At 63.7% G+C, this 55,281-nt stretch carries 57 protein-coding genes and 1 pseudogene (1 of these 58 only partly in view); 33 read left to right on the top strand and 25 right to left on the bottom strand.

Annotated features, from left to right (window positions below):
* On the top strand, positions 1–723 hold the 3' portion of the coding sequence (locus J7E80_RS00480; RefSeq protein WP_215049518.1) for an alpha/beta fold hydrolase. Its footprint begins 114 nt before the window's first position; 723 of the gene's 837 nt are visible here — the last part of the coding sequence; its start codon lies beyond the left edge, outside the window; the stop codon is at positions 721–723.
* 320 nt (positions 724–1,043) lie between these two features.
* Positions 1,044–1,580, top strand: a complete 537-nt coding sequence (locus J7E80_RS00475; protein ID WP_215049517.1) for a hypothetical protein — start codon at positions 1,044–1,046, stop codon at positions 1,578–1,580.
* Positions 1,581–1,676: 96 nt separating this feature from the next.
* On the opposite strand, the gene J7E80_RS00470 is transcribed toward J7E80_RS00475, so the two are convergent.
* The 4 genes from J7E80_RS00470 to J7E80_RS00455 all read right to left on the bottom strand — a co-directional run bounded on the left by J7E80_RS00470 (position 1,677) and on the right by J7E80_RS00455 (position 6,204).
* Positions 1,677–3,485 (bottom strand): S8 family serine peptidase, encoded by a 1,809-nt coding sequence (locus tag J7E80_RS00470; RefSeq protein ID WP_311380723.1) that lies wholly within the window; start codon positions 3,483–3,485, stop codon positions 1,677–1,679.
* A 374-nt stretch (positions 3,486–3,859) separates the two neighbouring features.
* Positions 3,860–4,258: a cupin domain-containing protein gene (locus tag J7E80_RS00465; protein ID WP_215049516.1), complete on the bottom strand. Its 399-nt coding sequence runs from the start codon at positions 4,256–4,258 to the stop codon at positions 3,860–3,862.
* Positions 4,259–4,766: 508 nt separating this feature from the next.
* A complete protein-coding gene (locus J7E80_RS00460; protein ID WP_215049515.1) occupies positions 4,767–5,498 on the bottom strand; it encodes a glutamine amidotransferase in 732 nt (243 codons plus the stop codon).
* Between the two features lie 4 nt (positions 5,499–5,502).
* Entirely contained in the window at positions 5,503–6,204 is a 702-nt protein-coding gene (locus tag J7E80_RS00455) for a FadR/GntR family transcriptional regulator (protein WP_215049514.1), read from the bottom strand.
* Between the two features lie 135 nt (positions 6,205–6,339).
* On the opposite strand from J7E80_RS00455, the gene J7E80_RS00450 reads away from it, so the two are divergent.
* The 5 genes from J7E80_RS00450 to J7E80_RS00430 all read left to right on the top strand — a co-directional run bounded on the left by J7E80_RS00450 (position 6,340) and on the right by J7E80_RS00430 (position 11,421).
* The gene (locus tag J7E80_RS00450) at positions 6,340–7,803 is read left to right on the top strand and encodes an SLC13 family permease (protein ID WP_215049513.1); all 1,464 of its coding nucleotides are present in this window, start codon (positions 6,340–6,342) and stop codon (positions 7,801–7,803) included.
* 92 nt (positions 7,804–7,895) lie between these two features.
* Entirely contained in the window at positions 7,896–9,176 is a 1,281-nt protein-coding gene (locus tag J7E80_RS00445; RefSeq protein WP_251036256.1) for a CaiB/BaiF CoA-transferase family protein, read from the top strand.
* 2 nt (positions 9,177–9,178) lie between these two features.
* Entirely contained in the window at positions 9,179–10,801 is a 1,623-nt protein-coding gene (locus J7E80_RS00440) for an acetyl-CoA carboxylase carboxyltransferase subunit alpha/beta (protein WP_251036255.1), read from the top strand.
* 43 nt (positions 10,802–10,844) lie between these two features.
* Positions 10,845–10,994: a hypothetical protein gene (locus tag J7E80_RS00435; protein WP_215049512.1), complete on the top strand. Its 150-nt coding sequence runs from the start codon at positions 10,845–10,847 to the stop codon at positions 10,992–10,994.
* Positions 10,995–11,196: 202 nt separating this feature from the next.
* Positions 11,197–11,421, top strand: coding sequence for a hypothetical protein (locus J7E80_RS00430; protein ID WP_215049511.1), 225 nt, complete (start codon positions 11,197–11,199; stop codon positions 11,419–11,421).
* Between the two features lie 79 nt (positions 11,422–11,500).
* On the opposite strand, the gene J7E80_RS00425 is transcribed toward J7E80_RS00430, so the two are convergent.
* On the bottom strand, positions 11,501–11,695 hold the full coding sequence (locus J7E80_RS00425; protein WP_215049510.1) for a hypothetical protein: 195 nt from the start codon (positions 11,693–11,695) through the stop codon (positions 11,501–11,503).
* 48 nt (positions 11,696–11,743) lie between these two features.
* Entirely contained in the window at positions 11,744–12,082 is a 339-nt protein-coding gene (locus J7E80_RS00420; protein ID WP_215049509.1) for a hypothetical protein, read from the bottom strand.
* Positions 12,083–12,210: 128 nt separating this feature from the next.
* Between J7E80_RS00420 and J7E80_RS00415 the strand changes: the two genes are divergently transcribed.
* On the top strand, positions 12,211–12,540 hold the full coding sequence (locus J7E80_RS00415; RefSeq protein WP_215049508.1) for a DUF6221 family protein: 330 nt from the start codon (positions 12,211–12,213) through the stop codon (positions 12,538–12,540).
* 15 nt (positions 12,541–12,555) lie between these two features.
* Here J7E80_RS00415 and J7E80_RS00410 read toward each other — a convergent pair whose 3' ends face one another.
* Both J7E80_RS00410 and J7E80_RS00405 read right to left on the bottom strand, forming a co-directional pair.
* A complete protein-coding gene (locus J7E80_RS00410; protein WP_396020712.1) occupies positions 12,556–13,155 on the bottom strand; it encodes a DUF1992 domain-containing protein in 600 nt (199 codons plus the stop codon).
* Between the two features lie 256 nt (positions 13,156–13,411).
* A complete protein-coding gene (locus J7E80_RS00405) occupies positions 13,412–13,615 on the bottom strand; it encodes a hypothetical protein (RefSeq protein WP_215049506.1) in 204 nt (67 codons plus the stop codon).
* Positions 13,616–13,971: 356 nt separating this feature from the next.
* On the opposite strand from J7E80_RS00405, the gene J7E80_RS00400 reads away from it, so the two are divergent.
* From J7E80_RS00400 to J7E80_RS00390, 3 genes are all read left to right on the top strand, one after another.
* On the top strand, positions 13,972–14,340 hold the full coding sequence (locus J7E80_RS00400; RefSeq protein WP_215049505.1) for a hypothetical protein: 369 nt from the start codon (positions 13,972–13,974) through the stop codon (positions 14,338–14,340).
* The gene (locus J7E80_RS00395) at positions 14,261–15,445 is read left to right on the top strand and encodes an ROK family protein (RefSeq protein WP_311380722.1); all 1,185 of its coding nucleotides are present in this window, start codon (positions 14,261–14,263) and stop codon (positions 15,443–15,445) included. Before J7E80_RS00400 ends, J7E80_RS00395 begins: the two co-directional genes overlap by 80 nt.
* A gap of 605 nt (positions 15,446–16,050) precedes the next feature.
* Positions 16,051–16,806: a matrixin family metalloprotease gene (locus J7E80_RS00390; protein WP_251036254.1), complete on the top strand. Its 756-nt coding sequence runs from the start codon at positions 16,051–16,053 to the stop codon at positions 16,804–16,806.
* 15 nt (positions 16,807–16,821) lie between these two features.
* Here J7E80_RS00390 and J7E80_RS00385 read toward each other — a convergent pair whose 3' ends face one another.
* Positions 16,822–17,046 carry a hypothetical protein gene (locus J7E80_RS00385; protein WP_215049503.1) on the bottom strand — a complete coding sequence of 75 codons (225 nt, stop codon included), beginning with the start codon at positions 17,044–17,046 and terminating at the stop codon, positions 16,822–16,824.
* A 108-nt stretch (positions 17,047–17,154) separates the two neighbouring features.
* Positions 17,155–17,391, bottom strand: coding sequence for a hypothetical protein (locus tag J7E80_RS00380; protein WP_215049502.1), 237 nt, complete (start codon positions 17,389–17,391; stop codon positions 17,155–17,157).
* Between the two features lie 507 nt (positions 17,392–17,898).
* On the opposite strand from J7E80_RS00380, the gene J7E80_RS00375 reads away from it, so the two are divergent.
* Together J7E80_RS00375 and J7E80_RS00370 are read left to right on the top strand one after the other, a co-directional pair.
* Entirely contained in the window at positions 17,899–18,612 is a 714-nt protein-coding gene (locus J7E80_RS00375; protein ID WP_311380721.1) for a TetR/AcrR family transcriptional regulator C-terminal domain-containing protein, read from the top strand.
* Between the two features lie 24 nt (positions 18,613–18,636).
* On the top strand, positions 18,637–18,867 hold the full coding sequence (locus J7E80_RS00370; protein WP_215049500.1) for a zinc-ribbon domain-containing protein: 231 nt from the start codon (positions 18,637–18,639) through the stop codon (positions 18,865–18,867).
* Between the two features lie 873 nt (positions 18,868–19,740).
* On the opposite strand, the gene J7E80_RS00365 is transcribed toward J7E80_RS00370, so the two are convergent.
* Together J7E80_RS00365 and J7E80_RS00360 are read right to left on the bottom strand one after the other, a co-directional pair.
* A complete protein-coding gene (locus J7E80_RS00365; RefSeq protein WP_215049499.1) occupies positions 19,741–21,039 on the bottom strand; it encodes an Nramp family divalent metal transporter in 1,299 nt (432 codons plus the stop codon).
* A gap of 107 nt (positions 21,040–21,146) precedes the next feature.
* Complete coding sequence (locus J7E80_RS00360; RefSeq protein ID WP_215049498.1) at positions 21,147–22,082, bottom strand: dihydrodipicolinate synthase family protein; 936 nt, start codon at positions 22,080–22,082, stop codon at positions 21,147–21,149.
* 162 nt (positions 22,083–22,244) lie between these two features.
* Between J7E80_RS00360 and J7E80_RS00355 the strand changes: the two genes are divergently transcribed.
* The gene (locus tag J7E80_RS00355; RefSeq protein ID WP_215049497.1) at positions 22,245–23,306 is read left to right on the top strand and encodes a LacI family DNA-binding transcriptional regulator; all 1,062 of its coding nucleotides are present in this window, start codon (positions 22,245–22,247) and stop codon (positions 23,304–23,306) included.
* Positions 23,307–23,392: 86 nt separating this feature from the next.
* On the opposite strand, the gene J7E80_RS00350 is transcribed toward J7E80_RS00355, so the two are convergent.
* Positions 23,393–24,082: a DUF2848 domain-containing protein gene (locus J7E80_RS00350; RefSeq protein ID WP_215049496.1), complete on the bottom strand. Its 690-nt coding sequence runs from the start codon at positions 24,080–24,082 to the stop codon at positions 23,393–23,395.
* A 147-nt stretch (positions 24,083–24,229) separates the two neighbouring features.
* Between J7E80_RS00350 and J7E80_RS00345 the strand changes: the two genes are divergently transcribed.
* Positions 24,230–25,621, top strand: a complete 1,392-nt coding sequence (locus J7E80_RS00345; RefSeq protein ID WP_215049495.1) for an MFS transporter — start codon at positions 24,230–24,232, stop codon at positions 25,619–25,621.
* A gap of 44 nt (positions 25,622–25,665) precedes the next feature.
* Here the strand turns inward: J7E80_RS00345 and J7E80_RS00340 are convergent, their stop codons facing one another.
* A complete protein-coding gene (locus tag J7E80_RS00340) occupies positions 25,666–26,322 on the bottom strand; it encodes a GntR family transcriptional regulator (protein WP_215049494.1) in 657 nt (218 codons plus the stop codon).
* Between the two features lie 32 nt (positions 26,323–26,354).
* Here J7E80_RS00340 and J7E80_RS00335 point away from each other — a divergent pair, with 32 nt between their 5' ends.
* The 3 genes from J7E80_RS00335 to J7E80_RS00325 all read left to right on the top strand — a co-directional run bounded on the left by J7E80_RS00335 (position 26,355) and on the right by J7E80_RS00325 (position 29,365).
* Entirely contained in the window at positions 26,355–27,149 is a 795-nt protein-coding gene (locus J7E80_RS00335) for a carbon-nitrogen hydrolase family protein (protein ID WP_215049493.1), read from the top strand.
* 294 nt (positions 27,150–27,443) lie between these two features.
* A complete protein-coding gene (locus J7E80_RS00330; protein WP_215049492.1) occupies positions 27,444–27,641 on the top strand; it encodes a hypothetical protein in 198 nt (65 codons plus the stop codon).
* Positions 27,642–28,075: 434 nt separating this feature from the next.
* Positions 28,076–29,365: an ATP-binding protein gene (locus tag J7E80_RS00325; RefSeq protein WP_215049576.1), complete on the top strand. Its 1,290-nt coding sequence runs from the start codon at positions 28,076–28,078 to the stop codon at positions 29,363–29,365.
* A 126-nt stretch (positions 29,366–29,491) separates the two neighbouring features.
* Here J7E80_RS00325 and J7E80_RS00320 read toward each other — a convergent pair whose 3' ends face one another.
* Genes J7E80_RS00320 through J7E80_RS00310 form a run of 3 tightly spaced genes read right to left on the bottom strand, consistent with a single transcriptional unit; the run spans position 29,492 to position 34,121 of the window.
* On the bottom strand, positions 29,492–32,527 hold the full coding sequence (locus J7E80_RS00320) for a pentapeptide MXKDX repeat protein (protein ID WP_215049587.1): 3,036 nt from the start codon (positions 32,525–32,527) through the stop codon (positions 29,492–29,494).
* 11 nt (positions 32,528–32,538) lie between these two features.
* Positions 32,539–32,691 (bottom strand): hypothetical protein, encoded by a 153-nt coding sequence (locus J7E80_RS00315; protein WP_215049491.1) that lies wholly within the window; start codon positions 32,689–32,691, stop codon positions 32,539–32,541.
* 56 nt (positions 32,692–32,747) lie between these two features.
* On the bottom strand, positions 32,748–34,121 hold the full coding sequence (locus J7E80_RS00310) for a DUF3100 domain-containing protein (RefSeq protein WP_215049490.1): 1,374 nt from the start codon (positions 34,119–34,121) through the stop codon (positions 32,748–32,750).
* Positions 34,122–34,399: 278 nt separating this feature from the next.
* Here J7E80_RS00310 and J7E80_RS00305 point away from each other — a divergent pair, with 278 nt between their 5' ends.
* The 6 genes and pseudogenes from J7E80_RS00305 to J7E80_RS23525 all read left to right on the top strand — a co-directional run bounded on the left by J7E80_RS00305 (position 34,400) and on the right by J7E80_RS23525 (position 40,006).
* Positions 34,400–35,896, top strand: a complete 1,497-nt coding sequence (locus tag J7E80_RS00305; RefSeq protein WP_215049489.1) for a chlorohydrolase family protein — start codon at positions 34,400–34,402, stop codon at positions 35,894–35,896.
* Positions 35,893–36,879 (top strand): ornithine cyclodeaminase family protein, encoded by a 987-nt coding sequence (locus J7E80_RS00300; protein WP_215049488.1) that lies wholly within the window; start codon positions 35,893–35,895, stop codon positions 36,877–36,879. The genes J7E80_RS00305 and J7E80_RS00300 overlap by 4 nt, the downstream gene beginning before the upstream one ends.
* A gap of 30 nt (positions 36,880–36,909) precedes the next feature.
* On the top strand, positions 36,910–37,602 hold the full coding sequence (locus J7E80_RS00295) for a GntR family transcriptional regulator (RefSeq protein WP_215049487.1): 693 nt from the start codon (positions 36,910–36,912) through the stop codon (positions 37,600–37,602).
* Between the two features lie 71 nt (positions 37,603–37,673).
* Positions 37,674–38,924 (top strand): amidohydrolase family protein, encoded by a 1,251-nt coding sequence (locus J7E80_RS00290; protein ID WP_215049486.1) that lies wholly within the window; start codon positions 37,674–37,676, stop codon positions 38,922–38,924.
* Positions 38,925–38,939: 15 nt separating this feature from the next.
* Positions 38,940–39,476: pseudogene (locus J7E80_RS24525) on the top strand (LacI family DNA-binding transcriptional regulator); the annotation flags it as partial.
* 83 nt (positions 39,477–39,559) lie between these two features.
* On the top strand, positions 39,560–40,006 hold the full coding sequence (locus tag J7E80_RS23525) for a substrate-binding domain-containing protein (protein WP_285291772.1): 447 nt from the start codon (positions 39,560–39,562) through the stop codon (positions 40,004–40,006).
* A gap of 1 nt (position 40,007) precedes the next feature.
* Here J7E80_RS23525 and J7E80_RS00275 read toward each other — a convergent pair whose 3' ends face one another.
* The gene (locus J7E80_RS00275; protein ID WP_215049484.1) at positions 40,008–40,490 is read right to left on the bottom strand and encodes a DUF488 family protein; all 483 of its coding nucleotides are present in this window, start codon (positions 40,488–40,490) and stop codon (positions 40,008–40,010) included.
* Between the two features lie 150 nt (positions 40,491–40,640).
* On the opposite strand from J7E80_RS00275, the gene J7E80_RS00270 reads away from it, so the two are divergent.
* Positions 40,641–40,859, top strand: a complete 219-nt coding sequence (locus tag J7E80_RS00270) for a hypothetical protein (RefSeq protein WP_215049483.1) — start codon at positions 40,641–40,643, stop codon at positions 40,857–40,859.
* A 339-nt stretch (positions 40,860–41,198) separates the two neighbouring features.
* Here J7E80_RS00270 and J7E80_RS00265 read toward each other — a convergent pair whose 3' ends face one another.
* The 5 genes from J7E80_RS00265 to J7E80_RS00245 form a co-directional block, all read right to left on the bottom strand.
* Entirely contained in the window at positions 41,199–41,681 is a 483-nt protein-coding gene (locus J7E80_RS00265; RefSeq protein WP_215049482.1) for an SRPBCC domain-containing protein, read from the bottom strand.
* A 13-nt stretch (positions 41,682–41,694) separates the two neighbouring features.
* A complete protein-coding gene (locus J7E80_RS00260) occupies positions 41,695–42,027 on the bottom strand; it encodes a metalloregulator ArsR/SmtB family transcription factor (RefSeq protein WP_215049481.1) in 333 nt (110 codons plus the stop codon).
* Positions 42,028–42,236: 209 nt separating this feature from the next.
* Entirely contained in the window at positions 42,237–42,419 is a 183-nt protein-coding gene (locus tag J7E80_RS00255) for a hypothetical protein (RefSeq protein ID WP_215049480.1), read from the bottom strand.
* Between the two features lie 254 nt (positions 42,420–42,673).
* Positions 42,674–43,726: an asparaginase gene (locus tag J7E80_RS00250; RefSeq protein ID WP_215049479.1), complete on the bottom strand. Its 1,053-nt coding sequence runs from the start codon at positions 43,724–43,726 to the stop codon at positions 42,674–42,676.
* Positions 43,727–43,804: 78 nt separating this feature from the next.
* Complete coding sequence (locus J7E80_RS00245; protein ID WP_215049478.1) at positions 43,805–45,292, bottom strand: amino acid permease; 1,488 nt, start codon at positions 45,290–45,292, stop codon at positions 43,805–43,807.
* Between the two features lie 149 nt (positions 45,293–45,441).
* Between J7E80_RS00245 and J7E80_RS00240 the strand changes: the two genes are divergently transcribed.
* From J7E80_RS00240 to J7E80_RS00230, 3 genes are read left to right on the top strand one after another with little or no spacing between them, the layout of a single operon-like run.
* Entirely contained in the window at positions 45,442–46,866 is a 1,425-nt protein-coding gene (locus tag J7E80_RS00240) for an aspartate ammonia-lyase (RefSeq protein ID WP_215049477.1), read from the top strand.
* Positions 46,867–46,881: 15 nt separating this feature from the next.
* Entirely contained in the window at positions 46,882–47,628 is a 747-nt protein-coding gene (locus J7E80_RS00235) for an aspartate/glutamate racemase family protein (protein WP_215049476.1), read from the top strand.
* Positions 47,629–47,655: 27 nt separating this feature from the next.
* Positions 47,656–48,330, top strand: coding sequence for a GntR family transcriptional regulator (locus tag J7E80_RS00230; RefSeq protein WP_215049475.1), 675 nt, complete (start codon positions 47,656–47,658; stop codon positions 48,328–48,330).
* Positions 48,331–48,672: 342 nt separating this feature from the next.
* Here the strand turns inward: J7E80_RS00230 and J7E80_RS00225 are convergent, their stop codons facing one another.
* The gene (locus J7E80_RS00225; RefSeq protein ID WP_215049474.1) at positions 48,673–50,145 is read right to left on the bottom strand and encodes an MFS transporter; all 1,473 of its coding nucleotides are present in this window, start codon (positions 50,143–50,145) and stop codon (positions 48,673–48,675) included.
* An 84-nt stretch (positions 50,146–50,229) separates the two neighbouring features.
* Here J7E80_RS00225 and J7E80_RS00220 point away from each other — a divergent pair, with 84 nt between their 5' ends.
* Positions 50,230–50,607 carry a MarR family winged helix-turn-helix transcriptional regulator gene (locus J7E80_RS00220; RefSeq protein ID WP_215049473.1) on the top strand — a complete coding sequence of 126 codons (378 nt, stop codon included), beginning with the start codon at positions 50,230–50,232 and terminating at the stop codon, positions 50,605–50,607.
* 9 nt (positions 50,608–50,616) lie between these two features.
* On the opposite strand, the gene J7E80_RS00215 is transcribed toward J7E80_RS00220, so the two are convergent.
* On the bottom strand, positions 50,617–51,021 hold the full coding sequence (locus J7E80_RS00215; protein ID WP_215049472.1) for a nuclear transport factor 2 family protein: 405 nt from the start codon (positions 51,019–51,021) through the stop codon (positions 50,617–50,619).
* 184 nt (positions 51,022–51,205) lie between these two features.
* On the opposite strand from J7E80_RS00215, the gene J7E80_RS00210 reads away from it, so the two are divergent.
* The 4 genes from J7E80_RS00210 to J7E80_RS00195 all read left to right on the top strand — a co-directional run bounded on the left by J7E80_RS00210 (position 51,206) and on the right by J7E80_RS00195 (position 55,174).
* Positions 51,206–51,778, top strand: a complete 573-nt coding sequence (locus J7E80_RS00210) for an MOSC domain-containing protein (RefSeq protein ID WP_215049471.1) — start codon at positions 51,206–51,208, stop codon at positions 51,776–51,778.
* A gap of 45 nt (positions 51,779–51,823) precedes the next feature.
* Positions 51,824–52,267 carry a helix-turn-helix transcriptional regulator gene (locus tag J7E80_RS00205; protein WP_215049470.1) on the top strand — a complete coding sequence of 148 codons (444 nt, stop codon included), beginning with the start codon at positions 51,824–51,826 and terminating at the stop codon, positions 52,265–52,267.
* 10 nt (positions 52,268–52,277) lie between these two features.
* Positions 52,278–52,688, top strand: a complete 411-nt coding sequence (locus J7E80_RS00200; protein WP_215049469.1) for a VOC family protein — start codon at positions 52,278–52,280, stop codon at positions 52,686–52,688.
* A gap of 95 nt (positions 52,689–52,783) precedes the next feature.
* Complete coding sequence (locus J7E80_RS00195) at positions 52,784–55,174, top strand: excinuclease ABC subunit UvrA (RefSeq protein ID WP_215049468.1); 2,391 nt, start codon at positions 52,784–52,786, stop codon at positions 55,172–55,174.
* Positions 55,175–55,281 lie beyond the last annotated feature (107 nt).

The following is a 55,281-nucleotide window of genomic DNA, read 5'->3' as shown; positions in this document are numbered from 1 at the left end:
TCCTGGGAAAAGCAGACCGCCGCCCTGCTTGACGCAGGCTACCGGGTCATCACCTACGACCGCCGCGGCTTCGGGAAATCCAGCAAACCGACCACCGGCTACGAGTACGACACCTTCGCGGCCGACCTTAACACCGTCCTCAACACCCTCGACCTGAACGACACAGTGCTGGTCGGGTTCTCCATGGGCACCGGCGAAGTTGCCCGCTACCTCTCAACGTTTGGTTCGGCGCGCATAGCGAAGGCTGCGTTCCTTGGCTCCCTGGAACCGTACCTCCTGCAGACCGACGACAACCCGACCGGAGTTCCGCAGTCGGTGTTCGACGGCCTCATCGAGACGGTCACAGCAGACCGCTATGCCTTCTTCACGGATTTCTTCAAGAACTTCTACAACACCGACACGTTCCTGGGGACACCCCGTCTCAGCCAGGAGTCCGTCAACGCCAGCTGGAACCTGGCGGCGAGCGCGGGCGCCTTCGCCTCGGTGGCGGCGCAGCCCACGTGGCTCACCGACTTCCGTGCTGACATCCCGAAGATCGACGTTCCGTCGCTGATCGTCCACGGCACGGCGGACAACATCCTGCCCATCGACGCCACCGGCCGGGAGTTCACCAAGGCCCTTCCGGACGCCGAATATCTGGAGATCGACGGCGCCCCGCACGGCCTGCTTTGGACGCATGGTGCTGAGGTCAATGAGGCGCTACTCCGCTTCCTCGCCAGCTAATCACAGGCACGTGATCGCCTAGGACAATGATGGGCGACGGCGGCGCGCTCCCGCCGTCGCCCGCTTCCTTCCCAGCAGGCAAGCCCAAAAGATTACAATCTTGGCCAAACAATCGCCCACACTCACTTCCGGGAGTAAAATCTGGAACTACCGGATCCAAGGAACTGCCTTGAAAAGGGATCCGTTTGACGGCACCCGCGTGCACGGGCGCCCCCTTCATAAAGCGGACAGGAACGGCTGATAAGCCTGCCACAAGCATCCTGATTGGCCAGCGCTGCCCGGACACAAACAGTACGTGCATCGTTATGCAGGAGAAAGATATGTCCATCACTGCGCCATCACGGGATCCCCGCTCTCTCGCGGCCAGGCTCGCGTTGGTTTCCACTGTTTCACTGGGACTGGTTGCCGGTCCCGTTGCTCTCGCTGGCCCGGCCAGCGCCGCGGGCTACGGCGATAAGCCCGACAAAAAAATTGAATGCTGGGTCCGCGCCCACGACGTGGATCATAAAGAGAAGAAAGCAGACTACGGCAGGTACTCGAAGGACAGCGCCGACGTTAAGTTCAAGTTCAGCGTCTGGTGTAACAAGAAAACGGACGTGAAGTTCGACCACTGGATCTTCCAAAAGAAACACGGTAAATGGGTACTGATCAAGGACCGCCATGGCACGATTAACAATGTCAAGGACAGGGTCACAAAGCACACCAACGCTGAGGTCAAGGACACTGGCCGAAAGGGTGGCGAGGAAAAGGTGTTCCATGTCGTTAAGATCAAGTACGACGACAAGAACGGCAGGCACTCCCACACGGTAACCAAGTATGACAGCGCTTATGGCACGGTCGATTTCGGACGCTACTAACATTCTCAGCCACTTCAGGCTGACTCGTCACCCAACTAACTGAACACCGGACAACGGCGGCACGAAAGTACCGCCGTCGTCCTCGTTAATGCTCCCTCAGAGAGAACCGGTGGTGAAGGTCCAACTGGCCGGCTTCAGCGGGTTGCCCGCCAGGTCGCGGATCGCTGCCGGTCCGCCGGTGACGGTGACTGTGTAGCTGGTCTTGGCGGCCAGGGTGGCGGACGGGTTCAGGATCCACTGGTTGGTGGTTCCGTAACGGGATACCGTCGCAGCCATGGTCGCGCCGGTGACCGAGTTCTTCACGTAGATGGTGCCAGTGCCGGCGCCCTGAACGGCTTCGCTGAACGTCACCGCAATGTTGTTCGCACGCCGGACGAGGGAGGCTCCGGGGCGGGGGGTTGTGCCTGTGATCACTGGCGCCGGCCCGGTGGTGAAGCTCCAGCTGGTCGTGGCCAGCGGAGTGCCCGCGGCATCGCGGACGGCTGCTGTCCCGCCGAGCAAAGTGGCCGTGTACTTGGTGTCGGTGGCAAGATCGGACGCAGGGTCCAGCGTCGCCGTGCGGGTGTCGGCGCTGTAGTTGACGGCCGCCGGGACGACGGCGCCGCTGGGGCTTTTCAGCACGAAAGTACTCCCGCTGATTCCCTGGACTGCTGTGCTGAAGGTGGCTGTGACGCTGCTGCCATTAGCCACGGCGGTGCTGTTCACCTCGGGAGTCCGGGCCGTGACGGTCGGGGCCGTGGTGATCGGGGCAGTGACAAGGCCTGCTGACGGGTCCGAGTACAGCAGGCGGTTCGGCGTGCCGGCCCCGCTGGCCGTGACTGTCCCAAGCGTCGAGCCGGCGACCAGCTGCGACGCTACCGCCGCGGGCGCCAGCCCCGGCGAGCGCGACAGAACGGCGGCAGCTGCGCCGGCCACGTGCGGAGTCGCCATGGACGTTCCGCTCATCGAAGCTGCAGCCGTCGTCGAGGTTATGCCGGCCGATGCGATTCCCACGCCCGGCGCGTACAGGTCAACGCAAGTGCCGAAGTTGGAAAAGGACGCCTGCCGGTCCGCGGAATCGGTCGCGGCGACCGTCAGGGCATCCGGCACGCGGGCCGGGGAGCTGTTGCAGGCATCAGCGGCGGAGTTGCCGGCCGCGACTACCGTGGTGACGCCGTCGTTGAGGAGGCCCTGCACTGCGGCATCCACCATGGCGCTGGCGGTGCTGCCCAGGCTCATGTTGGCCACGGCGGGCGTCCCGGCCTGGTGGTGGGTGGCCACCCACTCAAGGCCGGCAACGACGTCCGAGTTGAAACCGGATCCGTTGCAGTCCAGGACGCGCACGGGAATGATGGTCGCGGCCTTCGCCACCCCGTAGGTCTTGCCGGCAATGGTGCCGGCAACGTGGGTTCCGTGGCCGTTGCAGTCCCCTGTTCCGAGGCCATCGGCAACTGCGTTCCATCCGGCGGCGACCCTGCCCCCGAACTCCGTGTGGGAGGCGAGGACGCCGGAGTCGATCACGTAGGCGCTCACGCCGGAGCCTGGGTTGGCCGTGGTGTAGGAGCCGGACAGCGGCAGGGTGCGCTGGTCGATGCGGTCGAGTCCCCACGGTGCCGGCTGCTGGGTTTCGGCAACCGTCACGGGCGCGTCGAGTTCGACGCCGGCCACGCGTGCAGAGCGCTTCAGCTCCGCGGCCTGGCCGGGTGTCGCGGTCACAACGGCACCGTGCACCGCCTTCGAGAAGGTGCGACTGACGGCGATATTCCGCGAGCGCAGGCTCCTCGCCTCGGCCGCCACATCCGTTCCGGCCTCGTAGCGCACCAAGTAGCGGGCGGTACCGGCCTGCGATCCGGGGGTGTGGATACCGCCGGCCGTGGCAGCTGAGTCAGGTGCGGCGGTTGCGATTGATATCCCTGTGGACGTCACGGAAAGTGCTGTCAGCAGTGCGGTGGCAAGGGTTGGGCGGAGGCTGGACGAAGACCGAATTTTGGGTTCCTTCGAGAGGCTGGGACCGGCGAGCGAGGACCAGAAGACTGGCTAGATCCAGTGTATTTTCGGCCTTCGCAAGCGGTACCGGAACTGCCCCAAAGCTTCGGCGAACCTTGGAATCCTGTGAAAAGACCCGCGTAATCCTGCGCTTGTGCGGGTCACTCGGTGCAGGATTCGGCTGCGACGCGGGGTCACCGCCGTACCGGTTGAACGGCGTGCTGCCGCGGCCGAAGGCCGGGTACACGCCAGCCCGCGCGTTCCCGGGCGCCGGTCAGTCGGCCGTCCTTAAGTCAGTTGGGGTAGGTGCCCCGTTAGATCCGGGCGTGCTGCCCCCTGCTGGCAGGCCTTCCAAACGATGCCGCGCCCAGGAACTCAACGGCGACGAAAGGCTCGGAACCCACCACCCACTCGTCGTGGCCCGGCGGAATCGCATACGTGTCGTTGGCATGAATGATGGACTTCAATCCGTCTGGAGTGGAGATCTCCAGCGTTCCAGACAGGCAGAACCCGAGGTGGTTGTGCTCGCAGAAATCCGTCTGTTCCGTGGGTTTGGAGCACACGGACCAACGCCAGCCAGGGGCGAGGATGAGCCGGGCGACCGAGTAGTCGTTCACGGTGACGAGATCGACCTCGGCCTTGTCCGGGTACCGTTTCTTGTCCGGAACATCGAAGGATTTGACGGCGAAAGCTGTTACGAAATTGGCGGTCATTGGACGCTACCTGTGGCTAGAGTGAGACCTTATATTGTGGGCGCTCCAAAGCGGAGACAAGCTGTGGACTTGTGGGCTGCCGACCGTGGCCTGGCTTTGCGAACAACCCGCAATATGCGGCTGCCCCCTCAGCCCACCGCGTACAACAGATCCTTGTTGACGTAGTACAACGGTAGCCTTCCCCGGGCCGAAGTCAATGGGCAAAGATGGAGCCGGATGCGTTGCCGGTCAGCACTCTGAACCGGCCGGCGTGACCGCCAACTAAAGGGAGGAACAGGGTGGAGCTGCGGCAGATCGAGGCGTTCCCGGCAGTGCGTACGGCCTTACAGGCCTCGTCATCACGGGATCGCTTGTTTCCCAGACTTCCGATGATCGTCCTCATGGTCGCCATGCAACGGTATTGGCGCTGGGCGTCACCATGCGGTGTGAAGTAGCCCAGGCGCGATCGAGCATCACGCTAGCGGACGACGGCGGGGAAGCACTCGCCGTCGTCCTCTTGCGTGAGCGGCTACCGGCCGTAGATCTTCACGAAATTCCGCAGGATCTTCATGGGCTCGGTTGCGGTAAAGGTCCGGGCCGCTTCCATCAGCTCCTCTGCCGATTCCGGCGGGAAGTAGCCGGCGTGGCGGTAGATGTCAATCCTGGTGACGAGGCCCTCGGCGTCAAGCTCGGGGTGGAACTGGGTGGCGTACAGATTCTTCTTGATCCGGAACATGTGCACCGGGCAGGCCTCCGAACTGGCCAGCAGCACCGCATGGGAGGGAAGGACAGTGCAGCCTTCCTTGTGGCCGGTGAAGGCGGTGAACTCCGCCGGCATGCCTGCCAGCAGCGGGTCCTGCAGGCCCTCCGGGCTCAGGCTGATGGTCACGCCGCCCAGTTGCTCACCGTAGGTCCGGTCGATGACCGCACCCTGGTGCAGGCCCAGGGTCCCGACGCCGTAGCAAGCGCCAAGGAACGGGAAATCTTCTGCCACGATCCGGTCCAGCAGCCCGGACAGTTCGCGCTCCACCCGGTGCTGCGTTTCGGACTTCTTTTCTGGGGGGTCGCTGGAGGTGAAGGGGCTGCCACCGACGATCACGCCCGAATAGTCCTCAAGGTCAAGATGCGGGAGCGGCGCCTGCTCCAGCCGGATCCGCCGTAGCTGGTCCGGTTCCAAGCCGCCATAGCGCAGATAGGCCTCGTACTCGTCCTCGGCAGCAGTCTCCTCGGCCCGCGACGCGAGCAGCAAAAACGGTTTCACGGGCTTACTTCAGCAGGGCAACGTCGGAGACGAGATCAATATGCTCCAGCATCGCCGCCGCCGCCGCCTGGGAGTCCTGGGCCCTGATTGCGTCGGCGATTTTGCGGTGCGAGGCGAGTGACTGTTCGGGCCGGCCCGGCTGTCCGAGCGATTCAAGGCGCGTTTCCAGGATCATCCCGGCGATGAACGTCATGAGCTGGGCGAGGACCGCGGAATGGGCGGCGGCGGTGACGGCCTGGTGGAACAACTCGTCGCCCCGTGCCCCCTTGGCGCCCGAAGCCACTTCGTCCGCCATTGCCTCCAGCGCCTTGTCAATGTCTTCCATGTCTGCGTCGGTCCGGCGTGCAGCCGCGAGTTCCGCAAGCTTCACCTCGAGCGTGCTCCGCGCTTCAACAATCTCGGGGAGCCTGTTGCGGTGCTCTCGGAGGCCTTTGATCACCGACGGGACGTTCGGCCGGTAGACCAGCACTGCACCGGTGCCGTGCTGGACGTCGATCACGCCGAGCACTTCCAACGCCACGAGGGCCTGTGCAAGAGTAGCCCGCGAAACTCCCAGCCGTTCAGCGAGTTCGCGCTCGGCCGGGAGCGTGTCCCCCGGGCCCAGCTGGGCCGATTCGATGAAGTCCATGAGCTGCTCCACCAGCTGCTCATAAAGCCGCGGCCGCGACAGACGGGAGATCTGTTGCGTTGCTGTTTTCTTCGGCATTGCGCGTCCTTCCGGCGACGTCCTGCCACCTAGCCTACCGAAGAACTATTGACAAAGTCACCTAGTGTCTAGGAGGCTAGGCCAGTGAGCCAGTAATGCAAGTCACCTTCATCTCTTTGATCCGGAGGAACAACGATGTCCGCTCCCGTCCTATCCATCATCATCCTGGCGGTGATGTTCCTGCTGGCTACGGTGCTGCCCCTCAACATGGGCGCCCTGGCCTTCGTTGGCGCATTCCTGCTGGGTTCAGTCATTCTCGGAATGTCCACCAGCGATATCCTCGCCAACTTCCCCGGCGGTCTGTTCCTGACGATCGTCGGCGTCACCTACCTGTTCGCCATCGCGCAGAACAACGGCACCATTGACCTTTTGGTCCGGGGCGCCGTCCGGATGGTGGGCAACAAAGTGGCCCTCATCCCCTGGGTCATGTTCGCCATCACGGCGCTCATCACCGCAGTCGGCGCCCTATCTCCCGCCGCCGTCGCCATCATCGCCCCGATCGCCCTGAGCTTCGCGGCCAGGCACAAGATCAATCCCCTGATGATGGGCATGATGGTCATCCACGGCGCCCAGGCGGGCGGCTTCTCCCCGATTGCCGTCTACGGCGTCACCGTCAACGGCATCATCGCCAAGACCGATCTGGAAGCCAGCCCCATGGCGATCTTCCTGGCCAGCTTTGTGTTCAACCTCGCCATCGCTGTGGTGCTGTCGCTCGTCCTCGGCGGCAACAGGTTCCGCTCCACGAAGGCTGGCCGCATGGTGGAGCAGGCTGCAGAAAGCCGGATGTCCGTGAGCGTGGGCGCCCGCGCAGCCGGCGTCACGCTGCAGGGCTCCGGCTCGGACATTTCCCCCGCCGGCGTCTCCACCAATGGCACCGTCTCCACCAAAGGCACCGTCTCCACCAAAGGCACCGTCTCCTCCAAGGGCTCGTCCGAGGGCGCCGGCGCAGCCGCCACCTCCACTGAACCTGGAGCTGCGGCGTCCGCACCCGGCGCCCGTGGCTCCGTTCCCCAGCTCGTCACCATCGCCGGACTGATTGCACTCGCCGTCATTTCCCTCGGCTTCAAGGTGGACGTCGGCTTCGTCTCCATCACCATCGCCGTCATCCTGGCCCTCGTCTCCCCGGCAGCCCAGAAGGGCGCAGTCAACAAGATCAGCTGGTCCACCGTCCTGCTCATCTGCGGCATGCTCACTTTTGTGGGCGTCCTCGAGGAAGCAGGCACCATCACCTTCGTTTCCGACGGCGTGGCGCAGCTGGGAATGCCGCTGCTGGCAGCCCTGCTGATCTGCTACATCGGTGCCGTCGTCTCGGCCTTCGCCTCCTCCACGGCCATCCTCGCCGCACTCATCCCACTGGCGGTGCCGTTCCTGGCTACCGGCGAGATCGGTGCGGTGGGCGTCATCGCTGCCCTGGCTGTCGCAGCCACCATCGTGGACGTATCCCCCTTCTCCACCAACGGCGCCCTGGTCCTGGCCAACGCTCCCGAAGATGTGGACAAGGACAAGTTCTACAAGCAGATCCTGGCCTACAGCGGGATCGTGGTTGTTGCCGGACCGGCCATCGCCTGGCTCGTCATGGTGGTCCCGGGCTGGATGTAGCCCGCCCGGATACAGCCCTGCGCATTCCCCCGCTCCTGCACTCACCTGCCACCTACAGACTGCCTTGCACAGCCCGATAAGGAAGATCCAACATGAGCACTGAATCCACCCTCCGCACCGAAGGCCCGCTCTCGGGCTACCTCGTGGTGGACCTGAGCCGCGCCCTCGCCGGGCCCCACGCCGGCATGATGCTGGCCGATCTTGGCGCGCGCGTCATCAAAGTGGAGAGCCCGGGCACAGGCGACGATACGCGCGGATGGGGGCCCCCGTTCGTTGGTCCCGAGGACGATCCCCAGGCCACATATTTCCTGTCCTGCAACCGCAACAAGGAATCCATCGCCCTGGACCTGAAGAGTGATGATGGCCGCACGGTCCTGCGCGAGCTCCTGGAACGGGCGGACGTGGTGATCGAGAACTTCCGCCCAGGCGTACTGGACCGGCTGGGTTTCTCAGCCGCAGAAATGCACGCCCTCAACCCGGCACTGGTGGTCCTGTCCATCACCGGGTTCGGGCACGACGGGCCGGAATCCCGGCGCAGCGGCTATGACCAGATCCTGCAGGGCGAGGCCGGCCTTATGTCCCTGACCGGATCCGGACCGGAGGATCCGCAGCGGGTGGGCGTGCCAATCGCCGACCTCCTCTCCGGCATGTACGGGGCGTTCGGGACGCTCGCCGCGCTGCTGCAGCGCGAACGCACCGGCCAGGGGCAGATCGTCCGCACATCCCTGCTCGCGGCGCTGATCGGGGTCCACGCCTTCCAAGGCACCAGGACGACGGTCGCCGGTGAGATCCCGAAGGCGCAGGGCAACCACCACCCGTCCATCGCCCCCTATGGCCTGTTTCACTGCCGGCAGGGCAAGGTGCAGATCAGCGTGGGCAGCGAAAAACTGTGGACCACGTTCGCCGCGGCATTCGGGATCGACGCCGCCCGGCCTGAATTCGCCAGCAACGCGGACCGGGTGCGCAACCGGGAGAAAGTCATTGAAGAAGTGGAGCGGGTGTTCTCCGACTTCGAGGCCGAGCCCCTGCTGGCAAGGCTCAACGAGGCTGGCATCCCGGCGGGCAAAGTGCGGACGCTGGACGAGGTGTATGCCTGGGACCAGGTCCACTCGCAGGGACTCGTGATCGACGTCGACCACAAGATCCTCGGCAATGTAAGCCTGCCCGGCCCGCCGCTGCGGTTCTTCAGTGCCGCGGACACCGCCGAAACGACACTCAAGACGCATACCGCACCGCCGCTGCTCGACCAGGACGGGGAGCAGATCCGGCAGTGGCTCGGTCTGGTCCCCGGAGCCGGAGCCGGCGCAAGCGCAAGCGCAAGCGCCGGATACGCAGCCGCCGAAACGGGCCACCAGAACGAGGAAGGCCGCTGAGGATGCCGACACAACAGCAAGTCCGTCACCTGGACGCCACTGAACTCATCGCTGCCGTGCTGGATCCCGGCTCCTACCGGAGCTGGGACGCCCCGGTCGTGGACCCGGACCCGGGTCCGGAATACCGGCAGGAACTGGCGGCGGCCCGGGCTAGAACCGGCGTGGACGAATCCGTCCTCACCGGTGAAGGCCTCATCCGCGGACGCCGGGTGGCCGTCATCGTCAGCGAGTTCCGTTTCCTGGCGGGCTCCATCGGGCTCGCCGCTGCGGAACGCATCGTAAACGCCGTCGAGCGGGCAACGCAGGAAGGGCTTCCGCTGCTGGCGGGACCTGCCTCCGGCGGCACCCGCATGCAGGAAGGCACCATCGCCTTCCTGTCCATGGTCAAAATCAGCGCGGCCGTCCGGGCACACCGTCAGGCCGGACTGCCCTACCTGGTCTATCTCCGCCATCCCACCACCGGCGGCGTCATGGCCTCCTGGGGATCACTCGGGCACATCACCGTGGCCGAGCCTGGCGCCCTGCTCGGATTCCTGGGACCCAGGGTCTACGAGGCGCTCTACGGCATCCCCTTTCCGGAGAATGTGCAGGTGGCAGAGAACCTCTTCGACAAGGGGCTCGTGGACGCCGTTGTCCCGCCCTGGCAGCTGTCCGACGTCGTTGACCGCGCCTTGAGCATTCTGGTCAGCGGCCCGAACCCGCGCGTCGCTCCGCCTCGGACCCTGTCGGTGAAACCGTCGAAGGCAGGCGCCTGGGAATCGATTGAAATCTCCCGCAACCCGCGGCGACCGGACCTGCGTCAACTGCTGGCGCACGGGGCCCGGGACGTGCTTCCGCTCAACGGGACGGGCCAGGGCGAGAAGGATCCTGGCCTGCTGCTGGCCCTGGCCCGCTTCGGCCAGAAGTCCTGCGTGGTGATCGGCCACACCCGGCCCCGGCCCTCGCAGCAGACAGCCATGGGTCCGGCGTCGCTCCGCGAGGCACGCCGGGGCATGCGGCTGGCCGAGGAGCTCGGCCTGCCATTGCTGACAGTCATCGACACCGGCGGCGCCGCGCTGTCCAGGGAAGCCGAGGAAGGCGGCCTGGCAGGGGAAATCGCGAGGTCCCTGCACGATCTGATCGGGCTCAACTCGCCCACAGTTTCCGTGCTGCTCGGCCAGGGAGCCGGCGGCGGTGCGCTGGCCCTGCTGCCGGCAGACCGGACCATCGCGGCCCAGCACGCCTGGCTGTCCCCGCTCCCGCCCGAAGGCGCCAGCGCCATCGTTCATCGGAGCACCGACTTCGCGCCAGCCATGTCCGAAGCCCAGGGCGTCAGCGTCGCGTCCCTCTACGCCAGCGGGCTTGTCGAGCACATCATCGACGAGCGCGGCATTGGCGATAACGGCGACGCCGCGCTGGAGGCCAAGGCTTTCTGCCAGCGGCTTGGACAGGCAATAGAGTATGAACTCGCCACCCTTTCCTCCGCCGGCATCGGAGAGCTGCTGCCGCAGCGGCTGGACAAATACCGCAACCTCGGCGGACTCGCTGCCCCGTCCTTGATCTCACCGTCATCGCCGGACACTTTCGGTGCTGTGACGCCTGGGCTTCTTGACAGCCCGCGCATGCAGGAGCTAGATGAACATTGAGGGATGGCCTACAGCACACAACGCCAGTAGAGGAGCGGCAGTCATGAGTGAAAATCTGGAAGGGATGCAGCGCATCCACAGTGAGGCTCCTGCCGAAGGGGACGAAACAGCCGACCCTACCGACCTCCGAATGCACTCGCAAGACCCCGCCGAAGGCGCTGATTCCGTGGACGAACCCCTCAGGAAGACGTAGCGGGGTGGCGGGCCGAAAAGCAGGTAATTAAGCCATGCGCTGGCAGTGCGTGGACAATCTGCTGGAACGCATTCCATAGAAAAACAGGTATTAGCTCTCCCGTCATCACGCGCTAACATGTCCGCGTGAGACCAGATAGCGAGAGTCCATACGACTGGCCCTCAGCACAGAGGGCAGCCACTCGACGAGGAGTCATGTAGGCATGAACAGTCACGAGTACGGCGATTCCCAAGCCAGCCGCCCGCAGGACCACAGCCGGGAACGGGCCGACCTGAGAACTGGCCACGTCCGCGAAGATGTTGCACGTTCAGGCCGGTGCGGCAACGTCCACTTGGCCACCGGCCGGACCTGCATCCTCCCTGCACGGCATCACGGTTCCTGCGAATTCGTGGGGTCACGCGAGGCCGGGGAAGCTGCGGGTCACTAGGACGCGTCAAACGGAAGGCAAGAGCAGCCTGAGCGGCGGCAACCTCAGATTTTATTGAACATCTATGCGCTTTGCGTCGTCAGTCGTCACTGCCGACGCCGATAGCGCGCGGCGAGGGGCCGAAGCCGAGCTCAGCGCGCTCGCCGCGCCATTCGCCTCCGGCCTTAATCCCGGGCAGTTCCGCGCCGGAGGGCTCGGCGGCGACGGGCTCCGCACCGGCGGGGCTCCGCACCGGCGGGGTCGGCGCCGGAGAGCCCAGGACAGCGGACTCCATGACCGGCGACTTGCAGCTCGTCGCTGATTGATACGAGCGGCTGGCATCTCAGGGCGGAGCCGGCTCGCCTGCCAAATCAGCCGCCGCCGTGAGGATCCAGCGCTCGCTTTCCGGTGCATGGCTGATCACCATGGATGCACCCATGCTGCCGGCCGCGTCTATTGCCGACACCAGCGAATCCTGCATTTGCTGCGCCTGGTCAAGCCTCTGGGCCATAGTGCCCGGAAGGTCGCTGTTGTCGATGAGGACGTGGGGCCTGCCGTCGATGACGACCTTCAACGAATAGCCCTTCTCCTCGTGGACGGATCCACGGGAGCATGCGATTTCTGTTATCTGGTCCGCACGGACCAAGCTGTGGCTGATCGTGCGAAGCCACACGCCGCCCATTGAAACTCCTTTGCTCGCCAGCGCGGAAGGAAAGTGTTCCACAGTGAAACCGTAGCCCGCGAAGCCCCGGTTGTAAGCCCCCAATTGTCCCCGTGTTCCGCCAGTGCAGCGGGGCGTACTCTCGGATTGTGGACATTGTCGAATTCCTGTCCGCGCGCATCATGGAGGATGAGGCCGCGGCCCGGAAGCTGCTCAGAGACAAGACACTGTCCAAATCTGCCCGGTGGTACGAAGAGCGCCTCCTCATGGAGTGCGCGGCAAAGCGCCGGATCATCGGCATCATCGAGGCAGCCCGGCAGAACGCCTTGGCAACTCTGGTCAGCAAGCCCTTTGGGGAGGACATCCAGTGGATTCCGGAGGCCCTGGAATGGACCACCTTGTCCCTGAATGCCTTGGCGCTGCCTTACGCCGACCATCCTGAGTTCGAGCCGGTCTGGCTGACCACGGGCAGGGATTAGCAGGATACGCATGAATTAGGAGGATCCGCTCCAGATGCGCCGCCACCACGAGCGAGTGGGCTCCGGCTCAGGGGGTGGCGCTGCCGCAGCAGCGGCCGACCGGCGCTCCTGCCATCGTCGCACTTCATCATCGGGGTCGCGGGTTTTGGTAATCACCGGAGGGCCGCCCTGGAGTTGGCGCCGTGCATCGATGACGCGTGTGTTGAAGTCCTCCACGATGTCGCGTACCTGCTTTTCCGAGTACTGGGAGTCCAGCCGGGCATCCAGCTCTGTGTCTTCGGTGCGGAGGAGGATGGCTTTCGGACCTATGCCGGTGATGTTTTCACGCTGAATCAGGCCCTTCACCCACCAGTCCGGGTCATAGCCCTCCCCGAGGCCGGGAATCGGCTTGCCGGCGTACTTCAGGTTGTCGAACTTCCCCTGGGCCATGGCGTCGCGGATCAGGAATTCAACCCTGGCGGCGTCAGAAACGTTCTTCCGTCTTTGTCGCTCTCCGTCCTCGGCGGCATCGAGCTCGGCCTGTTCCTCCGCCGTGATGCCGGCGCCCCGGACGGCGCGCAACTCGGACATCCGTTCCATCCGGCTATTGAACTCGCCGGCTGTCCCGCCGCTCATCATTCACCCTGCCTTAGGCCCGGATTTTCCCTGGCTTCCAGTATTGCGGCGGGCAGCTCGCCTTTCAACGGGCGCTAACGGGAACCGACGACGGCGGGCGCCTCCCGCCGTCGTCGCCCTGCGTAACAGTCCAATATCTGCGGCGGACAGCGTTGGCCCGGACATGACAACCATCGGAATCATCGGAGCACGGACACTTGGGTGGCCAACTGTCGAACTGGCTCGTAGGGCCCAGGGATCTGCGGGCAACCCCGCACTACATAGGATCGGGCCAGTTTCCGATAGCCTCGCGGACATGGCTGACTGTAGCCGGCAGGTCAACGGCTACGTGTCTGCCTTTGCGGATGGGACCGGCGGGCCGCGGCGCGGAGGGGGTGACGGAGGCCGCCACAGCGTCATCTTCATCAGCATCTGCCATGGCTTCAGAGGTGGCTGGAACCTCGGCCCTCGGATTCTTCATGGTTGGATCGTTCCCTCCGGCAGTTTTCCGTGGCGGCCGCCCAGTCCGGTGTGCGCGGATCCATCGCTGTTTCCGCAGACACTCGACCACCTGATGCACTAACAGTAGGGTTGCGCGTGCTCTGAGGAACCCGTAGCCACTACGCGATTATTTAGCTGAGTAGCTACTTACCCACTCGGCTCAGCGTCCTGCTGTCAATGGCGAGTTGTTTCTGCCCACGGGCGGCCACTAAAGGTGCCCGCTGGTGGCCAGCAAAAACCGCCCGGTGATGGCCAACAGATCTGCCCACTGAGTCGTCACCCTGGCCAAATCGCCGGACATGTCTGCCGGTTTTGCGTCTTCGGGATTTCCGTCGCTTGCGTGCCCGTGGCCGCGCCGCCGCAGGCAGTCAGGGCCAGCAGGACAGCAATCAAGGCAACGCCCGGCATCGTCGATGCCAACAACCAGGAGAAATCGATGGATTTTTAGTTCGATCCTTCCTGAGATCGGGCTCCACCCAGCAGCTCAAGCACCTGCCGAACGTCTCGAAATGGACCTGCGAGGAAAAGGGCAAGCCGGCCATCAACGGCATCACACTGCCCAACGTCCAGGAAGCCCTGACCCAGCTGGACTCCAAGCGGATCGACGGCGTCTTCTACGACGCCAGTGCCCTGGCCTGGGCACAGGTCCAGCAGCCCGACTACTTCACTGTCCTGGAGGGTGAACTTGATTGTGGAGACCAGTAATTCCGCAGAGGGGCCATTGCGCCAAATCGTCGCCGCGCTGCCCGGCTGTGTCCAGAATGGCACTACGTGGTCGGGGACACCAGAATCAAGGAAGATTTTCATGGATTCTCTTCTCAAGGATTCTATTGAAGATCGATTGAAGGCTCCCGTGATCCTTGAGAGCGATGCCAGTGCGTCCCTCCGGGGCATCCTGAAGGATGATGCGAGCATAGGGAATGCTGTTCTGTTCATGCTTAGTACGGTGCTGAGCTTCGCTAGTTGTACTGATCATGAGATCGCCCTGGGGCGGACCTCTACTTTCCGTGATCTTGGTGGTGTTCTCTTCTGCGGCGTTGGCAACGAGACCCTCGATGGGCTGTTGAGCACAAAGGGTCTCCTCCAATTCGCCGGGGGGCGGGGACTGGACCTGGAGGGCGTCGAAGCGCTCTGGTCCCAGCCGCAGGAGGCGGCGTCCCGCGCGGAAGTCGTAGAGGCGTTTACGACGGCGATCGTGACCGCTGTCGGTGCCGTTGCAGCTACGCTGGACCCGGAATCCGTGTATTTTGTGGGCCGCTTGAGTCCGCTCGTGGACGAAGTCCTTCCCGAGGCGCGCTGGACTGGCGCAAAGACTTCCCATCGTCCGGAGATCAGGGTCGTCTCGCAAGTGATCGGACTATCGGTGGCCCGGGGAGCGGCGTATGCCGGACTTGCCTTGGCCCAGTCCCGGCTCCGGGAATCGATGCTCGAGGACCGTCGCGAGGGTCAAAGCCTGTGGCAGGCAATACATCGGGACTTCCAGGGGTATTACCTGAGAGGCTGGTGTGTGGTTGGCTGCAGTTTGACGCTGGTGCCCTTAGGGAAACAGCTCTTCCCATCCATCACGTGGCTGTGTGTGCAAAGGTCCCGCTCCTGGCGGCAGCTGGTCAAGGGTGAAGCCGCAGAAGCACCGGTACGTTGTTCCGGTCCCGGCCGTGCCAGCGACGGAGGCTCCGGCTCGTTCCCCGTCCCGGGGACCCACCATTCGCATTGGTTCACCGCAGTGAATGTGTTCCGCGATCATCCGTTCGAGCCCTGCGTCAGATTCGATGCCCCTGGGCGTGACGGACTTTGCAGACATGCGCATTAATTCACCTGTTCATTTTTGAGTTGGTGGAGTGGGATGCGGGTACGTGCAAGATACTCCCGCGTCCACCGTAGGAACCGCGGTGGGGTGCGGTCAACGGACGTGATGGAATCGAAAGCCTCATCCCCACGTCGTTACGCCACTGTAACTGCCCCTCAAGTCCTGTGTCCGATTTGTGCAAAAACCTGAGGCTTCCTTGCGGTTTTCCTGAGATATGCCTGTTAGCGTGGCTCACTCGCGCAGTGCGACAGCCACTCTTCCATTGGGGGAATACATGCTTGCTAACTTCGGTCCGTCAGCCCGTAAAAACCGGCTGGCGCCGGCGTTCTGTTAGCCCTTACGAAGAGATGCAGAACTCGGACTCCGACCGATGGTCCAGCCATCCCGCCGACCAGGCAATGGTTACGGTCGGCGGGAGGACGGTAGCTGTACGGCGTTCCCCCAGTGGGCGTATTCCACAGTGGGCCATCGATGAGGCGTTGGGCAACACGGATGACCCTGCGCTGTGGCGCACGGGCACCTATCCCGGACAGCCGCTATCTGGTCGCCCAGTCGGACGGCCTCGCGGGATCCGCCCCTGGCGCCGATGGTTGGTCATCGGGCTGAGTTTGGCCCTGCTTGCAGGCCTGTACTTCACTCCGGCGCTGTTCGACCGCTATGTGCTGCCGGCCATCCTTCCCTATCTCCCGGGCAGCCCTGTGCCGCCTTCAGGAGTAGAGGCCTCAGATATTCCGCTGGGGCAGGCCCCGGCCAGCACCGGGTCGCTTGCCTACAAGCTGCAGGAATCACCCGATCCTGGACAGCCGTACGCCGCGTATGATCCCTGCCGCCCTGTCCACTATGTCGTCCGGCCGGACAATGCACCCCCGGGGGCAGACCGGCTGATCGAGGAGGCCGTCGCCGAGGTGTCCGCCGCAACCGGGCTACGGTTCGTGTACGACGGCAACACCACCGAGGCTCCCAGCGAGGAACGAGAGTCGTACCAGCCCGACCTGTACGGCAAGAGGTGGGCGCCGGTGCTGATTGCATGGTCCACGCCCGATAAAAGCCCCGACCTGGCCGGGGACGTGGACGGGCTCGGAGGAAGCGCCTACGCCTATATTCCCGGGCAGCCCTACGTCCTCGTCGCCGGCCAAGTAGAACTCGACGCTCCTGACTTCAAAGAGACGCTGGAGTGGCCCGACGGTCACGCCTACGCACGTGCCGTCATCATGCACGAACTCGCTCATGTTGTGGGGCTGGACCACGTAGACGACCCAACGCAACTGATGTATCCGGAAGGGACGGGGGTAACCACATTTGCGGACGGCGATCGTGCCGGCCTGGCGCTCCTGGGCAGTGGACCATGTGTCCCCCAGCTGTGAGCCGGCGCCAAGCCCTCACATGTTCTCTGTCCGGGGTTCCTCATCCGGTGCCGTCTCAGGCTCTTCGCTGCGGTCCAGGACTTCCCATACGATCACCGACACAGTGACGGCGGCCGCCACAACACCCGCAATGAGCCAAGCGGTCCTGGAGACGCGACCGGTCGATCGGAGCTTCCGCTCCGCACGGCTCAAGGCCTCCCGCGCGTCAATTCTCTTCGCAGCCCTGTTCAATCTGATCATCTCCGCCTTCCCGGACTCTGGTGTTTTCGGCCAGCCTACTGGCCCTCAGAAAATACCCAAAAAATAACAAAGCGCCACATCACCTGGGCATTTCCATCTGGACCGGCATTAGTCGCCGGAGCGGTCCAGTACGGTGGCAATGAAGACTGCAGTTGTGGCCAGGACGCGGGAGGCGCCGCACTTCGAACAGTGGATGGCGGCGGCCAGGGTTTCCCGCCGACGGTCCATCATGGCGATGGAATCGACAAGGAGGTGCTGGTCTGTGTCGCAGTCCGCGCACCACGGGCGTCTCCCGCGGGGCTGGTGGGCGTCCAGCGGGAGATAAGTGCTGGAGACAGTGCTCAACGGTCACACCAAGCCCGGGTAGCTCGCCAGAATGTAATCCGCCGCGGCTGGCCCCTTCATGCGCAGCCCGTTGGGCCCCGGATGAATCCGCTTCTTCCTCATGGCAGTCCAAAAGACGCCCTCGGGGCGCGGCACTGCCTGTCGCAGGAAACACCAACTGGTGTACAAGCCGTAAAGGCAGTCCCGGCCGAGAGTTGAGTCGGATCGGTCGCCGGTAGTCGTGGCTTCTTCAAGGAATTGGTCGAACTGCGAATTTGCCATGGGATGGCCCTTTTCCGCGGGGTGCGTCATGTGCCGCCATGTGGCTACAGCAGCTAAAGCTTCAATGCAGTGCACAGGGCACTGAAGCGGGTCACCCGGATCAAGCATGTTCGGGAAACGTGTGTAGAAACATGTCTACGCCGTAGACTTTACGCGTAGACTAGATGGGAAGCAAGCTTCCTATCCTCGCTGACAAAGAAGCGACTGGACAAGAAGCGACGAGGCGAGCAGGCCAGGATGGAAACAGTGCAGCCCCCAACGAAACGGGACAGTTCCCCCGCCTCGGGCGCGAAAACGAGGCTCAGCCGCGAGATCGTGCTGACCACTGCACTGGCACTCGTGGACTCCGAGGGACTCGATGCACTGACCATGCGCCGCCTGGGGCACGAACTCGGCCGGGACCCGATGAGCCTCTACCGCTACGCGGCCAACCGCGCAGCGCTGCTGGATGGAGTGACGGAGCTGGTCCTGAACGAGCTTGCCATCTTTCCGAACGACCCGGACTGGCAGGCGCAGCTCCGGAAGATTGCCCATGACCTGCGCCTCCTGGCGCTGCGGCACCCGAACGTCGTGCCGTTGCTGGTGACCCGTCCGCTGTCCACGCCTTTGGGCCTGCGGCCGCTGGGGACGCTGCGCCCGCTGGAGCAGATTTTGTCGTTGCTGACCGACGCCGGGTTTGAACCTGCCGACGCACTGCATGTCTACCGGGCGTACTACGGGTTCCTGTATGGCCACATCCTCAATGAACTGCAGGAGTTCATCGTTGACCCTGAAGAAAACGAAGCCCTGCTCCGCCTGGGCCTCCACCGGTTGCCGGCGCGGGACTTTCCCCGCCTCCGCGCCCTGGGCCCGGTACTCGCCGACTACGACGGCGCGGCTGAACTGGACCAGGGCATCAGCATCCTGCTCTCGGGCCTTGCAGCTCCCCTCGCCCACGCCGAAAGCTCAACCGACGACTGATCGGCACCCCAGAAAGGGCACCACATGTTTATTCTCTTCGGGCTCAAGACCGCGCTGCACGCCCTGCCCGGCCGGGCCGCGACGTGCCAGCGCTGCCGGTCTTTCGTTCACCACCATCTCGAAGAACGCGCCACGAAGTTCACGCTCTTCTTCATTCCGGTCTTCACCACTTCCAGGTCCTACCGCATCACCTGCTCCAATTGCGGCCAGATGTCCTCCATCAGCGCCCGCCAAGCCAGGGCGCTGGCCCGGTAGGGAGAGCGAGCCAGCAGGTTTCCCGGTTGGGACCGGGCCGGCGCGACAGTGCCGTTCATTCACGAGCAGACGATCTGGCAAACGGCCCGAGCAGATGGTCTGGGCGCCCTTGTGGACGGCCAAGGGCGGTGCTATAAAAATTTGTATCAGCGGAGGATTGAACTCGAGGCGAAGGAGAGTCACCGAAAACAGATCCACGCCTAATGGACCGGGACGGGATGCCGGAACACGCTAACGCTGCCTCTCGGGGCGGTTAAGTATCTGCGACGCCACAGCGCCTTGTAGCGCATAATGCAGCAGCAGCGCGCGGACCAACCCTCCCGCAAAGTGGTCCCCGGCCGCCCAGGCGGTCGGGGACCGCACTGTCCGGGGGCACATGCCCGAGGTAGGGGAATCGGCAGTTCCCGGAGCCTCGCGAGTGAGTGTTCATGGCGGCGGACGCCCTGCCGCCCCTCTCGATTGTTGTCGCATTGAACATGCGGGCCTGAAAATTCGAAAGAGCCCAGACCGGTCTCAGCAGAGGGCCGGCGTCAATTGCTCCGCTCAGGCCTGTGCGGGGTTGTGCCACCAGCCTTCCCAGGCGGAGGATGTCAGCTGGCCTTGGGGGAAATCAGAACTGGATACGGCCCCGCCGAACTGGGATGTTCCGTCATTCTGGCGGGAACTGAAAAACAGGCTCAAGCTACTCCGGAGCATTGTCATTTCCTTTCGATGTCGGATCACGTCTATCAAGTAGGAATTAGCGTAGCCAGCGGATGTTTCATTGCGACGACTGAACGTTTCTGTTGTGTATCCAGAAGCTCACACAGCAAGACAAGAGGACGACGGCGGGAACTTCCCGCCGTCGTCCTCTGGCCTTTGCGAGTGGCGGCACTAGCCCAGGAGCGAAGTGATGAGCCGCAGCGAGGAGGCCACAATGGCGATGAGTCCGATGGCGCCAAGCAGGTTGTGCCACCAGCGGTTGCGGAGGTCTCCCATGAGGGCGGTCTTGTTGCTCATGATGACGATCAGAATGCCCAGCAGGGGTGCGATCAGCACGGTGAGGGATTGGGCGATGATGATCAGGCCTACCGGCGACGCCTGGAACGAAAGGGTGATGGCCAGGCCGAAGGCCAGGATGACGGCCGTGAAGATGCGCGCCGTGGGCGATCCGGCTGCGGCTCCACGGCCGAGGGCGTCGGAGAACATCGTGCCGCCGGCGGTGGCGTTCGCGATCATGGATGAGAAGGCCGCCCCTGACAGGCCGAGGGCGAACAGCATGGACCCGACAGGCCCTGCCAGGGGCGCGAAAACGGAGGCCAGGGCGTTGATGGTTCCGGCCTCGGCGCCAGTCTTGCCGAGCACGGAGGCGGCGACGATGATGACGAGCGCGGTCATGATGCCGGGGGCTACAATGCCGGGGATCGTGTCGACCAGCGTGATGTCGCGGTAGTCGGCTCGTGAGCGGCGGTGTTCCTTAATGCCGTAGGAGTTGTAGAAGGCTGCGTTGATGGAGAAGTTGGTGCCGACAAGTGCCACGATGAGGATTTCGCTGCCGGCGGGCAACTGGGGAACCATTCCTTCAAGGGAGCCGTACCAGTCGGGCTGGGCGACCACGGCGCTGGCGACGAAGGCGAACGCCATGAGGGCCACGATGGCCAGAAGGACTTTTTCTACGATTCCGTAAACGTTGCGGAAAGCCAGCACGAAGGCGACGGCTGCGGTGCAGACAACGGTCCAGAGGACGGGGGACCCGCCGAAAACCAGCGACAGCCCAAGACCCGATCCGACCGCGTTGCCGACGGAGAACATGAGCGTGATTCCAAAGACGCCGAAACCTGCCAGGACGCCCACCCATTTGCCCAGATGGTCCTTGATGGAGGTGATCAGGGACGTGGGTGTGGTGATGCCCAGCCGAACGCTCATGTCGGTGAAGGCGATCATGAGGATGGTTGATAGGGCGATGACCCAGACGAGCGTGTAGTCGTAGCGGCTGCCGGCCTGCACGGCGGTGGTGAGGTTGCCGGGGCCGAATTGCCAGGCTCCGACCACGAAGGCCGGGCCCATGAGTGCGAGGTATCCGAGGAAGCTTCGGCGCTTGGCCCTTGGACCCGACGTCGAACTGTCCTGATGCGTGTCCGCCTGCCGTCCATGTTGGTCAGGCAGCGGAATGGTGTTGTTCGGCTGGCTCATTTTCGAGTCCTCCTTCTACAGCGGCGTTGCTGTGGGTCGTCGTTGACCGGATTGGAGTAAACAGCTGGGGAAGGATGGCGGGCTGCTGGGCCCGCCATCCTTGGATATCAGACAGGGACGGTGACGCTGCCCAGCTTGGCGGACTTTAGGGCCAGTGCGATTTCGTCGCTGGCGCCTTCAGCCAGGGGAAGCAGGGGCGGACGCACGGTGGCGTGCTCCAGGATGCCTCGGGCAACGAGTCCTTCCTTGAGGGCAACGGTGCCTTCCATGTGCGACCCGCGGTGGTACACGTTCTTGGTCACCGGCAGGAGGCGGTCGTGAATGGCGCGGGCGGCTGCGTAGTCACGGGCTTTACCGGCCGCGATCAGCTCCACCAGCGGCTCGGGGGCGAGTCCGCCGTAGCCAACAAGTGCACCGTCCACATCAAACATCGTGTGCAGCAGGTACTCGTCATGGCAAGTGAGGATCTGCAGGTCGGGGTAGGTTGCCCGCAGCACCGGGATTTCCGTATCCCAGCGCTTCATGTTCCTGACGCCGTTCTTCGTGGCGAACACGCCTTCCTGCCCGGCAATCTCAAGCTGCGTCTCCAGGTCGTAGGTGGCCTTCGTGGCATCGGGATACTGGAACAGAATCAGCGGCAGCCCGGACGTCTCGTAGATTTCCTTGTAGCGGGTCTGCGGGGCGCCCTTCTGGTATCCGAACCGGAGCCATCCGTGCGAGGGGTAGACGAGGCCGGCCGCGGCGCCGGCAGCGACGGCGCGCTCGGCTTCAAGCGCTGCCACCTTGTTTCCCTCACCGGTGATGCCGGCGATGATCGGCACATTGCCGTCCACTGCGTTACGGAAGGCGGAGATCACCAGCGCCTGCTCGTCCTGGGTCAGGAAAGTACCCTCGCCTGCGTGCCCGAGGACCACCAGGCCCTTGACGCCCTCGACGCTGGCCAGCCATGCACCCAGCCGGTGGATCGCGTCAACGTCGACGCTGCCGTCCCGGGTGAACGGCGTTACAGGGGCGGGAACCAGCCCGCGAAGATCAATGGTCATGAGAACTACCTCTGTCTAGTTGGTCGTCGGTCCCGCCTATGATGAGAACGTTTGCGGGAACGTTTTCATTCTGCGGCGTGGCGCAGCTCACTGTCAAGACCCAGTTACGGGCGGGGAGGAAATAGAGTGTCTTCTAGGACAATCTTGAACGGGAGAATTCACATGGAACCGGCGGCAGCCCCAGGCACGAGCGTCACCCTCAGGGATGTTGCTGCTGCCAGCGGGGTGAGTATTTCCACCGCGAGCCGGGCTCTTGACGAACGCGGCACCGCCTCGCGCTCCGCGGCGGCAGCGCACGTCCGAAAGGTAGCTGAGGAACTGGGCTACCGCCGGAACTCATTCGCATCAAGTCTGCGGCGGGGCGAGACGCGGACCTTGGGAGTGCTGGTGCCCCGGCTCAGTGACACCGTCATGGCGCTGATGTTTGAGGAACTCGAGCGCGCCGCGTCGGACCGCGGCTACTTCGCCATGGTTGCCACCAGTGGCGATGACCCCGAAGACGAACGCCGGGCCGCTGAAACACTCCTCGACCGCAATGTGGACGGACTGATCCTGGCGACGGCCCGCCTCGACGACGAACTGCCGCGCCAGCTGCGCCAGCGCGGCATAGCGCACGCACTGGTACTGCGCACGGATGGTGTGAGCCCCTCTGCAGTCGGAGACGACGAAGTGGGCGGATATCTCGCCGTGCGCCATCTCATCGACTTGGGCCACCGGGACATCGCGGTCATCACCGGCCCCTCATTCACGTCCAGTGCGATCGCCCGCCTCGCCGGCGCCCGGCGGGCTCTTGACGAAGCACGCATCACTCCGCCCGAGGAATGGCTGCTCGCCGCTGGCTACGGCATAGAAAATGGGTTCAACGCCGGGGAGGCCCTGCTGGGCGACAAGGCAGGGACGCGACCCACGGCCATATTCGCAGCGAACGACAACATAGCACTGGGCATCATCGCCGCGGCCCACCGCTTCCACATCACCGTCGGAGAAGACCTGGCGCTCGTCGGCTACAACGACACTCCGCTCTCGGCGCGGCTCTCCACGCCCCTGTCCTCCGTGCGGGTCCCTCTTGACCAGATCGCCGGCACCGCGATCGACCTCATCGTCAATCCGGGCAAGGAACCACGCATCCGCAAATCCATGCCGACGCTCATCCCCCGCGAATCGAGCGGGTCACCGAGACAAAGCGGGCCACCGAGACAATCTGCGGGGCAAGGCCGCGCTTAAGCGCAGAGGACGACGGCGGGAGGTCCCGCCGTCGTCCTCTAGCGTTTTGCGTGCCAACCGGTTGCCGTGGTCTGCGGTCAGGCGGGTCAGCCGATCGGTTCAGCCATCTGCTCCACGACGTACTGGGCCTCCACGGCCTTACCGGTCACCGGGTCTGACATCTCGACTTTCCAGCTGCGGGCGAACTGGTCCACGCCGCTGGTCATGGCTACGGTGCCGGAGATGAGGACGGTTCCGGGTTGGTTCAGCCCGCGTTCGGTGAGTACGTCCAGCCAGTAATCAGGAGTCAGCAGGGCTCCCAGCGAGCTGTCCTGGATCAGGGTATCCGGGGTGTCACCGGCCCCCACCCATCCCTTCAGGGTGATCTGGTCCAGGTGGTCCCGCACGTCATCCAGACGCCAGGCCTTGCGGCCCAGGACGTCCGGGCTGGCGTTCTTGCTCCAGGCCACTCCATGGACCTCGAGTTCGCGGTCGGTGTGGTCGCACGCAACGGTGAGAAGCACGCCGTCTTCCGTGATGACAAGGGCCCATTCGGCCTCCCCGGAAGTCCTGCCATGCTGCACGCGGACTTCGGATACCTGCTGAGCCAGATAGGGGGACACTGGATAGAGGGCCGGAGTCGTGGTGGGACCCGGAACGCCGAGCTCGGCCAGCTCGGCAATGTGGGCCTGCACTTCCTCCTGCTCCCGCCCTGCGTAGCCCGCATTCAAGAGGTGCTTTACCTGGACATCCTGGGTGCGGCCGTCGGGAAGTTCGAAGCTCAGAATCGTCGTCATATGGGAGCCCATCCTTTGGTTGTGCTGGAGAAATTTACAAACCGGAAACTAGAAACAGTCGCCAATGTACATCCAGTATGCGTAATGTATACATTTAACGCCAGCGTGACAGGCGTCACCGTAAGAATCTCGTGGAGGACAACACCAATGGCCAACGTCCCAGTTCCGGCTTCCGGCGCACTGCCGCACCCGGACAAGCCGCTTCACCCCAAGGGTCTCTACAAGGCCTTTGCTGCCAGCCTCACCGGCACCGCGCTCGAGTGGTATGACTTCGCCGTCTACTCGGCGGCAGCCGCCGTCGTATTTCCCATCGTCTTCTTCCCCTCGTCCGACCCCCTGACCGGAACCATCCTGGCCTTTTCCACCTACGCGGTGGGCTATGTGTCCCGCCCGGTAGGCGGCATCATCTTTGGCCGGCTCGGCGACCGGATCGGTCGCAAGAAGGTCCTGGTCACAACCCTGATGATCATCGGCGTGGCCACCGTGCTGATCGGTGTGCTGCCGGGCTACGACAGCATCGGCATCACCGCCCCCATCATCCTGGTCCTGCTGCGGTTCGCCCAGGGCGTCGGCGTGGGCGGGGAATGGGGCGGCGCCGTCCTGCTCTCCAGCGAATACGGCGATCCCCACCGGCGCGGCTTCTGGGCCTCAGCAGCCCAGGTGGGCCCGCCCGCCGGCAACCTTCTGGCCAACGGCGCCCTCGCCGTCCTCACCCTGGTCCTGACCGAGGAACAGTTCATCGGCTTCGGCTGGCGCATCGCCTTCCTGGTGTCCGCCCTGCTGGTCGGCTTCGGACTCTGGATCCGGCTGAAGCTTGAAGACACCCCTGTCTTCAAAGCGATCGAGGCCCACGGCGAACAGCCCCACGCCCCCATCCGTGAGGTCTTCAGCCAGGAACTCCGCCCGCTAATCGCCGCTATTCTTTGCCGCGTGGGCCCCGATGTGCTTTACGCCCTGTTTACGGTCTTCACTCTCACCTACGGCATCCAGGCCCTCGGCTATGAACGCAACCAGGTGCTGACCGCCGTCCTGATCGGCTCCGCGTTCCAGCTGTTCATGATCCCGCTGGCCGGCTTCGTCTCCGACCGCGTCAACCGCCGCCTGGTCTATGGCGCGGGCGCAGTGGTGGGTGCGGTATGGACGTTCGTCTTCTTCGGCATCCTCGGCGGAAACAACGAGCCGATGCTCATCGCTGGCATCGTGCTGGGCCTGATGGCGCACTCCTTCATGTACGGCCCGCAGGCCGCCTTCATCGTGGAGCAGTTCTCGCCGCGGCTCCGCTCTACGGGAAGTTCGCTCGCATACACGTTCGCCGGCGTGATCGGCGGAGCCATAGCGCCGCTGATGTTCACGCTGCTGCTCTCCCAATTCGGCACTTGGATTCCGGTGGCCATTTACGTCGCCGTTGCCGCCGCCGTCACCGTGGTGGGACTGGCCCTCGGTCGGGATTCCAACACTGTGGAGGACGAGGACTACCGACTGCTCCTCGAAGGATCAGCAGCAGCGCGCCAGCAGGCCGGCCTCGGGGAATCCCGCTGAACAACTGAACCCTCTGACCAGCTGAACACTGCAGAACAAGCGTGCTAGGTGCGGAGCAGGATGTCCCGGGTAACAGCGAGATGATGGTCAATAGCCTTCTGCGCCTTCGCAGCGTCGCCGGCCACCAGGGCATCAAGGATGTCCTGGTGTTCGGCGCAGACCTGCTCGCGCCGGCCGCCGGTGCGGAACAGGGCCGATACGCCCACCAGGATCTGCCGCACGTGCAGCTTGCTGTAGGTGCGGGAGATCAGCTCGTTTTCGGCCGCGTCAATGAGTTGCTGATGGAACAGGGTGTCCAGTCGAATGAACTCGCGTGCCGCCTCCGGGACGAGGTTGTCCGGCAGCTCAGCCTGCCGGTTGAGTGTGTCCTGCATCGTCTCGGCCGGCACTCTCCGTTGCTCGATGACGAGGCGAGCGGCATGGCTTTCGAGCACCCCGCGCAGTTCCATCAGCTCCGAAATTTCGCGGCCGGTCACCGGCGGAACATAGGCACCCCGCTGCGGAATCAGTTCCACCAGGCCGTCGGACACCAGGAGCAGGAGGGCTTCACGGACCGGGGTGCGCGAGACGCCAATCTCGGCGGCGAGCTCCTGCTCATTGAGGAACCGCCCCTGCATCTCCGGGTCAATCAGGATATTTTCACGGAGGTACGCGTACGCCTTCTCCCGGCCAGACGCCGCGGTCCCCGACATTTTTCGCATACATTATGTATACAACAGACTGGAGTAAATTAATGCGTTTAGCAGTGGCCCAAATCATCAGCAGCGCCGATCAGGCGGCGAATCTGGAACTCATCCGAGACTACGCCACCCGCGCCAAGGCAGCAGGGGCTGAGCTTGTGGTTTTCCCCGAGGCCGCGATGCGCGCATTCGGCAACACGCTGGCGGACATTGCCGAACCGCTGGACGGCCCATGGGCCACAACCGTCCGCGGCATCTCCCGGGACCTGGACATCGCCATCGTCGCCGGCATGTTCACGCCGGGCGCCGACGGCCGCGTGCGTAACACGCTGCTGGTGACCGGTCCCGGGCTCGACACGTCGTACGACAAGATCCACCTTTTTGACGCTTTCGGTTTCGCCGAGTCCGATTCAGTGGATGCCGGCGTCTCCCCTGTCACCTTCGAACTCAACGGCACAACAATAGGCCTTGCCACCTGCTACGACGTGCGCTTTCCCGCGCTGTTTACGGCCAATGCGCGGGCGGGCGCCCACGTCAACCTTGTGTGTGCGTCCTGGGGCGCAGGGGATGGCAAGGCAGAGCAGTGGGACCTGCTGATCCGCGCCCGCGCGGTGGACAGCACCACCTTCGTCGTTGCCTGTGGCCAGGGTGACCCCGCCAGTATCGGACTGCCGTCTGCAGGCGCTGCCCCTACGGGCATCGGCCACAGCGCAGTGATATCCCCGCTGGGCTCTCCCCTGGCCACCCTGGGCCGCGAACCGGAATTGGCTGTCGTCGACATTGACCCGACCTCCATTGATGACGTCCGCGGGAAACTGCCGGTGCTGGCCAACGCCAGGACTTTCTAGACCAGCGGTGTGGTGAACCTCACCCGCCTTCCGCTTGAGGCGTCAGCGCCCCGCCGTGCATGATGAAAAGGAAGGGTTGAGGATACGATTTCCCATCCCAAGCGCTGACATCCGTTCCTGCGGGAAGGATGCGGTGGCTGAGAAACACAATTAAACCCAATCTGGTGGACGCAACGAGGCCAAACCAGTGAGCTCCCCGAGCTCCACACGGTCTCCGAGCGCTCACGGATCGACCGTTCCGGACTCCGCGCTGATGCGAAAGTCCGGCCGAATTATGAATGAGGGCACCGAATAATGACGTTCGAAACCACTGACTCCGTCACCCTGAAGATCTGGGACCGGTCGGCCATCGACCACACCCTGGACACAGTTGTGCAGGACCTGTCGGCACGGGCAAACGCCCCCAAGCACAGCATTGCAGTCACCTGCAGCGGACCCAACACCTTTACGGTCAGCCTGAACCGCAACGCCTCCGTTGGCGCCGCACTCTAGGTAGCTGCCCAACGCAAGCGGACGACGGCGGGATAAACCGCCGTCGTCCGCTTTCGTTTTTCCTGCTCCCGGAGCATTTTTCTTACCGGAGCTTTGATTTTCCTAACCTTTATGCTTCACATCTCATCGCTTTTCCTTATGTGATTTTTCTTCCATACTGAGCAGGACTTACAACGACGTGAGTTTGGTCCAGAACTCCCGTCGTACAGCCACTCTCGACAAGAATGCGACGGATCCATGGCCAACCTCATTGCGTACCAAGACACAAATCTTCACAACGGGCAGACGGAACTCCCCCAGACCGTATCCGAGGCTGTGACCGACTGCAGCGGCGGGGCGGACTGCTTCTACTGCGCCTGCCCTGAAACCGATTGAGACCGGCAGCCATGGGAGCGACCACGGAAATGACCCTGACCACCACCGGCAGGCCGGTCATGCAGCCTTGGAGCGTGCGCGACTTTCACCCTGATGATCTCGACCAGCTCATCAGCGTCTGGCAGGATTCCAGAACACCTGGCGCACATCCGGTCTACAGCCTCGCCGAGATCATCGACGCATGCTCCAACGGGGTGGCTGTCGTCGCTGTACGGGAGGGAAGAGTCGTTGGGGCAGCGGCCTGCAAAATCCAGGATGCCCGCGCCTGGATGGTCTTGCTCGCACAGGCCGCGGACTGGCGGGACCAGGGACTTGGCAGCGCCCTCCTGGCCGGAATCGAGGACAGGCTCACAAGCCAAGGAATACAACGGATCTCCGCTCTCCTCCCTGCATCCGAGACCAGGGTCCGGGCCTTCCGGAACAGCGAATACAGGGTGGAGGAAGACCTCCACTACTTCGAGAGGATTATCCCGCTTCAGCCTCAGGAGATCGGCCCCCTGAGCCAACTGGGAGGCCGGCTCCTCCCCCACGGACTCTGGGAAGCCCTTGCCGGGATGCAGCGCGAGAAAACCCTTATCGAACAGCGACTGATCCTGCCGCTGGCACGCACGGAACTCGCCAAATCCCTGGGCGTAACCCCGCCACGCTCCGTCGTCCTCTTCGGTCCCCCCGGCACGGGCAAGACCACCTTCGCCAAGGCAGTTGCCTCCCGCCTCGAATGGCCCTTCATCGAGGTATTTCCTTCCCGGCTGGCCTCCGACCCCCAAGGTCTGGCCGGCGCCTTGCGGCAGGTCTTCCTGGACATCGGCCGCCTCGAACACGCCGTCGTGTTCATCGATGAGGTCGAAGAGATAGCCTCAGCCCGCACGGGCGAAGCATCATCACCCCTCCAGGGCGTCACCAACGAACTCCTCAAGATCATCCCGGCCTTCCGCGAGAAGGAAGGCCGCATCCTCATTTGCGCCACCAACTTCATCCGCTCACTGGATAAAGCCTTCCTCCGCCACGGCCGCTTCGATTACGTCATCCCGATCGGACCTCCGGACCTAACCGCACGGACGGCCATCTGGAACCGCTACATCCCGCCCGCGGTGTCCCCGCGGATCGACCTGGATGCCCTGGCCCTGGCCAGCGAAAGGTTCTCGCCCGCCGACATCGAATTCGCCGCGCGAAAGGCCTCGCAACAGGCCCTCGAACACGCTGTGCAGAACACCGGGCAACCCGCCCCGGAGGACCACTCGCTGACCACCCGCGCCTACCTGCAGGCAATCGAAGGAACCCGCGCGACAGTCACGGAAACGGTGGTCAAGGACTTCCTCGAAGACATCGAACGGATAGCGAGGGTCTAAGCCCAAGGGGACGGCTCAGCGCCCGGGGACGACTAGGCGCTAGAAGACGATGGCGCAAGAGGACGGCGCAAGAGGACGACGGTGGGAGCTCCCGCCGCCGTCCTCTTGCTGCATTTGACTCGCCCCTCACATCCGCTGCACCAGTTCCTCGAACCGGCTCCTGTAAGCCAGCGTGTACGGGTACCCGCCATGGGTTGCCACTTGCAGCATGTATGTGTGCCGTTCCAGCTCATCAGCGCCGCGGTCCACCGGGTTCATCGCATAGGAATTCGCCGGAAACCCGAGGAAGTCCGTCCTCCTCCAGAGATTGATCCACGCCGGCTCCGGCGTCGTCACCTCGTTACTCATAAGACCGGCAATAATTATGAAATTGGCACCGTTAGGGCTTGCCGGCGTCAGGACCTTGGCGAGGGTCAGCACGCCGGACGCCGGCGGGAGGGCACTATGCGCTGCATCCTTCCGTGCTGCTTCGTTCCCTGTTGCATCCTTCCCTGTTGCATCCTTCCCTGTTGCATCCTTCGCTGTTGCATCCTTCGCTGTTGCATCCTTCGCTGTTGCATCGTTCCCTGTTGCATCCTTCGCTGTTGCATCGAAGTCGTCCTTCACCTGCTTGTACCAAGGGTCGGCCGAAATCAGGGAAGGACCCCGGCAATGTCGATTTCCCAGCGCGCAGGGACCTAGAAGTTCTGGGAAAAACCTGCCGAAGTAAGGCCGTACCTGCGTGCCGTAGGTGAGGAGTCCGATCTTGGCGGAGGTCCGCCACTTCTCATCAATGTTCAGGATTACGGCGATGGCCAGCACGGCCCCGAGGCTATGCGCAGAAAGCACGACCTGGCGTTTTGCCACGTCCTTCTCCCCCAGCGGGGCCTCATTCTCAGGCACTTCTCCGGACAGCCATTCCTGGACCCGGTCAGTAATTTCGGGAACTACGCGGTCCGCGTAACATGGCGGTCCGAACGGATGCCCTGCCCGCGGCAGGAAACAGATCAAATCCCACAGCAGTGCCGCCGGCCGGTCGGCGGGAACAAAGATCCCGGCAATGATCGAACCCAGGATGGCGATTCCCACACTCGCCAGCATGAAGATCGCCAGGGCCTCAGCGCTGTCCTCGATGAATGTCGGCAGCCAAGGAGCAAGATGTCCCGATCCCCCGTCACGGCTGCCGGTGGTGCTGATCGTCAGGGCGGCGGTCACTCCCAGGGCAAGCAGTCCGGCCAGGATGGCAATGAACGGTTCAGCGCGCTGCGCCAGAGCCGCCTGCCTCCGGCGGAAAACAACCGATTTCTCCAGCGCCCCATTGAACGGCCGCCGTACCCGGATGGTCCTGCCGGCGCCATAGTCTGCGAGCTCCGGCCTGAAGACCGGAGGTGGCGGTTCCGGTGTCGTGAGTGCCTGGGGAGCCCTGACAAGGTGGCCCGCCACGACGAGGACTACCGCTGCCAAGGCAGCCCCGACAATGGCGGTGAGGATTACTCCGAACTCCAGGTACGGTGCAGGGATAACTATCTCCTGCCCCACGAGTGCGGCACGGTCCACCGCCGTCCGCCACAGCCCGCTTCCGACTCCTTCATAGAGAGGCCAATTGAGGTACGACGCCGTACCCACCACGAGCAGGCTCGAGAGAAACATGGCGGTTCCCACTGCCAAAAGCATCATGACGCCGGGGCCGCATCCCCGCCAGCCCTCATAGCGTTGGCCGTCGCCTTTGCGCCTCAAGAGCAGCACGAGGAACAGCGCTGCCGAGACCGCCGCGGCCGTCCACAAGACGGCATCCGGCAGGCGGACAACATCACCCCATCCGACCAACAGCAGGGACGCCGCCATTACTCCAAGAAGCGGCAGGGAGTACACATTCCTCACTCCGCGGCGCCATCCCAGCGCCGAGAGGCTTAACACCAGGAGCACTGCCACCAGCACGGTGGTGACGAGACCGGCCACGAAAGGACGTCCCGGGTCAGAACCGGAGGCCCCAGCCGAATTCACGATGCCAAGCACAAAGAGCAAGATCGCCCCGGCCAACAAGACGCCGGCTACCGTCCCCGTCGGCCTGTCCCTGCCCTTTTCCTTTTCCGGATGCTTCCGGCTGATATCCGGGCAGGCTTCACTGTCAATCACCACCTGGGCCGCGATCACGAGCAGGAGCAGGATGGCCGCAGCGGCGATGGCAACACCGGCCCACGGCAACCAGACGGTAAACAGCGGGAAGCAAGCCGGCGAAGCTGAGGGCGCGGTGGAGCATACCGGGACTTCGCCATTGAGCGCGTCCCACGCCAGCAGGCCGGCCAGGAAACTGAAGGACGCCGCCAGATGCAAGCGCTCAGTGTTGGACGAGAGCAGCGCATGCCGCCAAAACCCGGCGGTTGAAAGTATTGGAGCGTTCGGGGAGCCCAAGCTGCCCTCGTCAGGGTCCAGGTCCGCCCCGTTAAGCTCTTTCGCGTAGACGTTCTCCTCATACACGACGCGGCTCCGCCTCGATACAAAGTAGAGCAGCAACACCGCAGACAAAGGGACCAAGGACAGGAACGCCAACCGCTGGCCCCTGGTCCAGTCCGCCAGAAGATCAAGAAAGCCCGGCAGTTGGCTGCAGACCTGGCGGGCATCGCGGAAGCACTGGATGCCCACCAGATCGAGGCTGACCGCCGCCAGCCCGATGGCGAAAAACAGGGTCAGCCCGAGAGCAAACACGCGAATGGATGCCGCGCCCTCCCCATGCATCCAGCCGCCTTTCCTGGCCTTGGCCGCTGGATCCAGACTGCCCTCCGGAACGGGAAGTTTCCTGGCCCAGTAGGCGACATTGCAGAACCCGAACGGCAGCAGCAGGGTCCAGGCGATTTGGGTGAGCACCTGCCCCAGCCGTCCGAAAATCCATGTGCCCGTTGCGTCCTTGCGGTTTAGCGTGCCCCAGGAATAGGCCTCCCTGCGCACGCCGGGAGGAACACTCTCCGGTAGCGCATCCTGCGCTGTCCTGCTGACTGTGGGCTCCTTCAGGATCCAAAAGTTGCCGTAGACATCGCCACGCACGGGTTTGATGGATTCCGGCGAGGTGCAGAGCATTTCAGCAGGCGGTGTGTTCCTGATCCCGTGGATGCGCAGCTCCAAAATATGCGGCTGGACTTCCCTGTCCTGATTCCGGCGGCCATCGGTGGCGTTTACCCATCTCATGGATACTCCTCCTAAGAGGCAATGGTGGCGTCATCGTACGCCCGTTCCGCACGCAGGGAATAGACGGCAAGCCACGGCAGGAACGGCGCCACAATCTGATCCCTGAAGCAAAGCGGACGACGGCGGGAGGTCCCGCCGTCGTCCGGCGCTTCTACGCTTTGCACGCCGTGGCTGCATTAGAGCAGTGTCCGCCTTTGGATGCTTGGCGCCATGGCTGCCTTTACCAGTCGAGGGCAACCTGGCCCAGGGCGGCCGCCGCAATGAATGAGGCACTGTAGGTCAGAAGTGCCACGAGCACGATCTTCCAGCTCAGGGACTTCAGAGCCTTGACGTCCCGGCCGACTGTCAGCCCGATCAACGTAAGCGCCGGCAGGCCGATAAGGATGACGTCGAGGTGTTCGGTGATCCCGGTGAGCAGGGCCGCCGTGGGCACGAAGGGAGCAGTCAGGATGGTGGTGATCGCGAGGACCCACACGCTCGAGGGCACTGAGGGCAGGATCTTCGCCAGCCGGAACGACAGTCCGGTCAGCAACAGCAGCACGAGCAGGCCCAGCGCATCCGTCCCGGTCAAGCTCTTCGTTCCGACCACGTTCATCACGAGGGCGGAAACCCCCACAATCGCGTAGGCCAGAATGGCGATCCAGGGGGTCACTTTCAGGGTCGGATCCACGTCCACCGCCACAGGAAGAGCCTCCTGCGAGGTGGAAGTTTCGGCCGCCTTCCTGCGCTGCTGGCTGGTCGATTTGCCTTCGTCGTCCCTTCCGAAGAGGCGGCTCCAGAACCTGTAGAGGCTCCGGCACAGCGGCAGGGAAAGGAAGACACCGGCGTAAAACCCGACAATGTTCGTGACGAGGTTGGACAGTGCTGCCAGCGCCATGATTTCGCCGGCCTGTTCCGGGTACAGCAGGGACAGTGCGCCAACGCCCCCGAGCATCATGGATGCAGAGCCGAGCCCCAGTCCGAGGGCGAGTGCACGCGGATCGAAGATCTCCAGCCCGCCCAGGAATCCCGCGAGCAGGGAGATGAACACCGCACCGAACAGGCTTCCGAGCAGCCAGACGGAGAAGACGCCCCGGTACTCGCCGGACTGGACACCGAAACGCTGGATGGCGAAAGCAAGGTAGGACTCCCGGTCGATCGACCAGGTGGCCCCCACGGCCACCCGGCCCAGTCCCAGTGCCACAGCCACCGGCAGGGCGAGGATCACGGTCCCGAAAATATGCCCCGCCTCTTGGAGCAGGATGGCCGGACCCAGCTCAGTGAATTTCACCAAGGAAGGCCCGATCTGGGTCCCGAGCCTTGCCAGGAACACGATGATGCCGATCTCCAGGAGGAGTGTGGCCACGGCACGGCTTGATCCTGAGAGGCGGCGGACGCGCTGGGTTCCGATGATTCCGCCAATGACGACGGCCCAGATGATGGGAAAGAGAACGACGGCTGCCGGTCCCATCTGGAACTTGTGCGTGCCGATCAAGACGGCCGCTACAGACACAACCAAGGAGACCACGACGACGGTCAGCCAGTGACCGCGGGTTATCTTTTGGTCCTGGCCAGGGGCATCGGTTTGAGCGATGAGCCGGGCATCTGAAGCCATATGAGTCACTGTCCTTCGAACGAGGAGACCTCCCAGCCTGCAGACTGCTGGATGGTCGGGGTGTAGGTGCGTTCCAAGACTGAGGCACCTTTGTTGTATACCAAACGAAGCTACGTGAATCTTTGTGCGATGTAAATCACTTTTATTTCCGCTGTCTTTACCGGTCCTGATACCAGCTGGTCGGTGAAGGGTCTAGTTTTGGTATACCAAAGTCGCTAGGATGGCACTGCGGGATCATCTTCAGGACCCTGCATCCCATCGTCGAATTGGAGGTTGGTTTGCGCACCAGATTCAGCGCGGAATTTGTGCTCGGGCATGAGGCCGGTCATCACGTCCTGATCCGCAACGGCGACGTTGTCTACGAGGACGGCCGCATTATCTACGTCGGCCAAGGCTACGACGGAACCGCAGATGAAGCGTTCGACTTGGGCCGCTCGCTCATCACCCCGGGATTGATCGACCTCGATGCCCTGACCGACATTGACCATCTACTGATCGACTCCTGGGCATCGCCCGACCGCGCCGGGGGCCTTCAATGGTCGGAAGATTACTTCCACCAGCGGCGTCGGGACGTCTTCACCGCCCAGGAGCGCCAAACCGTGCGGAAATATGCGCTAGTGCAGCTGGCCCTTCACGGCATCACGACGTACATGCCGATAGCCGCGGAGACTCATTCCGCCTGGGCAGAGACCTTCGACGAACTCGTGGGGATGAGCGAGACGTCCCGCGAGATCGGCCTCCGTGCTTACCTGGGACCCGCTTACCGGTCCGGCGTCAACATCACCCGGCAGGACGGGCAGCGGGACGTGGCCTTCGACCAGGAACGCGGACGCGCGGGGCTCGCCGACGCCCTCCGGTTCCTCGACTATGCGGAGCAGCTCGCCGACCCCCTGGTCACCGGTGTGCTGCTGCCGTGCCGGATCGAGACAGTCAGCGAAGAACTCCTTCGCGCCACGGCCCTTGCCGCTCATGACCGCCAAGCAATGGTCCGGCTGCACTGCCTGCAGGGTGCCCTGGAGCGGGAACTGCTGCAGCGCTGGTATGGCCTGACTCCCCTCCAGTTGCTCGAAAAGACCGGGCTGCTCCGCGAGCAACTGCTCATCCCGCACGGAATCTTCGTGGACCGCAACGCCCTCGTGGACGGTGTAGACCGGGGAGACCTCCAGACCCTGGCGGCGGCGAACGTCTCCATCATCCACTGCCCGCTCACTTCCTTCAGGTACGGCATGGCATTGGACTCGTTTGCCGCTTTCCGTGAAGCAGGCATCAACATATGCCTCGGAACGGACTCGTTCCCACCGGACCTCATCCGCGGCATGGACACGGGCGTGCATCTGGGCAAGCTGATCAGCCGCCGCCCGGACGCCGCTCCGGCCGAGCACTATTTCGAGGCGGCAACAACCGGGGGTGCCCGCGCCCTGGGACGGCCCGATCTTGGAAAGCTGGAAGCAGGCGCCCAGGCCGATCTGGTGGCTTTCGCCCTCGATGACATCCGGGACGGGGTCCTGGACGATCCCGTCCGCACCCTCCTGCTCAACGGGACGGCGCGGCAGGCCACGCATTCTGTAGTCGCCGGACGTGTTGTCATGCGCGACGGCGTGATTCCGGGCGTTGATATCCAGGGCCTGAAAACCGAGGCGCAACGTCTCTTCGACAAGATGCGCGACGCTTATGCGGACCGTGACATCCAACGGCGTCAAGCGGATGATCTCTTCCCTCCTACGTTCCCCTACGCGGGCGCCCTGCGCGCTCGTCTTCAGGAGGTCAGCTCATGACACTCATGCTGAAGGCCTCGGAGCTCGAGGCGTTGGCCGACATGCCAGGGACCATCGCCGCCGTGGAACGCGCCTTTGTGGAGCTGAGCAGGGGCGCTGCGGTCCAGCCTGCTCCGGATTCACTGATCCTGCCGTCCTCCGATGCACGGTTCCTGCCCATGGCGGCGCTGTCCGACATCGACGAGCTGGCCGCCGTGAAAATGCTGGCGGACATCCCGGGGAACAGGGCCGTGAGCCTGCCAACTCAGCGGTCCACCATCATGCTCGTCTCCCGGCTGACTGGTGAGACCCTTGCCATCCTTGACGGAAAAGTCCCCACCAGGGTGCGGACCGCAGCTGCGAGCGCCGTGGCAACGAAGCTGCTTGCGAGGTCCGGCAGCACGACGCTCGGGCTGGTCGGTGCGGGAGCCCTCGCGGTGGCACACGTCGAAGCGATGATCGCTGTCAGGCCGATAGAGAAGGTCGTGGTCTGGTCACGGTCGCCTGAAACGGTGGAGGCATTCTGCCGCGAGATCGCCCATCATGGCCTCGCGGTCGGACGCGCTGTTAGCGTTCAGGAAGTCGTGGAGGAGGCAGACGTGCTGTGCACCCTGACGCCGGCAGTCGAACCGCTGGTGAAGGGAAAATGGTTCAGGCCGGGCCTGCATGTGAATGCCGTCGGTTCACGTCCCCGCGCGGACCACCGGGAGATCGATTCAGAGGGAATGGCCAGGGCAAAGGTGTTTGTGGACAGCCTGCCCACAGCGAAAGCCAAATCCGGCGGACTCATCATTCCCGTGGGCGAAGGCGTGATGACCTTTGACGACGTTGAAGCGGAGATCGGCGATGTTGCGGCGGGCAGCAAACGTGGGCGCACCAGCGACGAGGACGTAACCTTGTTCAACTCGGTTGGTATCGGCCTGCAGGACCTGGCCATCGGACGGATCCTCTACGACGCGGCGCTCAGCCAAGGGCTGGGGACCCGCGTGGAGATGGCCGGCTGACCGGGACCGCCTCACCTGATGGAGACACGAATGATTGCCGACGAAACCTGGGCCCCGAATGCAGCTGATAATGGGCTCTCATCCAGCGCTGACAGTGCGAAGTCCCGTCTGCGGCAGCTGATTATCGCAGGGGAATACGCCCCCGGTGTCCGCTTGCGGGAACGGGAGCTTTCGGAAGCCCTGAACGTGTCACGTGTCCCGGTGCGGGAGGCGCTGCAGCAGTTGGAGGCGGAAGGGTTCGTTGTCACCTCGCCGAGGCGCGGCGCCACGGTCAAGCAGATCACGCTCAAGGACGTGAACGAGCTCTTCGATCTTCGGCTAAGCCTGGAGGTCCTGGCGGCCCGTCTTGCCGCGCAGGTAGCGGCGGGCGGCCGCGCCACAGGCCGGCTGCAGCAGCTCATGGACGAGGCAGCGGAAGCCACCGCGCGCCACGACCACGAGCAGATCCCCCTCAGCAACACAGCCCTGCATACAGAAATCGTGGCAATGGGCGGGAACTCCCTGCTGGAATCGTCGATGAAACCGCTGCTCGGCCGAATGCAATGGCTGTTCACCCTGACCGGTGAGAGGGACCCGCAGGGGCAGTGTGAAGAACACCTGGGCCTGTGCAAGGCGATCTACGATGGCAAGCCGGACCTGGCGGGGGCGCTGGCCTATGCCCACGTCGAGCTGGGGCGTGAACCCTCCCTGCAGGGCCTCGCCGGAATACTCCCCGCGAGCTAATTTGACTGCGCGCTACTCAAACTCGCGCGCTGCTTCAACCCTCCAGAAACGATCAAGAACGAGAGAACGACATGACGCTGTTACAGGCAGTCCGTCCTTGGGGCGGAGCACTCAGTGACGTGACCCTGAGCAATGGCAAGATCACTGCCATAAACAAGCATGAACCCGGAACGGCGCAGACGCCGCCCGAAACCGAAGTTGTGGACGGCCGGGGACGCATCCTGCTTCCGTCCTTCTCCGACGTTCACGTGCACCTGGACTCCACCCGGCTGGGCCTGCCTTTCCGCGCCCATACCGGAAGCCCGGGAATCTGGCCCATGGTCATGAACGACCGCGCCCATTGGCGCTACGCGGAAAGCAGCATTGAGGAACGGGCAACGCATACTCTCGGCATGATGATCGAGCGCGGAACCACCAGGGTGCGCAGCTACGCGCAGATCGATGCAGACTGCGGGCTCGAGCGGTTTGAGGCAGTAATGGCCGCCCGGGAATCACACCGTGGCCGTTGCACCGTTGATATTATTGCCTTCCCGCAGGCCGGCCTCCTCCTTGAGGACGGCGTCGTCCCGCTCATCGAGGAGTCGCTCAAACAAGGAGCAGCTGTCATGGGCGGCATCGACCCCTGCCAGCTGGACCGCGATCCCGTCAGGCACCTCGACATCGTGTTTGGACTGGCCGAAAAGTACCAGACGCCCGTGGACATCCACCTGCATGAGCCCGGCGAACTGGGCGTATTCAGTGTGGATCTCATCCTCGAACGTGTCCGCGCACTCGGAATGCAGGGCAAAGTGACCATCTCGCACGGATACTCTCTGGGCAGCGTCTCAGAATCAACCACGCGTCGACTGATCGAAGGGTTCGCAGAGTTGGATATCTCGATGGCCACGGTGGCACCGGCAATAAATACCGCCTTGCCTTTACGGGCCCTGACGGATGCCGGCGTGCGGGTTGGACTGGGAGAAGATGGTCAACGCGACTACTGGTCCCCCTACGGCAACGCTGACATGCTGGACCGCACCTGGCAATTGGCCTTCACGAACGGCTACCGTGCAGACGAGCTTATTGAACACTGCGTGGCTGTGGCCACAATCGGCGGTGCCTCGGTCCTGAACGCCGACCTCAGGCTCAAAGGCATTTCGGACCGGCCCGGCGTGGCCGTCGGCGACGCCGCGGAACTGCTGCTGGTCGACGGCGAGACAGTCACGTCCGCTGTGATGGACCGGTCAGCGGACAGGACCGTAATCCATGAAGGACGAGTCGTAGCCGACGGCCTGCACCTCTCAGCCGGGTTCACACCTCGCAACCGGGCAGGGGCCCATTAATCGCGCAATTCGCCCATCACCCAGGTAGCAGCCGAAGCTGGCGTCAGCACAGCCACAGCCGGCCGGGTCCTCGGAAATTACGGTTACGCCAGCGACGACGTCGCCGTCAAAGTGCAGGCTGCAGCCAGAAAACTCAGCTACAAACCGAACATGCTCCGCCGCAGCCTGGTGACCGGCAAGAGCCAAACCATAGGCGTGGTGGCCGCCGACATCGATAATGCCTTTTACGCCAGGGTTCTGCGCGGTATCAGGGACGTGGCCAGGTCCCGAGGGTTTGGCGTTATCTTGACGAACAGCGACGAGAATCTGGATCGTGAAAGGGAAGCCGTACAGCTTCTTCTTGAAAAACGGGTGGACAGCCTCATCGTCGCGCCCTGCGATGTTCAGGCCTCGTCACATCTCCGCAACCTTATCGCCGGCGGGTGCCCCACCGTCCAGATCGACCAGGCAGCCTACGATCTGGCAGCAGACTCAGTGACAGTCGACAACCGAGGATCGGCCCGTGAAGCAGTCGATCATTTGCTGAAAGCTGGACACCGACGGATTGGGATTGTCGCCGAGCTTGAGCAAATCGACAAGGGAACCCTGGACGACTTCGTCAATCAAGCCGCCTACTCTCCCGTCACGGAGAAACCCTGTATCCTAGCTGGCAGCGCCTGCAGGGGTACCTTGATGCCCACCGTGACGCCGGCGTTTCCGTGGACCCGCGCCTCATCCGCCGTGTCGGAGCCTACTCTTCCGAGGCCGCATGCCAGGAGACTACCGAGCTCCTCCAGGCCCCGGACCGACCATCCGCCGTCTTCGCGGCCGACGGAACCATGTCCGACGGGGTTATGCAAGCGATCGCGGACCTGGACCTTCAGGTCCCGGACCAGCTTTCCCTCGTGTGCTTTGATGACCTCGACTGGATGAAATTCATGCGGCCGGCCATAACATCCGTACACCAGCCTGTGCACCGGATCGGCTCCATGGCAGCCGAACTTCTCCTTGCCAGAATCGCGGGCGATTCCTCTACGCCGAAGCACAATGTGCTGGAGGCCCGCCTCCACGTCCGCGGTTCTGTAAGCCGTCCCCTCCCATAATTCACGGGAGCAGGTCATCGTTCCCGCCGGGCATGAGATGGTCAACGTCTATGCCATCCAGCAACACGGCATGATCAGCGATAAGACGCCGGTGGCATCTCCACCACAACGTCTCGCTGCACATGATCGTCACCCGCTGCTCGCCTGCCTGCCTGATCAAATCTTCGAGAGCAAGAGCGAAGCCCGAAGACCTCATGTACGCGGCGTAAGCCCGGAACGATTCATTTCGGAGCGCCACATCGGGCGAGTCTGGCGGGAGCTTTCGAAACCCGCCTAACCGCTTTTCCCACCGGTATTCGATTCCTGCAGCGGGGAGCCACCGTTCCAGGAGATCCCTGCCGAAATGCGGGAATTTGCGACTCCCCGGTGCGATGCGGACATCCACAACCGCCCTGATCCCGGCCCCCTCCAACAGTTTCCTGAATTCAGGTTCGCTGGCGGTTCCATGACCCACTGTCACCAATCGCGTCGGATTCTCCGCCATGGTGCCAACCCTACGCAGTGTGCCAACCCTACGCAGTGTGCCAACCCTACGCAGTGTGCCAACCCTACGCAGTTTGCTGACCGGAGGACGTGCCGTCCGCGGAAGATCTTCCCCCTTGCAGGCACACGGCACGAATGTTTCGCTGTAAATATGACTGAGAAAGAATCGCCCAAAGAGCTCCCAGATGACCCGCACCTGCGGGATGACGTTGCGCCCGGTGCCGGCACGGAACCTTTGGGAACAGGGGATGACCGGTTTATGCCGGGCCAAACCAACGCCGGCCAGCAGGTTGCAGGGCTTGCACCGGCCACCGATTATGGGGCCGAAGAAGACCCGGATGCCCAGCAGGATTCAAACCACCCCATCTAAACCAGGCTCCCCGGAGCCCTCGTGAAGGTGAGCCCCACGTCGTGAAGACCGGTGGCGCGCACGGAATATCAGTGCCTAAGGAAGGCCAGCACGTACAGAAGGTCAACGCCCACGGTTAGCGCCCACAGAAGACCAGTGCCTACACAAGGTCAACGCCCACGGTTAGCGCCCACAGAAGGCCTGTGCCTACGGGAGGTAGCGGAAAACAAAGGCCAGCGGACGACGGCGGGAGGTTCCGCCGTCGTCCGCTGGCCTTTAACTTTGGTGGAGTCGTGTCTGCAGTGGAGTTGCGTCTGTAGTGGGTTGGTGGCTGGGGTGGAGTGGTCAGGCGTGGGATGGCTAGGCGAGCAGGGCGTCGATCTGGCCCGCCGCCTCCTTCATGCCGTCCTCCATGCCCATCTCTAGCATCTTGTTCATCTGCTCTTCGGACTCGAACATGGACCTGACCGTCATCCGGGTCCGGCCGCCGATGTCCTCGAGCTCGACGGTGGCGTGTGTCGTGCCCATCGCGGCGACCGGTGCGCCGTTATCGTCGACGAAACCGTCGTCAAACTCGAGACGGTTCGGGGCGTCGATGCTGGTGATGCGCCACCAGCCGCCGGCCTTCTCGCCCTCAGGGCCGGTCATGTAGTAGCTGGCCTCTCCCCCGGGGGTAAATTCATGCTTCGTGAATGTGGCTGGCCAGGTGGGCGGACCCCACCAGCGCTCCAGCTGCCGCGGATCCTCCCAGATCTGCCAGACGCGCTTGACGTCGGCATCAAACTCGGCCACGAGAGTGAAGCTGAGCGTCTCGGTGCTCTTGGTGGAACTGATAACCGTCATTGCCGGACCTTTCCTATTCTTCAGCGAGGATGTCTGCGATCTGGGCGACGCGCTGCCGCCAGATCGCCTCGTACTCATCGAGCAGCCGCCGGGCTTTCTCCAGGCCTTCATGATTGCCCCGCACGATCTGCTCCCTTCCGCGCTTCTCCTTGGTGACTAGGGACGCGCGCTCCAACACCGCCACGTGCTTCTGAACGGCGGCAAAACTCATGGCATAGAGGGCCGCGAGGCCGGAAACCGAGTACTCCCCCAACGCCACGCGGCGCATGATGTCCCGCCGCGTGGAATCTGCGAACGCCTGGAAGAGGCGGTCAAGTTCGGCATCGCCCAGCTGATCTACAACCATTTGGTTGTAGGATATGCCTGGCATGGAGGGGTGTCAATGGGTCGAAGGGCGACACTAAATGGAGGGTGTCTCTGGGTGGAGGCGCTCGGACTGGACCGTATCCGGCTGACTTGTGAGGGTGAAACAGCGGCTCGGTGAGAAGGTCGCCCGTCTGAGATAGGTTCCGCATGAGCTAAGTTTCAGCAGCGAGCTAGCTATGCAGGGGCAAGTTAACGAGAGAGCTCGTTGGAATCGAAGAGGCCGGTAATGAGGCCTGCGGGGTGGGACCAATGTTCGCCTGACATGATGGCGGCTGCTTCGGCGTTGCCTTCTTCGCAGACGCGGATGAGTTTGTCATGGTGATTGATGGTTTCCTCGCCGCCCAGGGCCGCCAGAGCCGCCGGCTGGTCCAAGGAGACGTCTCATATGCCAAGGGTTCCGAGACGCAAACGATGTCGCAAGTAAGGCCACCTCGCGGACAGGTTGACCGTGCGGGACTACCGCGGCAGCATGATGAAGAGGGTGCGACGCTCGATCAAGGGAACAGCAATGCGGTGTCCGACTATTAACGGACGGGACCCAGCCGGCAATCTTCTATCTGACCATGATTCCCCCTGCCCCCCGCAGTCCGGGTCTGTGGACCCGGGCGGCAGGATTTGGCTTTCTCTTATTGGGCTGCGGCGTTACCGGCGGATATCAGCTGTCCCTCAGGTTCGTGCGGGGCGGTGGGGGTGATTTCGCCCGCAAGGTCGGTGAGGATCCATTTTCCGAGGTCTGCCCGGTCGATGTCCTGGCTGAGGAGGAACAGGATCTTGGTGTAGAGGGCCTCCAGGGTCATGTCCGCGGCGCCCAGGGCTCCTGCCCTGTTGAGGAATCCCGCTGCGGCGTACTTGGCAAGATCGATTCTGGCTTGGACGCATTGGCTCATGACCACCACCGGTGTGCCGTTCTCGGTCAGGTTCCGGATGGCTCCTTCGAGTCCGGGCTCGTCGCCTGGGCCCTCACCGGCCCCATACGCGCGGTAGATCACTGCGTCCGGTGCGGGGGTGGTCATTGCACGAAACCGTTCAGCACTCATGCCGGGGGCGGCAGTAATGACTGCGACATCATGCCGGCTGTAGGGTCGGGGGCTGCCCCAGCCCCGGGCGTTCGTTCTAAACGGTTCTTCCCGCACGGCGTCCGGGGTAACGGCCCGGACGTGTGGGCTGATGAAGCCGTGCCTATCGATGGTGGAGACCTTGCTTGCACGCACTCCTGACATCAGGTCCCCGTCGAAGAATAAGGTCACCCCGGTGGCGAGGCCGGAGCTGGCGACGTCGAACGCGCCCCGGACGTTGCCAGGCGCGTCAGTGCCCGGGATTCCGAAGGGGATCTGGGATCCGGTGAACACTACGGGTTTGCCGAATCCCTCGAGGGCGTAACTGACGGCCGCTGCCGAGTGCGCGAGGGTGTTGGTGCCGTGCAGAACGACGAAGCCGTCGAACTCGTCCCGGCGGGCTTGGAGGTGGTCGATGATTTGTTGCCAGTGCGCCGGGGTGATGTTGGACGAGTCGACCGGCTCGAAGTCGGCGAAACCGAACTCGGAATGCCTGCCATTGCGGTTGAGGGTCGCTGCCACTTCGGCTTCTACGTTTCCGCCGCAGTCAAAACCGTTCGGTCCGGCGATCATTCCGATGGTCCCGCCGGTGTAGATGAACTGGATTTTGGGAGTGGTGCTCAAGGTTCTCCTTGCGTGTCCGGGGCCGGATTCTCCGGCCCCGAGCATGACTCGTTGTTAAGGCGGGGGCTTGTGGCGGGCTTAGAGTCCGGCCTCGTACGGATCGCCGACGGTCTTCCGGATGCGGCTGCGGACGCGGAACCAGTTGAGGGTGAGCAGGACGCAGATGCCAAGGAAAAGCAGTATAGTCGGCCGACCGATTCCATCGGCAAACCACATTCCACCGACGACGGCGACGAGGAAGGCCACGGTAACGAAGTTGACGTACGGGGCCCCCCGGAGGCGATAGGCAGGGCGCTGCACCAGTCCCTGCTTGGCGCGCCGGACGAACATCCAGTGGCTGACCATGATCGAGATCCAGGTGCCGGCGATGCCGATGGCTGCCAGGTTCATGACGATGTCGAAGGCCTGTGAGGGCCAGACGTAGTTGATCAGGATGCCGATGATACCCAGGCCGGCGGTGAAGAGGACACCGGCGAACGGAACGTTGTGCCGGTTCAGCCGGGTCGCGATCTTAGGGCCGCTGCCGGCCATGCCCATCGAGCGGAGCGTGCGTCCGGTGGCATAGAGCCCGCCGTTCATCGAGGAAACGGCGGCCGTGATGACGACCAGGTTCATGATGGCGCCCATGTTGGGGATGCCGAGCGCGGAGAAGAAAGTGACGAAGGGGGACTCCGTGCCGCTGTAGGCGGTCCATGGCATGACCAGGGTCAGGAGGATCACTGAGCCGACGTAGAACAGGGCGATCCGCCAGAAGGTGGAGTTCACTGCCTTGGGGATGATCTTGTGTGCGTCTTTGGCCTCGCCTGCTGCGACCCCGACCATTTCGGTTCCGCCGAAGGCGAAGACGACGCCGAGGGTGAGCGTGATGGCCGGCAGCCAGCCGTTGGGGAACAGGCCGCCGTGGTCGGTGATCAGGGCGGGCCCCGGGGTGTGCCCGGCGACCTGGTTGCCGGTGAGAATGACCACCACGGCAACGACCATGAAACTGACGATGGCGGCGATCTTGATCATCGCGAACCAGAACTCGGCCTCGCCGAAGAACTTCACGGCAAGCAGGTTGAGCACGAGGACCAGGGCGAGCGTGATAAGGGCGAGCAGCCACTGCGGGACGCTCTGGAACAACGTCCAGAAGTGCAGGTACAGGGCTATGGCGGTCGTCTCGGCCATGATGGTGCAGCACCAGTCGATGAAGAACAGCCAGCCGGTGAAGTAGGCGGCCTTTTCGCCGATGAATTCGCGGGCGTAGGAGACGAAAGCGCCCGAGGAAGGCCGGTACACGGCCATCTCGCCGAGGGCGCGCATCATGAAGAAGGTGAACAGGCCGCACACGGCGTACACGATGGCCAGGGACGGGCCGCCGATCCCGAGGCGGCCGCCGGCGCCGAGGAAGAGCCCCGTGCCGATCGACCCGCCGATAGCGATCATGCGCACGTGCCGCGCCTTTAGCGATCGTGAATAGCCGGCGTCAGCGGCGTCGACCGTCTGGCTCGTGCCACCGGCAGTTGTCGTCTCCGGCGCCGCCGCGGGTGCGCCAGTGTCCGCGATGTTCTCAGAAGGGAGCTTCATTGATGCCTCCGATTGTTCTCCATTATCCTGCCTCCAGTATATTGCGTATTGCATGTGGAACACCGACAATCTTAGTGTGGCCGGCGACACTGTCAACTCAGCAGCGATTGACCGAACCACTCATCAGAAAGACAGGAGCATCAACGTCCATGGAGACACGCAATGAGAAGGACCTGCTTGGCAGCCTTGCTGTACCGGCTGAGGCCTACTACGGAGTACATACGGCCAGAGCGCAGCAGAACTTCCGAGTCACAGACACCTCGATTTCGCAGTTCCCGGAGCTGATCTCGGCTCTGGCCAGCGTCAAGCAGGCCGCCACCCTCGCAAACTCAGACTTGAAGGTCCTGAACCCGACACTCAGTGGCGCCATCGTCCAGGCGTGTGAGGAGATCCGCGAGGGTGCGCTGCACGGGCAGTTCATCCTCGATCCCATCCAAGGCGGGGCAGGGACTTCAACGAACATGAACGCCAACGAGGTCATCGCAAACCGGGCGTTGGAGATCCTCGGCCACGCCCGAGGCGACTATCAAGTCTTGTCCCCGCTTGAACACGTTAACCGCGGGCATAGCACCAACGACGTCTATCCCACGGCCCTTCGCATTGCGACAATCCTGGCGGCGCAGACGCTGCTGATCGAGATGGACACCCTCCGCACGTCCTTCGAGCGCAAGGCCGCGGAGTTCGCCCCAGTGGTAAAGATGGGCCGCACGCAATTGCAGGACGCCGTCCCGATGACGCTGGGACAGGAGTTCTCCACCTACGCCGTCATGGTGGAGGAAGACCAGCAACGGCTCCGGGACGCCATGGCGCTCCTACACGAGATCAACCTCGGGGCCACCGCCATTGGCACCGGCATCACTGCGTCTCCGGGTTATGCCGAGGCCGCATGCATGCATCTCCGCCAGATCACCGGCCTCCCCCTGCAGACGGCCCCCAACCTGGTCGAGGCCACGCAGGACTGCGGCTCCTTCGTTCAGTTCTCCGGGGTCCTGAAACGGATCGCGGTCAAGCTCTCCAAGGTCTGCAACGACCTGCGCCTGCTCTCATCAGGGCCCAGGGCCGGATTTTCCGAGATGAACCTGCCCCCGCGCCAGGCCGGATCCAGCATCATGCCCGGCAAGGTGAACCCGGTCATTCCCGAACTCGTGAACCAAATCGCCTTCGAAGTCATCGGCAACGACCTCACGGTCACCATGGCAGCCGAAGCCGGACAGCTCCAGCTCAACGCATTCGAACCCGTCATCGGATATTCCATCCTCAAGAGCTGCCGACGGCTCGCAGCTGGTGCGAAGACCCTCGCCGAGCTTTGCATCGATGGCATCACCGCCAATGAAGACTTCCTCCGTTCGCAGGTCGAGAACAGCATCGGAACAGTCACCGTCCTCAACCCGTACATCGGGTACGAAGCCGCAACTGCCATCGCCAAAGAAGCCCTGGTAACGGGGCGCACCATTACCTCGCTGGTCCTTGAAAGAAAGCTCCTCGACGCCCAACAGCTCACAGCGCTTCTGAGCCCGTCGTCGCTGGCCAGCCCGCCGCGCGCTCTCGACCAGAACGTTGCAGGCATTGGCTGAGGCAGGGAAAGGAAGATGATGCATCCACAAGAGCAGGTCATCGGCATCCTCGGCGGGATGGGCCCAGCCGCCACGGCGGACTTCTACACCAAGCTGGTCGGCCGAACCCAGGCCCGACGGGACCAGGATCACCCCTGCACGGTCATCTGGTCCGACCCCACCATCCCCGACCGAACCCAGGCTATTCTGGGCCTGGGAGAGGATCCGACTCCATGGATGCTGCGCGGAGTCAGGCATCTGGAAGATGCAGGCGCCACCCTCATCGCCGTCCCCTGCAACACAGCGCACGCCTTCGTCCCGGCCCTCCAGGCCAAGACCAACGTGCCGATCCTGCACATGATCGAGGAGACAGTAGAGCTCCTCTTCGCAGCCGGCATCCGCAAAGTGGGCCTCCTGGCGACAACGGGCACATGCCGCATGGGCCTCTACCAGGGATTCGCAGATGCGCGAGGCCTCCAAGTTCTTGTCCCGGATTCCACCGTCCAGGAGAAGGTCATGGAGGGGATCCTGAAGATCAAGGGTGGCAACGCCTCATCGGAGGTCGGCAGGCGTCTGGCCGGGGCAGCGGCCCGGCTGCAGACCCAAGGCGCGCAGGCAGTCATCGCTGGCTGCACCGAGATACCTTTAGCCCTATCGCAGGAGATGTTGAGAATTCCCCTCATCGATCCCACTGGCGTATTGGCTGATGCCGCACTGCGGCAGTCCGGCTTCCCCCTGCAGGGACCGGGGCCGGAAACCGGCTCGGCCGTCCTTCGAATGTGAACGCAGTATCCAATGTATCGTGTACATATGTCGCCTATTGATCGAGTTGACCGCCGCCTGATGAGCGGCGAGGCATACGACAGGATTCGGGCTGCCATCGTGACCGGCGATCTCGCGCCCGGGGAACGGGTCAAGGATTCGGAGCTGGCCGAGCGCATGGGGCTCAGCCGGACTCCGGTCCGCGAGGCACTCGCGCGCCTTGCGGACATGGGCCTGGTCGAAGCCAAACCCGGGGTCTACACGCGGATCGCCACCCTGGACAAGGACGAAGTAGCCCGCACCCTGGCTGTCCTCAAGGCGCTCGACGAACTGGCCGTCCGGACGGGGACACCCAACCTCACAAAGGGCGACCTCAACCTCATGCGCGATCTCAACACGGAATTCGAGGCCGCAGTGGCCCGCAATGACGTCCAGGCGGCGCTGGAGGCAGACGAACGCTTCCACAGCGTCCCCGTCACGGCGGCCCAAAATCCACTCATCGCGCGCGTCATGGACCAACTCCACCCCCAAATCCACCGCATCCTCTACAGGAAGTTCTCCACTCTCTACGGAGCGCAGAACACGGGAGGCCACCACCGCGAACTCATTGAAATCCTCGCATCCGGGGACGCCGAAGAGGCGGCCAAGCGATCCGGCGCCCACTGGAATGAACTAGGCGGCCTCATCGACCAGCTTTTCGCCAACGCTGAGCTGACCGCCTGAAGCGCGGGCATGCGGGGACCCCCTGCGGGGTCTTGGAGGATGTTGCCCACGGGCCTCGGAGACGCTGCCAATCAGAACCGTGAATGACGAATGCGCAGAGGAGTTCTGACATTCTGTGCAGCCAACTTCTGAAACTGACACTCTGGGTGATCATGATCGCCAACCCGGAGGTCCTGGAAAGGGCCGAACTGACAGCCGTCAGATAACCCATCAACAAGCAAGTCAGGGATTGGGAACCGTTTTGCGGATCCCAAACCCCTGACTTATTTAACCCAACTGACTTTTATCCAACTGGAAACGCTGTTAACCATCCGGAAGGCAGCCAGCCCTGGCTGTGCCCGTCTAAACCTTGGCCATCACCTGGATCGTCGGCGTCCGGCGGGACCGCGGCACTGCTATGAGCAACGCGGCAAGGGCGACGGCTGCGCTCAGGATCAGGCCGGGGCGGTACTGTTCCAGCATTGCCGCCGCATCTACGGCACCGCCCGCCTCGGACGGGCTGCCGTGACCGCTGACGATCGCCGTGGTGACGGCAAGCACCAAGGCGGCACCCACCTGCGTGCTCGTCTGGATCAGGCCGGCAGCCAAGCCCTGTTCGGAATTTTGGATGCCCGCTGTTGCCTGCACGTTAATGGACGGAAATGCCAGGGCGAAGCCAACGCCCAGCAGCAGAACGGACGGCAAGATATCCGTCATATAGTTGGGCGCTGTGCCCACGCGAAGGAACAGCACATAGCCGAGCGTCAACGCCGCCAGGCCGGTCAGGATGAGCCGCGGGGCGCCGAACCGGTCGATGAGACGGTCCCCGAAGGGTGCGCTCGAAGCCACCAGGAGGCCGGTGGGAAGAAGCGCCAACGCCATGCCCAGGGGGCTCCATCCCAGCACGGACTGCAGGTAGAGCGTGAGGATGAACTGGAAGCTCAGATACGAACCGAACAGCCCGACGGCGCTGAGGTTGGCCCGGGCAACCCAGCCTTCCCTGAGGATGCTGAACCGGATCAGCGGGTGCCGAACGCGGTTTTCGATCACGGCAAACGCCGCCAGCACCGCTGCGGAGGCCAGGAACCCGGCGATAGTTGCCACAGAACCCCAGCCGTTCCCGGGGGCCGAAACCAGCGTATAGACCAGTCCCAGCATGCCGGCGGCGAGTGTGACGGCTCCCCAGACGTCGTGCCCGCCGTCCTTATCCCGGTCGGCGGCGTTGTCCCGGGGGATGTACTTCAGGCCAAGAATGACGACGGCGACCGCTATCGGTACCGAGACAAGGAAGGTCCAGCGCCAGCTCATGGCAGTCATGAGTCCTCCGACGACCAGACCGAGTGAGAAGCCGCTTGCGCCGAAGGTTGTGAAGATGGAAACAGCGCGGTTTCGTTCGCGCCCTTCCGGGAACGAAGTGGTGATGATGGAAAATCCGGCAGGAGCCGTAAATGCCGCGGCCAGTCCTTTAACGAAACGGGTGGCGATCAGCAGGGCGGGGTCATCGACCAAACCGCCGATCAGGGAAGCAGCGGCGAAGACGCTGAGCGCAATAAGGAAGATGCGGCGCCTGCCGAGGAGGTCCGCCATCCGGCCACCCAGCAGGAGCAGACTTCCGTAGCCGAGCACGTAGGCAGAGACGATCCATTGGAGGGACTCGGTTCCAAGGTTGAGTTCGTTGCCGATAGAGGGCAGCGCCACGCCGACCATGGAGACGTCGAGCGCGTCCAGCGCCAGAACGGTGCACAGGACCAGCAGCAGCATCCACTGCGCACGGGTCCAACGGACAGGGCCGAGCAGTTCTCCGGCAGTTCTTTCAAGGGCTGAAGTTGCAGTCATGGCATCAACTTATATGACACGTCATTGAATGACAAGGAATATTATGACGTGGACTTTTAATATTTCCTGAACTAGAATCTCTGCATGGCAACAACGCAGGACCGCCAGCTGGTTGAGCAATGGCGCAGCATCCAGAGCACGTACTTCCGCACCGCCGGCATGATCGACCGTGCCCTGGAGTTGAAGTTCAGCATCGGCCTGACCGAGTTTGAAATCCTTGACCTCGTGGCCGAAAGTGCAGACGCAGCCTGCAGAATGAAGCAGCTGGGTGAGCGCACGCCCATGACGCAGAGCGCCATGTCCAAAGTCGTGGATAGGCTCGAAAGAGCCGGACTCATCTCCCGGCACTCCTGCGAAGATGACCGGCGCTCATTGTTTTTGGAACTTACCGACGCCGGCCGTGAACTCCACCGCAGGGCTGCCGTCGAACACCGCGCCCTGCTGAAGGAAAATCTGGCCTGAGGCCCCGAATTACCACATAGTGGCCACCGAGCGCGAGGCGAGCCATCGCCCGTTCACACGGATCAAGTCCATCGTGAGCTGCAGTGGCCAGTTCGCCCGCGCCCCGTAGACCGTCGCATCTGTGACGATCCTCCCGACCAGCCGGGCAGTGTCGCCGTCAACATGGAGGGACACGTTCCTCTCCAGGGCATCGTGGTAGTCAAACTGTCCGGCCTGCATCTGGGCCAGCCACTCCTCCTTGGGCTGGAGGAGGCCCGTCATGTGCGTCAGCGTAAAGTCCTCAGTCAGCAGGTCACCCAGCCTCTCGGTGTCGCCGTCCAGCATGGCGCGCAGCTGGGCCCGGTAGTTGTCAAGGATGTCCGATCGGTCCTGTTCGTCTGCATCGACGGCCACGGCCTGCCCTTCGTTGTCCATGCCATCAACGCTATTGGCCCCGGCACCGCTGTGGGAGGCCCTGCCGTTACCTGTAGCGAAGCCGGGAACCGACTGATCTGCAGAAGCGGACGACGGCGGGACCTCCCGCCGTCGTCCGCTTGGGAAGGCTCTCCCAGCAGTTGAAAGGTGTTCCCACCCCGGTGAGGAAGGATAGTTTTATGGCATGACCGGAAGCTACAGATATGACGTGGAGGTCGTGCATCTCCTCGTGTCGCCGGAACACGCCTATTTCGGCCGCGCCCGCGAGGGGGCAGCGGACGTCCGCAGCACAGATGCCGACCGCGTCGAACTGGTGGCCGGAAAGGGCATCGTCGGTGACCGGTTCTTTGGCAAGGCCGCGCACATGGATGCCGCCGTCACCCTGATCGCAGTCGAGGCCCTCGAAGCGATGGCCGCTGAGCTGGGGGTCCCGCCCCTTGACCCGCTGCTCACCCGGCGCAACGTGGTCCTCAGGGGCGCCCACCTCGCCCCGCTGCTTGGCCAGGAATTCGCGCTGGAGTCACGCGGAGAACCGGTGCGGCTCAGGGCCGGACGGCCTGCCCACCCTTGTGTCTGGATGGACCAGATGCTTGCCCCGGGCGCACACAAGGCCATGCGCGGGCGGGGAGGAATGCGGTGCCAGGCGCTCTCCGACGGCATTCTGCACCGCGGGCCGGCCGTGCTGATCAGCCCCGTGCCGCTGGACCCCGAAAGCGCTGGCGTCCCCACCCTGCTTCGACCGTCACGGCTGCCCTAGCACGGGGGCTAGACAACTCCGGCGCGACGTGGCACCATCGCGCAGGTGACCAGCAGACCCGCCGAAGCGCAGCACCTGAGCGATCTCGCGCGGCTGCGCCGCGTTCGCGACCGGATCGACCGGGAGTACGCGCAGCCGCTGGACGTCGAAGCGCTCGCCCGAGGCGTCAACATGTCGGCCGGACACCTCAGCCGCCAGTTCCGGCTCGCCTTCGGCGAACCGCCATACGGCTACCTCATGACACGGCGCATCGAGCGCGCGATGGCGCTACTGCGTCGCGGCGATCTCAGCGTCACCGAGGTCTGCTTCGCGGTCGGCTGTTCGTCGTTGGGCACCTTCAGCAGCCGCTTCACCGAGCTGGTCGGTATGCCGCCGAGCACCTATCGCCGCCTGGCTCGTGCGGACGCCGCGGGCATGCCATCCTGCGTGGTGAAACAGGTGACCAGACCGATCAGGAATCGAGAAGCGCCGGTCACGAGCCGCGCCTAGACTGACTGCCATGAACCTCACCATTCACTGGACTTTCCTCCCACACAACGACCCGGACGCCTCTCTGGCCTTCTATCGTGACACCCTGGGATTCGAGGTCCGCAACGACGTCGGATATGGCGGGATGCGCTGGATCACCGTAGGACCGGTGGATCAGCCGCAGACGTCGATCGTCCTTGAGCCGCCGTTCGCCGACCCCGCCCTCACCGAGGACGAGCGCCGTACGATCGCCGAGTTGATGGCCAAGGGCAGCTACGCCCGCATCGTGCTCGGCACCTCGGACCTCGACGGCACTTTCGAGCGGGTACAGGCAAGTGGCGCCGAAGTCGTCCAGGAGCCGACAGACCAGACGTACGGCATTCGCGACTGCGCTTTCCGCGATCCGGCAGGCAACATGATCCGCATCAACCAGCTCCACTAAACCGCCAGCCTTAACGCGGGTCGCTGACGCGGGCCGCTGGTCCGCCGCCTTGGCGGCCCGCCTAACAGATGCCCCGCCTAACAGATGGAGACACAATGACCATAACGACGAGGACGGATACGCAGTCGCCAGCACTGCACGTTGCCGACGGCCATGATCTGATCCGCGTCCAGGGCGCGCGCGTGAACAACCTCAAGGACGTCAGCATCGAGATCCCGAAGCGCCGGCTGACGGTGTTCACTGGCGTCTCCGGCTCGGGCAAGAGCTCGCTGGTGTTCGGTACGATCGCCGCGGAGTCGCAACGGATGATTAACGAGACCTACAGCGCCTTCGTGCAGGGCTTCATGCCGACGCTGTCGCGGCCCGACGTCGATCTCCTCGAGGGCCTGACGACGGCGATCATTGTCGACCAGGAGCGGATGGGAGCCAACCCACGCTCCACCGTCGGCACGGCGACCGACGCCAATGCAATGCTGCGCATCCTCTTCAGCAGGCTGGGAAACCCCCACATCGGCTCGCCCAACGCCTACTCCTTCAATATCCCTACAGTGAAGGCCACCGGCGCGATCACTATCGAGCGCGGCGACAAGACCAAAGCCGAGAAGGCGACCTTCAACCGGCTCGGCGGCATGTGCCCGCGCTGCGAGGGCATGGGCTCGATCAACGACTTCGATCTGACGGCACTGTACGACGACAGCAAGTCGCTTAATGAGGGCGCGCTCACCGTCCCCGGCTACAGCATGGACGGCTGGTACGGCCGCATCTTCAGCGGCTCCGGCTACTTCAACATGGACAAGCCGATCAGCAAGTACACCAAGAAGGAGCTTCACGACCTCCTGTACCGGGAACCGACCAAGATCAAGGTCGAGGGCATCAACCTGACCTACGAGGGGCTGGTCCCCAAGATCCAGAAGTCGATCCTCTCGAAGGACGTCGACTCGCTACAGCCGCACATCCGCGCCTTTGTGGAGCGGGCCGTAACGTTCACGACCTGCCCCGACTGCGGCGGCACACGGCTCAGCCAGGAAGCCTTGTCATCGAAGATCAAGGGCAAAAACATCGCCGATGTCTGCGCGATGCAGATCAGTGACCTGGCCGGTTGGATCCGTGACCTGAACGAGCCCTCGGTGGCCCCGCTGCTGACCGGGCTGCAGCACCTCCTCGACTCGTTCGCGGAGATCGGCCTCGGATACCTCTCGCTCGACCGGCCGTCCGGCACCCTGTCCGGCGGCGAGGCCCAGCGCACCAAAATGATCCGCCACCTCGGTTCGTCACTCACCGACGTCACCTACGTTTTCGACGAACCCACGATCGGCCTGCACCCGCACGACATCGAGCGGATGAACCGGCTGCTGCTGCAGCTCCGTGACAAGGGCAACACCGTACTCGTCGTGGAGCACAAGCCGGAGACCATCGCGATCGCCGACCACGTCGTCGACCTCGGTCCCGGCGCCGGCACCGGAGGTGGCACCGTCTGCTTTGAGGGCAACCTGGAGGGGCTGCGGGCGAGTGACACCATTACCGGCCGCCACCTCGACGACCGGGCGCGGCTGAAGGACTCGGTGCGTTCATCCTCCGGTGCTCTGGAGGTCCGCGGCGCGTCGACGAACAACCTGCAGAATGTGGACGTCGACATACCGCTCGGGGTGCTCTGTGTGCTCACGGGTGTCGCCGGCTCCGGCAAGAGCTCGCTGATCAACGGTTCGGTGGCTGGACGCGACGGCGTGGTGGTGATTGACCAAGGTGCGATCCGCGGTTCCCGACGGAGTAATCCGGCAACGTACACCGGGCTGCTCGAACCGATCCGCAAGGCGTTCGCCAAAGCCAACGGCGTGAAGCCTGCGCTCTTCAGCTCCAACTCCGAAGGGGCTTGTCCCACCTGCAACGGCGCCGGCGTCATCTACACCGACCTGGGCGTCATGGCCACCGTCGAATCCACGTGCGAGGAGTGCGAGGGGAAGCGCTTCCAGGCGGCGGTGCTGGAGTACACGCTGGGCGGCCGGAACATCGCCGAGGTTCTCGCGATGCCGGTGGCCGAGGCCGAGGAGTTCTTCAGCGAGGGCGAAGCACGCACGCCAGCAGCCCACAAGATCCTGGACCGGCTGGCCGACGTCGGGCTCGGCTACCTCACCCTGGGCCAGCCGCTCACCACGCTGTCCGGCGGCGAGCGGCAGCGACTCAAGCTGGCCAGCCAGATGGCCGAGAAGGGCGACGTCTACATCCTCGATGAGCCGACCACCGGCCTCCATCTCGCCGACGTGGAGCAGTTGCTGGGTTTGCTCGACCGGCTCGTCGATTCCGGCAAGTCGGTGATCGTCATCGAGCACCACCAAGCGGTCATGGCGCACGCAGACTGGATCATCGACCTCGGTCCCGGCGCTGGCCACGATGGCGGCCGGATCGTTTTTGAGGGCTCGCCCGCCGACCTCGTCGCCACCCGCTCCACCCTCACCGGCGAACACCTCGCGGCGTACGTCGGCAGCTGACCCGGCTGCGCCTGAGTAAGGCGGTGGCGGACCCGAGGCTGCACCTGACGAAGGGCGTGGCGGATCAGTGCGCTGGCGGACCCACGCTGCACCTGACGAAGGGTGTG

The organism is Arthrobacter sp. ISL-28 (assembly GCF_018613875.1).
Lineage (GTDB): Bacteria > Actinomycetota > Actinomycetes > Actinomycetales > Micrococcaceae > Arthrobacter.
Note: the sequence above shows the minus strand (reverse complement) of the source record. Positions and strands in the feature narration are given on the sequence as shown.

What these genes read in the sequence shown, in the direction of transcription:
- J7E80_RS00360 (WP_215049498.1), bottom strand. Translation starts at nt 22,082, where the DNA reads ATGACCATTGATCTTCGCGGGCTGGTTCCCGCCCCTGTAACGCCGTTC.
- J7E80_RS00295 (WP_215049487.1), top strand. Translation starts at nt 36,910, where the DNA reads ATGATTGCCGACGAAACCTGGGCCCCGAATGCAGCTGATAATGGGCTC.
- J7E80_RS00215 (WP_215049472.1), bottom strand. Translation starts at nt 51,021, where the DNA reads ATGGACAACGAAGGGCAGGCCGTGGCCGTCGATGCAGACGAACAGGAC.
- J7E80_RS00420 (WP_215049509.1), bottom strand. Translation starts at nt 12,082, where the DNA reads ATGGGCGGCGTGTGGCTTCGCACGATCAGCCACAGCTTGGTCCGTGCG.
- J7E80_RS00260 (WP_215049481.1), bottom strand. Translation starts at nt 42,027, where the DNA reads ATGGTTGTAGATCAGCTGGGCGATGCCGAACTTGACCGCCTCTTCCAG.
- J7E80_RS00225 (WP_215049474.1), bottom strand. Translation starts at nt 50,145, where the DNA reads ATGACTGCAACTTCAGCCCTTGAAAGAACTGCCGGAGAACTGCTCGGC.
- J7E80_RS00330 (WP_215049492.1), top strand. Translation starts at nt 27,444, where the DNA reads ATGACGTTCGAAACCACTGACTCCGTCACCCTGAAGATCTGGGACCGG.
- J7E80_RS00345 (WP_215049495.1), top strand. Translation starts at nt 24,230, where the DNA reads ATGGCCAACGTCCCAGTTCCGGCTTCCGGCGCACTGCCGCACCCGGAC.
- J7E80_RS00265 (WP_215049482.1), bottom strand. Translation starts at nt 41,681, where the DNA reads ATGACGGTTATCAGTTCCACCAAGAGCACCGAGACGCTCAGCTTCACT.
- J7E80_RS00340 (WP_215049494.1), bottom strand. Translation starts at nt 26,322, where the DNA reads ATGCGAAAAATGTCGGGGACCGCGGCGTCTGGCCGGGAGAAGGCGTAC.
- J7E80_RS00335 (WP_215049493.1), top strand. Translation starts at nt 26,355, where the DNA reads ATGCGTTTAGCAGTGGCCCAAATCATCAGCAGCGCCGATCAGGCGGCG.
- J7E80_RS00450 (WP_215049513.1), top strand. Translation starts at nt 6,340, where the DNA reads ATGTCCGCTCCCGTCCTATCCATCATCATCCTGGCGGTGATGTTCCTG.
- J7E80_RS00385 (WP_215049503.1), bottom strand. Translation starts at nt 17,046, where the DNA reads ATGATCAGATTGAACAGGGCTGCGAAGAGAATTGACGCGCGGGAGGCC.
- J7E80_RS00210 (WP_215049471.1), top strand. Translation starts at nt 51,206, where the DNA reads ATGACCGGAAGCTACAGATATGACGTGGAGGTCGTGCATCTCCTCGTG.
- J7E80_RS00410 (WP_396020712.1), bottom strand. Translation starts at nt 13,155, where the DNA reads ATGAGCGGCGGGACAGCCGGCGAGTTCAATAGCCGGATGGAACGGATG.
- J7E80_RS00355 (WP_215049497.1), top strand. Translation starts at nt 22,245, where the DNA reads ATGGAACCGGCGGCAGCCCCAGGCACGAGCGTCACCCTCAGGGATGTT.
- J7E80_RS00430 (WP_215049511.1), top strand. Translation starts at nt 11,197, where the DNA reads ATGAACAGTCACGAGTACGGCGATTCCCAAGCCAGCCGCCCGCAGGAC.
- J7E80_RS00325 (WP_215049576.1), top strand. Translation starts at nt 28,076, where the DNA reads ATGCAGCCTTGGAGCGTGCGCGACTTTCACCCTGATGATCTCGACCAG.
- J7E80_RS00300 (WP_215049488.1), top strand. Translation starts at nt 35,893, where the DNA reads ATGACACTCATGCTGAAGGCCTCGGAGCTCGAGGCGTTGGCCGACATG.
- J7E80_RS00425 (WP_215049510.1), bottom strand. Translation starts at nt 11,695, where the DNA reads ATGGAGTCCGCTGTCCTGGGCTCTCCGGCGCCGACCCCGCCGGTGCGG.
- J7E80_RS00195 (WP_215049468.1), top strand. Translation starts at nt 52,784, where the DNA reads ATGACCATAACGACGAGGACGGATACGCAGTCGCCAGCACTGCACGTT.
- J7E80_RS00455 (WP_215049514.1), bottom strand. Translation starts at nt 6,204, where the DNA reads ATGCCGAAGAAAACAGCAACGCAACAGATCTCCCGTCTGTCGCGGCCG.
- J7E80_RS00320 (WP_215049587.1), bottom strand. Translation starts at nt 32,527, where the DNA reads ATGAGATGGGTAAACGCCACCGATGGCCGCCGGAATCAGGACAGGGAA.
- J7E80_RS00200 (WP_215049469.1), top strand. Translation starts at nt 52,278, where the DNA reads ATGAACCTCACCATTCACTGGACTTTCCTCCCACACAACGACCCGGAC.
- J7E80_RS00445 (WP_251036256.1), top strand. Translation starts at nt 7,896, where the DNA reads ATGAGCACTGAATCCACCCTCCGCACCGAAGGCCCGCTCTCGGGCTAC.
- J7E80_RS00290 (WP_215049486.1), top strand. Translation starts at nt 37,674, where the DNA reads ATGACGCTGTTACAGGCAGTCCGTCCTTGGGGCGGAGCACTCAGTGAC.
- J7E80_RS00475 (WP_215049517.1), top strand. Translation starts at nt 1,044, where the DNA reads ATGTCCATCACTGCGCCATCACGGGATCCCCGCTCTCTCGCGGCCAGG.
- J7E80_RS00405 (WP_215049506.1), bottom strand. Translation starts at nt 13,615, where the DNA reads ATGAAGAATCCGAGGGCCGAGGTTCCAGCCACCTCTGAAGCCATGGCA.
- J7E80_RS00440 (WP_251036255.1), top strand. Translation starts at nt 9,179, where the DNA reads ATGCCGACACAACAGCAAGTCCGTCACCTGGACGCCACTGAACTCATC.
- J7E80_RS00310 (WP_215049490.1), bottom strand. Translation starts at nt 34,121, where the DNA reads ATGGCTTCAGATGCCCGGCTCATCGCTCAAACCGATGCCCCTGGCCAG.
- J7E80_RS00270 (WP_215049483.1), top strand. Translation starts at nt 40,641, where the DNA reads ATGACTGAGAAAGAATCGCCCAAAGAGCTCCCAGATGACCCGCACCTG.
- J7E80_RS00365 (WP_215049499.1), bottom strand. Translation starts at nt 21,039, where the DNA reads ATGAGCCAGCCGAACAACACCATTCCGCTGCCTGACCAACATGGACGG.
- J7E80_RS00435 (WP_215049512.1), top strand. Translation starts at nt 10,845, where the DNA reads ATGAGTGAAAATCTGGAAGGGATGCAGCGCATCCACAGTGAGGCTCCT.
- J7E80_RS00235 (WP_215049476.1), top strand. Translation starts at nt 46,882, where the DNA reads ATGATGCATCCACAAGAGCAGGTCATCGGCATCCTCGGCGGGATGGGC.
- J7E80_RS00230 (WP_215049475.1), top strand. Translation starts at nt 47,656, where the DNA reads ATGTCGCCTATTGATCGAGTTGACCGCCGCCTGATGAGCGGCGAGGCA.
- J7E80_RS00465 (WP_215049516.1), bottom strand. Translation starts at nt 4,258, where the DNA reads ATGACCGCCAATTTCGTAACAGCTTTCGCCGTCAAATCCTTCGATGTT.
- J7E80_RS00350 (WP_215049496.1), bottom strand. Translation starts at nt 24,082, where the DNA reads ATGACGACGATTCTGAGCTTCGAACTTCCCGACGGCCGCACCCAGGAT.
- J7E80_RS00245 (WP_215049478.1), bottom strand. Translation starts at nt 45,292, where the DNA reads ATGAAGCTCCCTTCTGAGAACATCGCGGACACTGGCGCACCCGCGGCG.
- J7E80_RS00275 (WP_215049484.1), bottom strand. Translation starts at nt 40,490, where the DNA reads ATGGCGGAGAATCCGACGCGATTGGTGACAGTGGGTCATGGAACCGCC.
- J7E80_RS00220 (WP_215049473.1), top strand. Translation starts at nt 50,230, where the DNA reads ATGGCAACAACGCAGGACCGCCAGCTGGTTGAGCAATGGCGCAGCATC.
- J7E80_RS00240 (WP_215049477.1), top strand. Translation starts at nt 45,442, where the DNA reads ATGGAGACACGCAATGAGAAGGACCTGCTTGGCAGCCTTGCTGTACCG.
- J7E80_RS00370 (WP_215049500.1), top strand. Translation starts at nt 18,637, where the DNA reads ATGTTTATTCTCTTCGGGCTCAAGACCGCGCTGCACGCCCTGCCCGGC.